The following is a 55,790-nucleotide window of genomic DNA, read 5'->3' as shown; positions in this document are numbered from 1 at the left end:
CCGCCCGCAGGCCGTCGCCGATGCGCTTGGAGTCCACCTTGGTGCCCACGATTTCACCCACGGCAATGATGTCCGCGGAGGTCTCCGTCAGGGTCACCAGGATCACGATCAGCATCGAGATGATGGCCGCCACGTGGAACGTGGGCGGCCCGAAGGCCAACGGGGTGGGGAACGCCACGATCGGGCCCTGCGAAACCTTGGAGAAGTCCGTCATGCCGGCAATAAAGGCGATGACCGTGCCCAGCACCATGGCCAGGAGGATGGAGAGCCGCGAGATGGTGGCGCTTCCCACCTTGCTCAACAGCAGCACGATGGCCATGGTGACCGCCGCGAGCCCGATATTGGCCACGGAACCGTAGTTGGGCGCGGCCTTGTTGCCGCCCATGGCCCAGTTCGCGGCCACGGGCATCAGGGTCAGGCCGATGACGGTAATGACCGTTCCCGTGACCACCGGCGGGAAGAAGCGGATGATCTTGGAGAACAGCGGTGTGATGAGCAGGCCGATCAGCGACGCGGCAATCACCGAACCGAACACGGACTGGATCCCGCCGCCCTCATCCACGATCGCCACCATGGTGGAGACGCCCGCGAACGAGACGCCCTGGACCAGGGGAAGCCGGGAGCCGAAGAAGGGGATGCCGATGGTCTGGAGAATGGTGGCGAGGCCGCCCACAAAGAGGCAGGCCGCGATCAGGAGGCCGATCTCCTCGGAGGGCATTCCGGCCGCCGCGCCAATGATCAGCGGGGGTGCGATGATGCCGCCGTACATCGTCAGGACGTGCTGGAGGCCGTAGGCGAAGGTGCTGCCGATCGGGAGGCGTTCGTCTTCGGGCCGGTCGGATTGGGTGCGGCCGGCGCGGGACTTGAGCGCTGACGGCTTCTTTTTCATGGTCATGGCAGACTTTCTTGGTTCATGGCAGACGTCTTTGTCTGGCTAACAGTGTCTGGCTAACAGATGTGGCTTGGTGGGGTACTGGCGGCCTGTTCCGGGGGCGGCGCTGGGGCTGGCCCCGGAACAGGCCGCGGCGTTGTGAGACGGTCGGGGGTTTCCTAGCAGAATCCGGCGATGCCGGACCAGGCGGCGTCGGCCGGTGCTGCGTCTTCGCGCTGGACCGTTGCCTCGATCAGGCCGTACGGGCGGTCAGCGGCGAAGAAGACCTCGTTGGGGTTGTCGAGGCCAAACGGCGAGAGGTCCACCAGGAAGTGGTGCTTGTTGGGCATCGAGAACTTGATTTCGTCGATCTCGCTGTGTGCCTCGAGGACCTTGGTGCCCATGTCGAACAGGGTCTGCTGCAGGGCGTGGGAGTACTTTTCGGTGAAACCCTCCAGCAGGAGGGCCTTGACGTCGTCGTAGTTCTTGTTGAAATCGAGGGCGCTGAAATCGGTGCCGGGGTTGTAGCGCCAGCGGGCGGAGACGTCCGTGGCGAGGATGCGGTCGGTGGTCTCCGGCAGGGTGGTGTATTTGTCCCGCGGGTAGCCGACGAAGCCTGACTGCGTGGACTTGAGGACGGTCAGGTCCTTGAGCCCGGAGATGAGATGCCGGTCAGCGCCGTCGCGGACCAGCACTGCGGTCCGGACTTCCTGGCCGTTGCGCACGAAGGAGTGGTCGTGGGCCGCGCCGTGGGCCTGGATGCGGTCCCAGCTGTACGCCTCGGCCTCCCAGCGGCCGCCGGTCACCCAGTCGAAGCTGGACGTGAAGTGGTCGCCGAGCCGGAGCAGGAAGGCCTCCGGGGAGCCGACGCCCTCCCGGGCGAAGGCGTAGATGGTGTTCTTCTGCGTGTCCGTGGCCACCACGTGGCTGTTGTCGCCTTCCAGGTGGGCAGCCGCAAAGTCGCCGCGGAGCTGCGAGGTGACGTTGAGGTCTTCGATCTCGTGCCGCTCGGTGTCGCGGGTGATCTTGACGACGCGGACTTCGGCCTTACCGTACTGGTTCTGTCCGAGGACGATCTTGTTGTTCATGGTGTGGTTCCCAACTTCCGGTATGTGGAATAAAACTCCCACATAGAAATTTCGTACGCGTTTCGCGTTCGTTTCTTTCACCGCCGGCCCACAAAAAAAGAGCCGACGTCAGTTGACGCCAGCTCATTACAACCCTGCCTGCTGCTCCCAGGTTACGTGACCTGGGCCACGAATTACCTTCAAGGTTAGCCCAGTCCGGCGGTGGTGTACATCACAATCCCAACTTTCCGATTGTGACCGGATGGGGTCCGAGGCGCCGGTGCAGGGTCTTGACGGGCGCGGGGCAGCGCTTTACAGTTTCCACAAGACAATAAATATTTTCCGAAGTACGGAAACAGTACGGAACAAAGCAAGAACGAGGAGGAACAGATGGACCCGCAGGATCAGAACAACGTCGCTGACTTTCCGGCACCCGGCCAGGAGCTGTACCTGCCGTTCGGCGCCACGGATCCGGACTTTTACATTCCGGCCGACTGCGACCGCGCCGGCCGGGGAATCTCCCGCTGGCTGCGCGCGCTCCCGTTGTTTGGACGCTGACGCCCAGGGGGTGCGCCTCACCCGAGGGGTGCGCCTCGACGGGCGGCCGGTGTCAGGACGCCGGGCGCCCCGGCCACTCCCTGCCGGCCCAGGGGTCGTAATCGGCGATGAGCTCCTCCTGCGGAGGGCGCTCCGCCTCGGGAACATGCTGCAGGTTCACCCGCACCCTGTACCAGAGCGAGCTTGATCCGCGCATTCCGTCGACCAGCACGTCGGCGGGGTGCAGGGCCGGGACGATGTCCGCGTGCCGGGTCTTCCACTCCTCCAGCGCCGTGAGTGCCTCGGGCTTGGTCCTGGTGCGGGCCACCTCAATGAGCGGCATCACCGACTGCCGGCGGCCGGAACCGTCGACACCGCGCGGGGGTTTGTCGGCGGGGCCGAGCTCTGATGCCAAGGCGAGGAGTCTATCGAGTGAGCCCACCGCGCCGTCGATGCCGGCGTGGGGGTCGCCCCCGTCCGCGAAGCGCCGGGGCACCGTTAGCACCGTGAACAGTTCCGGCCGCGCGGAGCGGACCTCGTCCCATGAGAGCGGCGTCGAGACCCGGGCGTCGGGCAAGGGCCGGATCGAGTACGCCGAGGCCACGGTGCGGTCCTTGGCGTTCTGGTTGAAGTCGACGAACACACTCTCGCCGCGCTCCTCCTTCCACCACCGCGCCGTGGCGAGGCCCGGCGCGCGGTTTTCGACCTCGCGGGCCAAGGTTTCGGCGGCAAGCCGCACGTCGCGGTATGACCACTGCGGCGAGATGCGCACCAGGATGTGGAGCCCGCGGGACCCGCTGGTCTTCGGCCACCCCACGAGTCCCACGTCGTCGAGCACGTCCCGCGCAACATACGCGACGTCGACGATCTGGGACCAGCCGACGCCAGGCATCGGATCCAGGTCCACCCGCAGCTCGTCGGGGTGCTCGAGGTCCTCGGCGCGCACCGGATGCGGGTTGAGGTCCAGGCAGCCAAGGTTCACCACCCACGCCAGGCCCGCGGCATCCCGGATGACGGCCTCCTCGGCGGATGTCCCCGACGCGTAGTGCAGGGTTGCCGTGTCGATGAAGTCCGGATGGTTTTCCGGCACGCGCTTCTGGAAGAACGGCTCCGCGTCAATTCCCTTCGGGAAGCGCTTGAGCACCATGGGCCGGCCGCCCGCGCCGCGCAGCGCACCATCCGCCACGGCGAGGTAGTACCGCACCAGGTCCAGCTTCGTCAGCCCGGGTTCGGGGAACACCACTTTGTCCGGACTCGAGATCCGAACCTCGGTGCCAGCGATGTTAAGGATCTCGGCCGGGGCCTTCGATGGGCTCATTCCGACACGCTAGCAACGATCGGATGCCGCAGCCAGACCCGCAGCCAGACCCGCAGCCAGCCCCGCGGCGCGGCCGGCAGCGGGGCCCGGTGAAGGCGGCCGGCGGACGCGGCCGGAAACCGCTCAGCCGTTCACCAGCTTCCGCGCCGCGGCGGAGTGCTCCGCAATGAGCCCGGCAATGTCCAGCCCCGGAATGTGGCCGTCCACCACGCGCCACTCTCCGCCCACCATGACGCGGTCCGCCCTGTCAGCCGCGCACAGCAAAAGGGCCGCGACGGGGTCGTGGCTGCCGGAGAAGCGCAGTTCGTCGAGGGTGAAAAGGGCCAGGTCCGCCTGCATCCCGGGGGCTATTTGGCCCAGGTCCGGCCGGCCCAGGACTGCGGCGGAGCCTCTCGTGGCCCAGCCCAGAGCCCGTTCCACCGGGACCTGCGCACCGTAGCGCAGCCGCTGCAGGTACAGTGCCTGCCGCGCCTCCAGGATCATGTTGGAGGCATCGTTCGACGCCGATCCGTCCACGCCTAGCCCCACGGGGACTCCGGCGTCCTCCAGTTCCAGCACCCTCGCGGTTCCGGAGGCCAGGCGCATGTTGGACGTGGGGCAGTGTGCGACGGCGGTGCCCGCGGCTCCCAGCGCGGCGATCTCGGCGTCGGTGAAGTGGATGCCGTGGCCCAGCCAGGTCCGGCCGGTCAGCCAGCCCACGCTGTCGAGGTAGTCCACGGTCCGCAGGCCGAACATTTCCCGGCAGAAATCCTCCTCGTCCAGGGTCTCGGCGAGGTGGGTGTGCAGCCGGACATCGTGCCGCTCCGCCAGGGTGGCGCTTTCGGCCATGATCTCCCGGGTGACGGAAAACGGCGAGCACGGGGCCAGCGCAATCTGAATCGTGGCGCCGTCGCCCCGCTGGTGGTACTCGCCGATGAGCCGTTCGCTGTCCGCCAGGATCACGTCCGGTGACTGCACGGTGGACTGCGGCGGCAGGCCGCCGTCGTCCTCCCCGAGGCTCATGGATCCCCGGGTGAGCGTGGCGCGCATGCCGAGCCGGCGCACCGCCCGCACCTCGATGTCGATGGCGTCTTCCATACCGTCCGGAAACAGGTAGTGGTGGTCCGCGGCGGTGGTGCAGCCGGACTGGAGCAGCTCGGCGAGCGCCACGGTGGTGGCCAGCTCCAAATCGCGGGGTGTGAGGCGCGCCCACACCGGATACAGGTTCTGCAGCCAGGGGAAGAGCGGCGCGTTGGCCACCGGCCCCCACGCCCGGGTGAGGGTCTGGTAAAAGTGGTGATGCGTGTTGATGAGGCCGGGCAGCAGGACGTGATTGCCGGCGTCGAACACCTCGTTGCAGGGGGCCGAGGGCTGCTGGCCGGCGGCGAGCACCTCCGTGATGACGCCGCCGCTGACCACTACTCCGCCGGAGGCGTCGAGGCTGTTGGCGGTGAAGGCGCCGCGGGGATTCTTAACCCAGAGACGGGATTGCGGGGACGGTGCGGGCATCATGGTGTCCTGTCTGAGCGTGGGAAGGAAATGCCAGCTCAGTGATGCCCTGTCTGCTGATCCAGGGTGCCCGGGATCGTGGCCGGGTTTCAACAGGCTAGGGTGGCCGCAGCCTATCCGTCAATGGCCGGCCGGTGTGAGGTTCCGGAAACATAAATTTCACATGTCGAAATTAAGTTTCCAGAAATCTATGGTGCAGCTCACGTTCCGGTGCTAATCTCGATCTTGCCAAAGGCGGGCACCCGGACTCCGGGGAAGCTATCTACCAGGCGCAACTTAACCTTCAAAGCACATGCTGAAGCCTGGTAACCGTCGCATCTGGCCCTTCCGTCTCACCTCGGTATACCCGGCTTCCCGGCAAAGGGAGTCGCATCATGAGCAGCACCGTCACGGCCGAACATTTTCTGGCCAGATCCATCCAGCTGGCCACGGCCAACGTCCTGAACAGCGGCGGACCGTTTGGCGCCGTCATCGTCACCGCGGGCGGTCAAGCGTTCGACGGCGTCAACCGCGTCACCGCCACCAACGATCCCACCGCCCACGCCGAAGTCACGGCCATCCGGCGCGCCTGCTCCGAACTGGGCACGTTCGACCTGCGGGGGGCCACCCTCTATACGAGCTGCGAGCCCTGCCCCATGTGCCTCGCCTCCGCGCTGTGGGCGCGGGTGGACCGCGTCGTCTTCGCGGCAGACCGGCACGACGCCGCCTCTGTCGGCTTCGATGATGCCGTCTTCTACGAGTACTTCGAGAACGACAACCGCGATGCCCTGATGCCGGTGTCCAAGCTGGACCTGGGTGATCCCCAGGCCCCAGCAGTGCTGGAACCCTTCCACACCTGGAACACGCTCGATTCCAGGATTGACTACTAGGGCCGGCGGCTGACATGACAATCCTCAATCAGTCCCACGAAGGCCCGCAGCCGGCAACGACGCCGGACCCCAACGCCGCAGCCCACGCCAAGCGGCAGGACCGCAACACCCGGCCGCCGGCGTCGAACGCTTTCCTGGACCGCTTCTTCCACATCACCGAGCGCGGTTCGACACTTGCCCGCGAGTTCCGCGGCGGCCTGGTCACGTTCTTCACCATGGCCTACATCGTGATCCTTAATCCGCTGATTCTGGGCGGCTTCAGCGCCGGCAACTCCCCCACCGACGTGGCCGGCGGCTGGCTGCCGGCCGCGCAGGTCGGCGCGGTCACCGGACTCACCGCCGGCGTGATGACCATTCTGTTCGGGTTGGTAGCCAATCTGCCGTTCGGCCTGGCCGCGGGACTGGGCATCAACTCCTTCCTCGCAGTCTCGGTGATCAACGAGGTCACGTGGCCCGAGGCCATGGGCCTGGTGGTCATCAACGGCATCCTGATCGTGCTCTTCGGCGTCACCGGCGCCCGGACGGCCATCTTCCGGGCCGTCCCCAAGGAACTGAAGGCAGCCATCACCGTCGGCATCGGCCTGTTCATCGCGTTCATCGGCTTCGTCGACTCGGGCTTCGTCCGGGCGACCACAGCCGGGCCCCCGGTGCAGCTGGGCGACAACGGCTCCATTAGCTCAGTTCCCACCCTCGTCTTCATCGTCGGACTCCTCGTCATGGGCATCCTCGTGGCCCGCAAGGTTCAGGGCGGACTGCTGATCGGGATCGTCGCCACCACGCTGCTCGCAGCACTCGTCGAGGCGGTCCTGCGCATCGGCCCCAGCAGCGACACAAACCCCGGCGGCTGGCACTTGAACACCCCGGTGCTCTCCGGCCAGCTGGTGTCGGCGCCTGACCTGGGCCTGGTGGGACAGTTCGACCTGTTCGGTGCATTCGGCCGGATCGGCGGGCTTGCCGCCACCATGCTGGTCTTCACGCTGGTCTTCACCAACTTCTTCGATGCCATGGGCACCATGACCGGACTCGCCAAGAGCGCCGGTGTCGCCCACAAAGACGGCACGTTCCCGCGGCTCAAGTCGGCCTTCATCGTTGAAGGCGTCGGCGCGGTTGCCGGCGGAGCCACCTCGGGATCCTCCAATACCGTCTACATCGATTCCGCCGCGGGCATCGGCGAGGGCGCCCGGACCGGGCTGGCCTCCGTGGTCACCGGTGTCCTGTTCCTGGGCTCCATGTTCCTTACCCCGCTCACCAGCGTGGTTCCGCTGGAGGTGGCCGCCGCCGCCCTGGTGGTGGTGGGCGCCATGATGGTGGCGCAGATCCGCGAGATCAAGTTCACCAAGTTCGCCGTGGCCCTGCCGGCGTTCCTGACCATCGTCACGATGCCGCTGAGCTACTCGATCGCCAACGGCATCGGCGTCGGCTTCATCTCATGGGTCATCATCGGGGCAGCGTCCGGGAAGGCCAAGAAGATCCATCCGCTCATGTGGGTGGTGACGGCCGGATTCCTGGTCTATTTCGCCCGGGGCCCCATCAACGCGCTGCTGGGCGCCTGACATCCGGACTTTCGCTGCGCTTTCGGACCGCCGCACCGGGGATCCCGGGGGCGAAAATCCGCAAGCGCAGCGCTTCCGGGGCCACGCCGCCGCGGCGGTGCTGTCCCCGGACAACGATTGGAACGAGAATATGCACACGACCGCCGCACAAGAAAAGAGAGTGCAGCCATGTTGGATCTGATGCCGTCGCTGGCGGCTTGGCCGCCGGCCGCCGCAGGCCAGCGCTGCGCCGTGGCCACCGTGGTGGGAGCCGGCGGGTCCGTGCCGCGCCCGGTGGGAACCTCCATGCTGGTGTCCGGGGCCGGCGAGGTCCTGGGCAGCCTGTCCGGCGGCTGCGTCGAGGGCGCCGTTGTGGCTGCGGCCCTGGAGGTGATGGCCGACGGCGGCACTCGCCGAGAGTTCTTCGGCTACAGCGCCGAGGACGCGTTCGCCGTCGGGCTCACCTGCGGGGGCGAGCTGGACGTCCACATCGAACTGCTGGCGGACACCCTTGGGGGCCTCCGGCCGGAGGGCCTGGCCACCCTGGATGCCCACGACCCCGCAGCGGGCCTGGCGCTCATCCGCCGGATCGACGCCGCGTCCCCGGCCGGTACCGACTCCCCGCGAAGCGCCGGCGCGGTTGTTATCCCGGATCCGGCCAGCTACCAGGTGGCGCAGTCCGATGCCGTGGCCGCCCTGCTGGGAATAGCCGGCGGGGACCGCTCCCTGCTGCGGGCGGCCGCCGCGCAACTGGAGCCCCTGCTGAGAAGCGGGACCACGGGGGTGGTGCGGCTGGCGGCGGAATCAGGCTGCTACGGCTCGGTGGCGGGACCCGCCTCCGAGCCCATCACCCTGCTGGTGGAGAGCAGGCTGCCGCCGGCCCGGATGCTGGTGTTCGGCGCCAACGATTTTGGCGCGGCCCTGGTGCCGGCCGCCCGCCTGCTGGGCTACCACGTCACCCTGTGCGACGCCCGGCCGGCCTTTGCGGGGCAGGAAAGATTCGCGGTGGCGGACCAGGTGGTCACGGACTGGCCGCACCGCTATCTGGCCGCGGAAGCTGAGGCCGGCCGCCTCGATGCCCGGACCGTTGTCTGCGTCCTCACCCACGACCCCAAGTTCGACATCCCGCTGCTGCAGGCCGCGCTTGGCCTGGACCTGGCCTACGTCGGGGCCATGGGATCACGGCGGAGCCACGGCCAGCGGCTGGAATCACTACTCGCCGCCGGGGTGGCGCCGGCGGAGACCGAGCGGCTGCATTCCCCGATCGGACTGGACCTGGGCGCGGTCACCCCGGCCGAGGTGGCCGTCTCCATCACCGCTGAGCTGGTGGCAGCCCGGACCCGTTCCGCCCGGGGGCTGTCCTTAAAACACGGGTCCGGACCTATCCATCACACCGTCAACACCCCGCACCACCAGGAGATGCCATGGACATGAACACCATCGAGGCCGTGGTCCGCACCGCGGATCCGGCCGACTGGCAGGCCGGCGACGCATGGCTGGCCGGCGGCACCGTGCTGTTTTCCTACGGCAGCTTCGCCTTCGGCAAGGAACCACTCCGCCGGCTCCTGGACCTCGGCGCCACCGGCTGGCCCTCGATCACGGTGTCCGACGCCGGGATCGAACTCGCAGCCACCTGCACCATCGCGGAACTCTACGCGCTGCCCGCCGGCGAAACCGGCCGGGCACACGCGGGCACCTGGCCCGCGCTGGAGCTGATCCGGCCGTGCTGCGATTCCTTCGTGGCCTCCTTTAAGGTCTGGAACATGTCCACCGTGGGGGGCAACCTCTGCACCTCCCTGCCGGCCGGACCCATGATCTCGCTCTGCGCGGCCCTGGACGGTGTGGCCACGGTGCTCGGCCCGGGCGGGTCCAGCCGTACCGTCCCGGTGGCGGACTTCGTGACGGGGGACGCACGCAACTGCCTGGCACCCGGCGAACTGCTCCGCAAAGTCCAGCTCCCGGCGTCGGCCCTTGCCTCCCGGGTGGCGTTCCGCCGCCTGTCGTTGAGCAACCTGGGCCGTTCCGGGGTGCTGCTGATCGGCAGGCTCGACGCCGACGGCACCCTGGTCCTCACGGTCACCGCCGCCACCAAGCGCCCCGTGCAGCTGCGCCTCGCGGCGCCTCCCGGTGCCCCGACGTCGCCGGCGGCGCTGGCTGAAGCGCTCGACGCCGCCATCCCGGACGGGCTCTACCACGACGACATCCACGGGTTGCCGGCCTGGCGGAAGGACATGACCTACCGGCTCGCCGAGGAAATCCGGGCCGAACTGGCATCCCCGGCAGGCACGGCGCCGGCCTACGTTTCAGGCGACTTCTGGCCGCCGCAGGGCGACGCGCCCCCTTCACAGCACACAGTTTCGCCGCAGCAGGAAAGGGCCTGAGCATGGTTACCGAGATCAACGGCGCAATGACTATTAACGGCGCAGTGACCATTAACGGCACTCCGGCGCAGGCCGAGCCCAGGCCGGGGCAGTGCCTGCGGACCTTCCTTCGCGAGCAGGGCAACTTCGGAGTCAAAAAAGGCTGCGACGGCGGCGACTGCGGGGCCTGCACCGTCCACGTGGACGGCGCCCCGGTGCACAGCTGCATCTACCCCGCGGTCCGCGCGGAGGGCCGGGCCGTGACCACGGTGGAGGGCCTGGCCGGCACCGCCCGCACCGAAGCCGGCGGGGAAACCGGCAGTGACCCCGGCACCGAAACCGGCGCCGCGGAACTCCACCCCATGCAGCAGCAGTTCATGGAGCGGCAGGGCTTCCAGTGCGGGTTCTGCACCGCCGGCATGGTGATGACGGCGGCCACGTTCGACGACGAGCAGAAGGCCAACCTGCCCCGGAACCTCAAGGGGAACCTGTGCCGCTGCACGGGCTACCGGGCGATCGCGGACGCCGTCTGCGGCCGGGAGGGGCACCCGGATCCCGAGGGGCCGGGATCCGGGATCGCCGGCGAGAGCCAGCCCGAGCCGCGCCCGGGCCAGCTGGGCGACGACGTCCCGGCCCCCGCCAGCCGGGCCATCGTCACCGGCGCGGCGCGCTACACCCTGGACGTCCCCGCAGACCAGCTTCACGGGCTCCTGCATATGAAGCTCCTGCGCTCACCGCACGCCCACGCCCGGGTGCTGTCCATCGACTCCGCGGACGCGTTGCGGATTCCCGGCGTCGAGGCGGTCTTCACCCACGAAGACGCGCCCGCGCAGCTGTTTTCCACGGCCCAGCACGAGCTCTACACCGACGACCCGGACGACACCCGGGTGCTGGACGACGTGGTCCGGTTCGTCGGGCAGCGGATCGCCGCCGTCGTCGCGGACAGCGTGGCCGCGGCGGAAGCCGGCGTCCGGGCGCTCAAAGTGGAGTACCAGGTGCTCGACGCCGTGTTCACCCCGCAGGACGCCCTGCGCCCCGGCGCGCCGCTGGTCCACGGCGACAAGGACGCCGCGACAGCCCGCATCGGCCGGCCGGAACAGAACGTTGTGGCCGAGCTGCACTCCGAACTGGGCGACGTCGCCGCGGCCTTCGCCGCCGCGGACTTCATCCACGAGCAGACCTACCGCACCCAGCGGGTGCAGCACACCGCCCTGGAGACCCACGCCGCCATCGCCCTGATCGACGACGACGGCCGGCTCCAGATCCGCACGTCCAGCCAGGTGCCCTTCCTGGTCCGGCGTACCCTGGGCCGGGTCTTCGACCTCCCCGAGGACCGGATCCGGGTGGTCGCGGGACGGGTGGGCGGCGGCTTCGGCGGCAAGCAGGAAGTCCTCACCGAGGATATTGTGGCGCTAGCCGCGCTGAAACTGCGGCGCCCGGTGCAGCTGGAATTCACCCGCACCGAGCAGTTCACGGCCTCCACCACCCGGCACCCGTTCACCATCCACCTCAAGGCCGCCGCCAGCAACGAGGGCAAGCTGACGGCCCTGCAGCTGGAGGTGCTCACCAACGCCGGCGCCTACGGCAACCATTCCGTGGGCGTGATGTTCCACGGCTGCGGCGAATCCCTGGCCGTGTACAACTGCGCCAACAAGAAAGTGGACGCCCACGCGGTGTACACCAACACCGTGCCGTCCGGCGCCTTCCGCGGTTACGGACTGAGCCAGACGGTCTTCGCGATCGAGTCCGCCGTGGACGAGCTCGCCGCCGGGATCGGCATGGATCCGATGGAGTTCCGCCGCCGCAACATGGTCCGCGAGGGTGACGACATGCTCTCCACCCACCCCGACCCCGAAGAGGACGTGCTCTACGGCAGTTACGGGCTGGACCAGTGCACGCGCCTGGTGCAGGACGCCCTGGACCGCGGCCGGGAACGCTACCGGGATGCCGGGCTGGAGGACCTCGGCCCGGACTGGGTCACCGGGGAGGGCTCGGCGCTGTCCATGATCGATACCGTTCCCCCGCGCGGCCACTTCGCGCATTCCAGGCTCCGGCTCCTGCCCGACGGGACCTACCAGGTGGACGTGGGCACCGCGGAATTCGGCAACGGCACCACCACCGTGCACGCCCAGCTCGCCGCCACCGCCCTGTCCACCACCGCGGGCCGGATCACGGTCCGGCAGTCGGACACGGACCTGGTGGAGCACGATTCCGGCGCCTTCGGCTCGGCCGGAACGGTGGTGGCCGGCAAAGCGACGCTGGCCGCGGCCGAGGAACTCGCGGTGCGGATCCGCGCCTTCGCCGCCGGAATCCGCCAGGTTCAGGCCTCCGGGTGTGTGCTGGAGGAGGACGCGGTGGTGTGCGAGGGAACCCGGGTGCCGCTGACGGAACTGCACGACGCCGCCGCAGCGGCCGGCGTCGACCTGTCCGGTGAGGGGCACTGGGGCGGGACCCCGCGGTCCGTGGCGTTCAACGTCCACGGCTTCCGGGTGGCCGTGAACACCGGGACGGGCGAGCTGAGGATCCTGCAGAGCGTCCAGGCCGCCGACGCCGGTGTTGTGGTCAACCCGCGGCAGTGCCGCGGGCAGATCGAAGGCGGGATCGCGCAGGCGCTGGGCGCCGCGCTGTATGAGGAAGTCAGGGTGGACGACGCCGGCCGGGTCACCACGGACATCCTCCGGCAGTACCACATCCCGTCCTTCGCGGACGTGCCGCGCAGCGAAGTGTACTTCGCGGACACCAGCGACAAGCTGGGACCGCTGGGCGCGAAGTCCATGAGCGAGAGCCCCTTCAACCCGGTGGCGCCCGCGCTGGCCAACGCCATCCGCAACGCCACGGGGGTCCGGTTTGCGGAGCTTCCCATTGCCCGGGACAAGATCTATCTGGGCCTGAAGGAAGCGGGACTGGCCACCCCACTGCAGGTCCGGCATATAGTCGGATGATGGAACAGCGAATCTTGGGCAAGACCGGACGGAACGTCTCCATCGTCGGACTGGGGACCTGGCAGCTTGGCGCGGACTGGGGCAATGTGGACCCCGCGCAGGCGCAGGCCATCCTGGCCGCGTCGGCGGAAGCGGGGGTCACGTTCTTCGACACCGCGGACGTTTACGGCGACGGCCGCAGCGAACAGGCCATCGGCAAATTCCTCGCCGACAACCCGGGCCTGGACATCACGGTGGGCACCAAGATGGGCCGCCGGATGGAACAGCGGCCGGAGAACTACAACCTGGCCAACTTCCGCGAATGGACGGACCGCTCCCGGCGGAACCTGGGGACGGACTGCCTGGACCTGGTCCAGCTGCACTGCCCGCCCACCGCCGTGTACAGCAACGCCGAAGTCTACGACGCACTGGACACTCTCGTGGCCGAGGGGGCCATCCGGAACTACGGCGTCAGCGTCGAGCGGACCGACGAAGCCCTCGAAGCCATCCGGCACGCGGGCACGGCCACCGTGCAGATCATCCTCAACGCTTTCCGGCTCAAGCCGCTGGACGACGTGCTGCCCGCGGCGGAGGCCGCCGGCGTCGGCATCATCGCCCGCGTACCGCTCGCCTCGGGGCTGCTTTCCGGCAAATACATGGCGGACACGTCCTTCGCGGCGGACGACCACCGGAACTACAACCGCACCGGCTCGGCGTTCGACGTCGGGGAGACCTTCTCCGGCGTGGACTTCGGGCAGGGCTTGAAGGCCGTGGCCGAGTTCGAGGAACTGGTGCCCGACGGCGTCAGCACCGCCCAGGCGGCCATCGCCTGGATCGCGGCGCAGGACGGCGTCAGCACGGTGATCCCGGGCGCCCGCAACGTGGAGCAGGCCCGCTCCAACGCCGAAGCGGCGGGGGCTGGCGGGATTGACGCAACGTTCGACGTCGGCGTCCGGGAAATTTACGACAAGTACTTCCGCGCCGCGATCCACCCGCGCTGGTAACCCCTCCTTAAACCAGCGCGGGGTCAGCCCGCCGGGTACCAGATCCGCTCGCCGTCGACGCGGGCGAACGAGGTGAGGGTGTGGGGTTTGGCGGACTTCTCCGTCATGATGTCCAGGACCTGGACGTTCCGGACCAGGAGCGCGTCGCCGATCAGCGAGCGGTGGCAGCGCCACGGGACGGCTTCTGCACACATGATCGCCGCGTCGTTGGTCCGCCCGCGGTCCAGCAGTTGGCCGATGGCGGCGGCAAAGTCCTCGGTCTGCATGTAATCCGCGTATCCCCGGAACGACGCGTTGCGCCAGGCGTCATTGAGGCTGTCCTTCCGGGCATGCCGCAGGCCGCCGAGGGCTTCCATGCGCCGGTAGGTGATTCCGCTGGCCCGCACGCTCGCCGCCAAGGCGTCCGCATTGAACTGCGGGTTGTGCCGCGACTTCGGAACGGTGCGCACATCGATCAGTTTCCTGACGCCGTGGGCCTTCAGTATGCGAATGAACTCGTCGATGGGGTGCGTGGAGTGCCCCACTGTGAAGATGGTCATGTCCGCCATGCCCCCATGCTAAGCGGCCCGTGTCGGTGGCGCAGTGGCCTGTGCCGGCGGAAGGGCGGGCCGGATATTCTGGTGGACCGACCAGACGCCGAGGGAACGGGCAGGAATGACTTTATCCTCCATCGAGAGCTTTGTGGACCGGCTCGCTTCGGTGCAAACGGGACCGGGGTGCACCAACTTCTTCGACCACACCGCACCGGGAAACGCACTGCGCCGGCGGAACCTGGAAATCTACCTCCAGGAAATGCGGGACCGCTCCCCGAAGGTGCTGCTGGTGGGGGAGGCGCCGGGCTTCCGGGGCATGAGGATCACCGGGGTTCCCTTCACCAACCGCACCATGTTTGAGGGCCCCGCCAACGCGTTCGGGCTGTTCGGGCCCGGCAAGGGGTATGTGCTTCCGGCGGAGGCTGCGGGTGTTGCGGCGGAGCCGACGGCCACGGTGATGTGGGACGTGCTGGCCGAACTGGAATTCCTGCCCATGCTGTGGAGTGCCTGCCCCTGGCACACGCACATGCCCGGGCGGCCGCTGTCCAACCGCACGCCGACGTCGGCCGAGGCGGCGCTGGGAACCCCGTTCTGGCAGGCGCTGACGGAGTTGTTCCCCATCGAGACGGTGGTGGCCGTGGGGAATGTGGCGCACCGGAGCCTGCAGCGCAGCGGCCTGGACGTGCCGAAAATCAGGCATCCCGCCCACGGCGGCCGCTCCGGGTTCAAGCGCGGGCTGGAGGAGCTGGTGGCCGCGGGGGTGGAGCAGTAGGGGCGGGCGACGGCCGGATCAGAGCCGGGTGCCCGTTTCTTCAGCAAGGGCTTCCAGGAGCTGCTCCTGGAAGGTGTGGTCATGTACTGCGCGGTGTGGTTGCCGCTGTTGCCGGTGGTACCAGTACCCGCCGCTGGTGAGCGACTGGGGTTCATCGCTTGCCGCGAGCCATTCCTGGGTTTGGTGTCCGAGGTCCAGATCGTCCGGCGCGCCGGGTCCGCCCATCTTGGTGGGTACCCAGCCGGGGTCCACGGCGTTGCTGATCAGCTCCGGACGCAACCGGGCCAACGCGGCCGCGAGCGTGGTGACGAACAGCTTGCTGTCCGCGTAGGACCCGGGCACCTTGCCCTGCCAATCGACTCCGGCCAGCGAGGGCTGCCCGCCGAAATGCGAACCACTGCTCAAATACACGTGCCGCCGCGGACCGTCGAGCAGGGCGGTGAGGAGGTAGGGCGCGATGACGTTGACCGGCATGACCGCCCGTCCGCGCCAGACGCCGGCGTTGTGGATCACCGCGTCGAGCGGGTCCCGGCCGTTCAGCTCGGCGGCGATGCGCCGCACAGCATCACGGTCAGTGAAGTCGCCCACCACGATGTCCGCGCCGCGGTCCACGAGGGCGGCGAGGCTGGCAGCGCGGTCCTGGTTGCGGGCATGGACAACGACGTCGTGCCCGCCGGACAGCAGGGAATCCGCCGCGGCCCGTCCGAGGCCGTCCGCGGACCCTGTGACAAGGATTCTCATGATTCCGGGTTCTCCTTACGTTGCGCGGTGTCGTGCGGCTGGGCCGGGTCGAGGAGGTGCAGCTGGTCCGGGGTGTCGAGGTCCTCTCCGCCGGTGAGGTCGTTGCAGTCCACCAGGTCGACCAGCCCCGGGTGGGACTGAAGGAAGACGCGTGCCCCGGCGTCGCCCGTTGCCGTTTCCGTGGCCTCGGCGCGGAGTCCGGCGTCGATGAGCAGCGGATGGCCCCGCCGCAGGTTCCCTTCCGGGTCCCGGTAGGCGGCGGCCGTCACGCGGCCCGGCCGGTGGGCTGCGAGCAACCGGGCGACGGTTTCGGCGGTCAGGCCGGGCTGGTCCACCAGCGCGATGAGCACATGGTCCTCCGGCGCTGCCGCGGCGACGCCCAGTTGGAATGAGCTGCCCATGCCGGTGGGCCAGCCCGGGTTGTCGATGACCCGGTGCCGGCTGAGGTTGGTGGCGGCGCGGACCGTTGCCGCGTCCGCGCCGAGCACCGCCACCACTTCCCGGCAGCCGCCGGCCAGCAGCACGTCGGCCAGCACTTCCACGAGGGTGCGGCCGCGGAACGGGAGCGTCGCCTTGGGCCCGAGCCCCAGCCGCGTCCCGGCGCCGGCGGCGAGCAGCACCGCCGTCGTGGATCCCGGCGTCGTGGGCGGTTCCGATGAGTCAGCCATGGTCCCAGCCTATGCACCCAGTGACAGGTGACGGCAGTCCCGGGGCGGGACTGCCGTCAACTGCGCCCTCGATGGCGTCAGGCGTCGCCGCCCGCTCCGCCGGTGGTGCCGGCGTTGACGTCCAGGAGCTTGTAGCGGTCCATCGCATAGGCGGGGACCCCGCCGTCGACCTCTCCGCGGGTAGCGAGCAGCTGCAGGGTCTTCACCACAATCGAGTGGGTGTCGTTCTTGAAGAAGCGGCGGGCTGCGGCGCGGGTGTCGGAGAAGCCGAAGCCGTCGGCTCCGAGCGAGGCGAACTGGTGGGGCAGGAACTGGCGGATCTGGTCCGGGACGGCCTTCATGTAGTCGGTGACCGCCACGATCGGACCGGCGGCCCCGGCGAGCTGCTGGGCGACGAACGGGACGCGGGCGGGCTGGCCGGGGTTGAGGAAGGCGGCCTCCTCGGCGGCGAGTCCGTCGCGGCGCAGTTCGTTCCAGGACGTCACAGACCAGACGTCGGCGGACACGCCCCAGTCCTCGGCGAGGATCCGCTGGGCCTCGAGGGCCCAGGGGACGGACACGCCGGAGGCCAGGATCTGGCTCTTGGGCCCTTCCGCGTCCGACGCCGACACCCGGTAGATGCCTTTCAGCACACCGTTGACATCGAGGTTCTCGGGTTCGGCCGGCTGGAAGATCGGCTCGTTGTAGACCGTGAGGTAGTACATGAGGTTCCGGTCTTCCGACTCGGGACCGTACATCCGCTCCAGGCCGTTCCGGATGATGTGGCCCATTTCGTACCCGAAGGCGGGGTCGTAGGTGAGAACGGCGGGGTTCGTGGCGGCCAGGATGGGGGAGTGGCCGTCGGCGTGCTGCAGGCCTTCACCGGTGAGGGTGGTGCGGCCGGCGGTGGCGCCGATGATGAACCCGCGGGTCATCTGGTCCGCGGCGGCCCAGAAGGAGTCTCCCGTGCGCTGGAACCCGAACATCGAGTAGAAGACGTAAATCGGGATCAGCGGCTCGCCGTGCGTGGCGTAGGACGTGCCGGCGGCGGTAAACGCCGCCACCGCCCCCGCCTCGTTGATGCCCGGATGGATGAGCTGGCCCTGGGCCGATTCCTTGTAGGCAAGGACCAAGTCCCGGTCCACGGAGAGATAGCCCTGGCCGTCCGGGTTGTAGATCTTCGCGGAGGGGAAGAACGCGTCCATGCCGAAAGTGCGGGATTCATCCGGAACGATCGGCACAATGCGGTGGCCGAACTTCTTGTCCCGCATAAGGTCCTTGAGCAGGCGCACGAACGTCATGGTGGTGGCAGCCTGCTGCTTCCCGGAGCCGCGGTTGGCGACTTCATACGCCTTGTCATCCGGGAGGGTGACATCGGTGTGCTTGGAGCGGCGTTCGGGGACGAAGCCGCCCAGGGCGCGGCGGCGGTCCATGAGGTACTGGATCTCGGGGGAGTCCATGCCGGGGTGGTAGTACGGGGGCCGGTAGAGGTCCGCTTCGAGCTGGTCGTCCGTGATGGGGATGCGGAGGTGGTCGCGGAAGGCTTTGAGGTCCGCGAGGGTGAGTTTCTTCATCTGGTGGGTCGCGTTGCGGCCCTCGAAGTGGGTGCCCAGGCCGTAACCCTTGACCGTGTGGGCGAGGATGACGGTGGGTTTGCCCTTGAACTCGGTGGCGGCCTTGTACGCGGCGTAGACCTTGTTGTAGTCGTGGCCGCCGCGCTTGAGGTTCCAGATCTGGTCGTCGGTGAGGTCCTGGACCATTTCCTTGGTCTGCGGGGTTTGTCCGAAGAAGTGCTCGCGGACGAACGCTCCGGACTCGGCCTTGTAGGTCTGGTAGTCCCCGTCGACGGTTTCGTTCATGATCTTCACGAGCGAACCGTCCCGGTCCTTGGCCAGCAGGTCATCCCATTCCCGGCCCCAGACGACCTTGATGACGTTCCAGCCCGCGCCGCGGAAGAACGCCTCGAGTTCCTGCATGATCTTGCCGTTGCCCCGCACGGGCCCGTCGAGGCGCTGGAGGTTGCAGTTGATCACGAAGTTGAGGTTGTCGAGCTTGTCGTTCGCGGCGAGCTGGAGCAGGCCGCGGGATTCGGGCTCGTCCATTTCCCCGTCGCCCAGGAACGCCCAGACCTGCTGGTCGGAGGTGTCCTTCAGGCCGCGGTTGTGCAGGTACCGGTTGGACTGGGCCTGGTAGATCGCGTTCATCGGGCCGATGCCCATCGAGACCGTGGGGAACTCCCAGAACTCCGGCATCAGCCGCGGATGCGGGTACGAGGACAGGGCATGGCCCTCCTTGGACTTCTCCTGCCGGAACCCGTCCAGGTCCTCCTCGGTCAAACGGCCTTCCATAAACGCCCGGGCATACATGCCGGGGGAGGCGTGGCCCTGGAAGAAGACCTGGTCCCCGCCGCCGGGGTGGTCCTTGCCGCGGAAGAAGTGGTTGAACCCCACCTCGTACAGGGTCGCGGCCCCGGCATAGGTCGAGATATGCCCGCCGACGCCGATATCGGCCCGCTGCGCCCGGTGCACCATGACCGCGGCGTTCCACCGCAGCCACGCCCGGTACTTCCGCTCGATCTCCTCATCCCCAGGGAACTCGGCCTCCTGGTCCACCGGAATGGTGTTCACGTAATCCGTGGTGGTGACCATCGGAACACCCACGGACTGCGCGCCCGCCCGCTGGAGCAGGCTGCGCATTATGTACTGGGCACGCTCGGTGCCCTGATCCTGAATCAGCGCATCCAGGGACTCCAGCCACTCGGCGGTCTCTTCCGGATCACGATCAGGCAGCTGGTTAGTCAACCCGCTGAGGATATGGGAGGTCTCTTCTCCTGCAGCCACGTCCAACCTCATTTCATCATTGAATGGTCGGCTCAAGTTTTCATTCTGTGAGAAAACTTTCTTGCAATTTGAGAATACTGAGCCGATTGCGGGCAGTCAAAACAGGCCGGCAGCCGGCCGCCGCCCAGAGCGTGCCAGCAGTCTGTGGGCGGATTGTGACAGCGACACGGGGCCCGCGGACCTCCCTGTTGCCGTGGAAGGCCATGTCAACCGGGCCTGCGTGCCCCTATCACGCGTGGATAAAGTCCTGACGCTGGCGTCCAAGCCCGGATACTTCGATTTCCACCACGTCCCCGGCTCTGAGATAAGGAAAGCGTCCGGACAGGGCCACGCCCTCCGGGGTTCCGGTGCAGATCAGGTCTCCGGGTTCCAGGACGAGGTACTGGCTGAGGTCGTGGATGAGGGTGGCCACGTCGAAAATCAGGTCCTGCGTGGTGGAGTCCTGGCGCGGCTCCCCGTTCACCCAGCTGCGCAGCCGCAGGTTGCCCGGGTCCACGTCCTCCGGGGTGACCAGGTACGGGCCGGTGGGGCAGAACCCGGCGCAGCTTTTGCCCTTGGACCACTGACCGCCGGGACCTTCCAGCTGGAAGGTCCGCTCGGACAGGTCGTTGACCGTGACGAAGCCCGCGATATGGCTGAGCGCATCCGCTGGTGACTCGAGGTAGGACGCGCGGGTGCCGATGACCACGCCCAGTTCGACTTCCCAGTCTGTCGTGGTGGAACCGCGGGGGATGGCGACGGCGTCGTAGGGTCCCACCACGGTGTTGGGAGCCTTCTGGAACAGGACCGGCGCCGTGGGTGGTTCGGAACCCGACTCGGCGGCGTGCGCGGCGTAGTTCAGTCCGATGCCGAACACGGATGAGGGCCGGGTGATGGGGGCACCGATGCGGAGTCCCGCGTCATCCATTTCCGGCAGTTCCCCGGCCGCCAGGGCGGCTGCTGCGCGGGCAGGACCGCCCGAGGACCAGAAGTCCGCGTCCAGGTCCGGGGTGAGTCCGGCCAGGGAGTAGTAGGTGCCTCCGTCCATGATGGCGGGGGTTTCGGCGCCGGCGGCGCCGAGGCGTGCAAATTTCATGCGGTGATGTCCTTCTCTTGAGGACCGATCCCTCAAGGACCGGTCAGGTTCCCCACGGCTCAGGCCAGGAGCCTGCCCCAGCGCGGGTCCAGCAGCGGAGCGCCCGCCATCTTGAGGCAATGCCACAGAGTGACGGCCACCGAGTCCAGCGCGGGAACGCCTGTTCCCGCCTCGATCTCGGCGGTGATGTTGGCGCCGTAGAGGTTGGTGCAGAGGTAGATGATGGCGTCCGGCCGGGCTGCCGCCAGCTCCAGCGAGCCCGGACGCATCTCGTCGTCGGCCACGCGGGCGAACGATTCGTTGTCACTCAGGCCCAGGAACCGGTGGCCGAGGGTCTTGATGCCGTCCCGTTCATAGGACGCCATGATCTGGTGGTTGACGTCCGCGGTGTATGGCGTGAAGAGTCCGATGCGTTCTGTGCCGAAGGTCTTGAACGCCTCCAGATACGCCAGGGTGGAGGTGGTGGCCGGGATGCCGGTGGCGTCGGTGATGTCCCCGACGAGCCGGCGGTCGTGGTCGGCGCCGAGCCAGGATCCAGAGGTGCCGTTCCAGGCAATGACGTCCACATCGGCCGTGGCGAGGAGCTCGGCGGCCGAGCGCATCACGGCGGCGTCGAATTGTTTGTCCGAGGACTGGTCCAGGGCGATCCGGGTGACCGGGATCCGGGCGAAGTGGATGGTGACGTCGTCGCGGCTGCCGAGAATCCGGTAGCTCTGCGGTTCCAGGCAGGTGTTGGACGACGGCACAATCATGCCGATGCGGGTGGGTCGGTGTGCGGAGGGCATGGGGGCTCCTAACGGGTGGCCTGGGCGGCGGGAACGGGGGAGGAATGCGCGGCGGACTGGTGTTCGCGGAAGCCGGCCCGGGACACGAAGCGGCCCACGGGGCCGGGGTCGTGGAACCCCTCGCCGTCCAGCACCACACGTCCGGCGGAGACGACGACGGCGGGCCAGCCCGTGAGCGTCCGGCCGTCGAAGGGGGAGAAGTCGGTGCCCATGTGGAGGGCGCCGCCGTCGACCGTACGTTCCTCGTCCGGATCGAAGATGACCAGGTCGGCGTCGAACCCGGGCGCGATGGTTCCCTTACCGGGAAGGGCGTTGATGCGGGCCGGGCCGGCGGAGAAGACTTCAACGAAGTCCTCCACGCGCGCCTCCGGGGAGGTTCCCATCAGGGCCGTGAACGTGACGGGCATCCGGGTCTCGACGCCCGGGAGCCCGTGCGGCATCTCGCGGATGTCGTCCGTGCGCTCCCGCTTTTGCGTGAGGTCGTAGCAGGAGTGGTCGGACGCGACGGTGTGGATGGCGCCGTCGGCCAGCCGTTCCCGGAGCGCGGCGACGGTCTGCGGGCTGCGCATGGGCGGACAGCAGGCAAACCACTCGGGCATCACCGAGCCGTAGACGCTGTTGTCGAGGGTGAGGTAGTGCGGGCAGGTCTCGGAGTACGCCTCCTGGCCGCGGGCGCGGGCCTCGCTGACCAGATCCACGGCGCCGGGGGTGGACTGGTGCACAAAGTAAACGGGGGCGCCGGTGTATTCGGCCATGGCCAGGGTTTCCTTGACCGAGACCTCCTCTGCCAGTTCGGGGCGTGTGCGGTGCAGGTGTTCGATGCCGATCCGGCCGTCGTCCGCGTGTTGCCCGGTGCAGTCCGCGATGATGGGGTCGTGCTCGGCGTGGATGTAGGTGAGGCCGTCCAAGCGGACCATCTCGCGCATGACCTTCAGGATGGTGTCCCCGTCCGCCATGGTGGTGCCGCGGTTGGTGGTGTACATCTTGACGGACCGAACGCCCTCGGCGGCCAGCTGCTCCAGCTGCCACGGCATCGTTTCGTCCCAACTGACCACGGAGCCGTGCAGCGCGACGTCGCACCGCGCCTCCCGGGCCAGTTCCTTCTTGTGCAGGACGGCGGCGAGCGGGGTCTCCCGGGTATCGCGCGGGATGCCGAAGTCGATGATGGTGGTGGTGCCGCCCCACAGGGCGGCGGTTGACGTGGTCGCGTAGTCATCGAGGGTGCGGAACCGCCCGGTGATCTGGGCGACGTGGCAGTGCCCGTCGACGCCGCCGGGAATGACCAGCAGGCCGGCGGCATCGATGGTGCGTTTAGCGGCGGGGACGGGCCCGGCGGCGTCCACCAGCCGGTCGACGCGGCCGTCCCGGACCACAACGTGGGCCTCCTGGCGGCCGAAGCTGTTGACCACGGTGCCGTGGGCGATGACGAGTTCGGGGGTGTCGGACATCGGTGTCCTCCTAGGTTGAAGTGGGGCAGGCGTGGCCGGCGGTGCTAGGCCGGCGTGGTGGTTCCGCTGAGCGCGGCGTCGCGCGCGTCGCCGTCGTGCGCGGCGTTCTGCGCGGTGGTGAGGGCGGCGTCCAGGTTCGCGGAGAGGCCGCGGCGGGATTTGGCCGGGGGAGCCGCGAAGGCGCCGGCGCGGTGCGGGCCGGACCCGAGGCCGGCCACCGCTTCCGCCATGCGGATGCCCGCGGAGATGCCGTCCACCACGGGGACCCGGATCTGCCCGCGGAGTTCGCGGGCCAGGCCGGCGAGCGGCGCTCCGGCGAGGATCAAGACGTCGGCCCCGTCCTCGGTGACGGCCTGGTGGCTCAGAGCCAGCAGGGTGGCCTTGAAGTCCTGCTGCACCGAGGCGATGCCGTGGAGGGCCTCGTTGATGGAGCGGATGGAGGCGAGCCGGCCGCCGAGGCCGAAGCGTTCCACACAGTCCTGGTACCAGGGCCGGATCCGGTCCGAGATGGCGATGATGGAGATGCGGTGCCCCTGCAGGGCGGCGGCGCAGAGTGCGGCCTCGGTGATCCCGATGACGGGAATGTCGGTGAGTTCCTTCAGCGCCGGCATCCCGGGGTCGCCGAAGGCCGCCACCACCACCCCGTCCACGCCGTTGTCCGATCCGGACCCGTCGCGCGTGTATTCGGCCATGATTTCGGCGACTGCTCCCGCCGCGATCAGGGACTCAAAGCGGGTTTCGATGTATTCCACACCGTACCCGGCGGTGCGGACCACAAGGTCGGTTCCGGGGGAGGCGGAGCGGAGGGCCTCCGCTTCGATCAGGGCGGTGACGTCGTCGCTGATGTTGGGGTTGATGACAAGAAGTTTCATAGTTTCTTCCGATGAAGGGCGGGTTCTGTCCGGCTGAAATCCTCCGGAAACTGTTCACGGTATTTACCGATGTGCGACGCCGATTGGGCGGCGGCGCGTTCCGGGTCGCCGCTGGCGATGGCGGCGTAGAGGGCGCGGTGTTCGGCGATGAGTTCGGGCAGGTCGCTGACGTGGCGGAAGAGCCAGTGCATGCGGCCCTGGAGCGGCTCCAGCGCGGACCTGAGGAAGCCGTTGTCCGCGATCCGGGTGATGGCATCGTGGAATTCGCTGTTGGCGCGGTGGGCTTCCATGACGGCGCCCTTGGCCAGGCAGCGGTCCGCTTCGTCCAGCAGGCCTTTGAGGGCGCCGAGGTCGTCGGGTGTGGCGCGGGTGGCGGCCAGCCGGCAGGCGAGCACCTCGAGGGACTGCCTGACGTCGAACAAATCCTCGACGTCCTTGGGGCTCAGGGTGCTGACCTCGGCCCCGCGGGCACCCCGGTCGCTGAGGAGCCCTTCCTGGCGGAGCATACGGAGCGCTTCGCGGACGGGGAGCCGTGAGACGTTGAATTCGGCGGCGAGGTCGCGTTCCACCAGCCTGGTGCCGGGAACGTAGTGCCCTTCGAAGATCCTGTTGCGGAGGGTGTCCCGGACGGCCTCGCGGAGGGGGCGTTCTTTGTCCTGGGTGTCTTCTGCGGTGTGCATGGTTCTCCACTTTCGGTTCTTGTCTGGCAATGCGTTCCCGGCATCAGGAACAGGCGCGTGTGGCTAGCTTAGACAGGTAGCCGTTTGTTGTAGTTCAGGGTCAGGACGGAGACTCCCATGACAATCGCGGATCCCACGAAGTACAGCAGCGCCCAGGTGTAGGAGCCGGTGGCGCCCACAATCAGGCCCACCGCAATCGGGGTCACGAAGCCGGAAATGTTGCCGCTGAAGTTCATCGCGCCGCCCAGGACGCCGGCGTTCGTCCGGCCGCCCAGGATGGAGGGGATGCTCCAGAACAGGCCCACCCAGCGGAGGAAGAACATCACCACGGACAGGAGGACGACGGCGGTGGTGGGGTCCGCGACGACGGTGACGCCGATCAGGCCGCCGATGACGACGACGCTGGAGGTGCCCAGGAGCGTGCGCATCACGCGGTTGGCGGAGGCGCCGGTGGACTGCCACTTGTCGGCGATGGCGCCGCCGAGGATTTCGCCGACGAAGCCGGCCCCGAAGATCACGAACGTGGACCAGCCGATGGTCTTGAGGTCGAAGCCCTTGTCCTGGGCCAGGTACAGCGGACCCCAGGTCAGCAGCCCGTAGAAGACGCCGTTGAAGCCGAGCCAGCCGAAGCACATGGCCCAGAAGGAGCGGAACTTCAGGTAGGGCAGGAGTGCGCGTTTGCCCTTGCTGCCGTCGAGCTCGGCGGCAGCGTCCTCCGCGGCGTGGGAGGCCTCGATGTATTCGGCCTCGGCGTCGTTGACCCCGCGGTGCTGGCGCGGATTGTCGCGGACGTACCACCAGACGGCCAGGCCCATGAGGACCGTGGCGGCGCCGGCGATGATGAATGCCAGGCGCCAGCTGCCGGTGGAGGCGATGAGGCCGGCGATGATGATGCCGCCCAGGCCTGCTCCCAGGGGAGCGCCGGCGTCGAGGATGGTGGCGCCGCGTCCGCGCTCTGACTTGTGCATCCAGATGGCGTTGAGCTTGCCGCCGGCCGGCATCACACCGGCTTCGGTGACGCCGATGCCCAGCCGGGCAATGAACATGCTGAGGAAGCCGCCGGCCAGGCCGGAGGCCGCCGTGGCCGCGCCCCAGCCGACGCAGGACGCCGTCATGACTTTGCGGGGGCCGAACTTGTCGATCAGGAGGCCCACCGGGACCTGCATCAGGGCGTAGGTCCAGAAGAAGGCGGAGAGCAGGAGGCCCACCAGCTCGGGCGCCAGGTTGAATTCCTTCTGGATGATGGGGAGGGCCACCGAGATGGACCCCCTGTCGATGTAGTTGACGGCGACGAGGACCAGCAGGAGCAGGAACATTTTCCAGCGGACGTTGGTGCGACGTTGCACGCCGTCCTTGCCGGTTTTGTCGGTGCTGTTATCGGGCAGCGGTACTGCGGTTTCGGTGTTTGGAAGTGACACAACTTCTCCTTTGCAGAGAGGAAGATTGCAGACGGGGAGAAAGACTTGGGTGACAGCGGGGCAGGGGCCGGAGTGTGGGGCGACCTGGGACCGAATCCAGAGGAGGCCGGCAATGAACTGCGGCTCGGGATCTGGATCACCGTCTTTTGGGATCCCATTTTGGGATCCCAAAATTCAGATTAGGAGTGACCCCCGCCACTGTCAAGGGTTCTGGTTCCGTTGTGGCCCACCTGGGCCAAATTACTGATTGTGACTGCTGGGGGCGGGGATTCCGCGAGGGGTAGGGGCCGGGAACCGGGCTTCGGGACCGGGCGCCGTGCGCGCAAAAGGGCCCGCGGCATCGCCGCGGACCCTTCCCGTTGTGTCAGGTTTCTGCTGCTCTCAGCTGCCCCGGTAGGTGGAGTAGGCGAACGGGCTCAGCAGGAGCGGCACGTGGTAGTGGGCCTCGGACTCCACCACGCCGAACGTGAGGATCACCTCCGGGAAGAACGTGTCGGTGCCGCTGGCGGCGAAGTACTTGCCCGTGTCGAAGGCCAGGCGGAAGGTCCCCGAGGGCAGCCGGTCCGGTCCGAGCTGTTTCACGCGTCCGTCCGCGTCGGTGGTGCCCTCGGCGATCTGGATCCAACGCTCGCCGTCGAGCATGTGGAGGGTGACCGGGACGTCCGCCGCCGGTTTGCCGGAGCCGGTGTCGAGCACATGGGTGGTGACGTGGGACATGCTCATTTGCCGATCAGTCCTTCGAGTCGGAGCACTGCGATTTCCCGCAGCTGCTGGCCAATGATTGCTTGTTCCTCTTCGGGGGTGTGGGCGAGCCGAGTATTGAGCGCGGCCAGGATTTCCTCGCGGCTGCGGCCGGCTGCGCGGATCAGGAACACCTGACCGAATTTCTCCTCGTAGGCCCGGTTGCCTTCGGCCAGGGCTTCCGCGACGGCAGTGTCGGCCTCGCCCAGTCCCGCCTGCTCCGACTGGGACAGCCTGGCTTCGGTGCTGTTTCCCGCCGCCCGCTCACCGATCCGCGGGTGGTGGGCCAGGGCGGCGTCGATCTCGGCCGGGGTGAACGGGTTGGCTGCGCCGCGGCCGGCGTCCAGGAGTGCCTCGATGGTGGCGTAGGGCCGCGCGTCGGCGACTTCGTCGATCCAGCGCCGGATATCCAGGCAGGGGCGCAGGGCATCGGCAGCCTCCGCGCGGCCGGTCGCGTTGAACTGTTCAAGGTGCATGAGACAGGTCCTCGTATGTGATGCTGGCATCCACGGTGTAGGGCTATGCGGATATTTCCTTCCGCATCATGGAACTGTTATTTCAGCATATGCAAAAAGTGAACCGTACTGTCCTGCGGGTGTCAACTTTCGGATCTGTGGGCGACGGCGGGCTCCTGCGTTTGGAGCCGCCGGGAACCTTGCGCGGCGCGCCCGCGTCGGCGAGGATGAAGGCGATCCCGTGCTGCGAAGAAGGAGTCGACGCGATGACCAAGTATCTGATCTCGTTTCCTAGTGCCGCCATGGTGGTCCCTGAGGAAGAGATGCAGGCTGTTTCGGATGCGTCGCGCGCCGTGGTCCAGGAGGCGAAGGACGCCGGTGTCTGGGTGTTCGGCGGCGGCATCAATGAGAGTGTCCCGCCCGTGATGGTCGACGGTGACGGGACCGTGCGCGAGGGCACCTACCCGGAGACCGCGCAGCTCGAGGGCGGCTACTCGGTGCTGGAGCTGCCCTCGTACGAGGCAGCCCTGGAGTGGGCGGCGAAGATCGCCGTCGCCTGCCGTTGCGCGCAGGAGGTGCGCGCTTTCGCGTACGACCCCGCCAGTTAAGTTCCGGCCGGTCGAGTCCCGCCGGCCCGCGGTCGATCTAGCCCACGGGCGGCTACTTCGGCTCCCACGCTAGTCTGGGAAAGATTTGATCCGCGGACGAAAGGCAGAGCCATGAGCGATCCCACTGAACCGAGCAACGACCCGGCCAATCTGCGGGGGCCGGGCGACCCGGACGCCGTCGAAGCCCGCCAGCCGCACGCCGAACCCGGCCAGGCCGGCAACATCCGCGAGGAACAGCTGACCCAGGCCGCCGGAACAGTGCCCGCAGCCTATGTCGGGTCCGGCGACTCCGACGCGGAGGACAAACCGGAAGACGCCGCCGAAACCGGCATGTGGGACGACGAGGTGTAGCCTCTTCGCCTGCGGTGCGGGGGCACTTTGCCGCGGTCCGGCGTCAAAACGGACGACGGTCGCCCGGCGTTTTGGGGGCGGCGGCACAGTCCGGTCGGTTTTGGGTCTCGTGCCGTCCCAGCTCCACACCCAATGTACACAATTGCGTGAATTCATGTCCGGATGTACTTTGAATGGATGGAAACGCTTACGCACGCCCCGGTTTTGGCCCGGTTCGGCTACGCGGTCTCTGACCCTACCCGGGCGCGGATTCTGCTCGCCCTGGCCGGGGCGCCCGCCTATCCATCCGAGCTGGCGGACTCCCTCAAAGTCTCGCGGCAGAGCATGTCCAACCACCTGACATGTCTACGGGGCTGCGGGCTCGTGGTCGCTGTCCCGGATGGTCGCCGTACCCGGTATGAGCTCGCCGACGCTCGGCTGGGACATGCGATCACAGACCTGCTCGGCGTGGTGCTGGCCGTCGACCCGGCCTGCTGCGCCCCGGACGGGACGTGCCTGACGTGACCGCGACACTCCAGACCGCGCCCACCCCATCCCGCCGCGCCCTGCTGAGCCGACGCATCCGGCTGCTCGCGGCCGCGACCATTACTTACAACCTCATTGAGGCGGCTGTAGCGCTCTGGGCGGGTAACGTGGCGGACTCCGCGGCACTGATCGGCTTCGGACTCGATTCAGTGATCGAAGTTGCCTCCGCAATCGCCCTCTCCTGGCAGTTCTCCGCCTCGGACCCCGAGCGACGCGAGCACCTAACCCTGCGAATCATCGCGATCTCCTTCTTCGCCCTAGCACTGTTCGTCTCCGTGGACTCCGTGAGGTCGCTGGCGGGAGGCGGCGGGGCACAGCATTCCACTCCGGGCATCGTTATCGCAGCCCTGAGCCTGGCCATCATGCCCGTCCTGTCCTGGCTGCAACGCCGCGCCGGCCGTGAACTCGGCTCACGCACCGCCGTCGCGGATTCCAAACAGACCCTGCTGTGTACGTATCTCTCCGCGGTACTGCTGGTCGGCCTGGTTCTGAACAGCACACTGGGATGGTGGTGGGCGGACGCCGGCGCGGCACTGATCATCGCCGGGATCGCCGTCCGTGAGGGCGTTAGTGCCTGGCGGGGTGACGCCTGCTGCGCCCGCCCGCAGGCCGGGGCCAGCCACGACGGGGAAGACGGTGATTGCTGCGCCCTCCCCGGAGCGAGCGCAAGAATGAACGACGACTGCGGACCGGCCGAATCAGGCCGGACGGCCGTTCCGACTTCGGAGGCTGAGCAAAATGCAGGTTCCGGCTGCTGCGAGGGCTGCGGGTCCGATCCTGAACAGTAAGTTGTCAGCCTTTCCGTGCCACCACGACGCGGCTGAGTCTGTAGCCCCGCCGCGACCGAAGCCGGCGCTCGATGGATGCCACGGCCCGGGTGGCTGCGGCCCAGTACAGGATCCCGGCCGCCAGTGATGCAGCCACTGCCAGGGCTTTGTCTGTCGGGTCGAAGAGCGGGTAGACCAGCCAGTGGGTGACGTAGATATACAACGAGGCACTTGCCAGCAGGGCGGTGATTCGGTGGAGTCCGCGCGGTACTGCCAGTGTGGGCATCCAGAGCAGGATGAGGAATCCCGCCAGGATCGTTGCGCTACGGTACGGATCGTCGAAGGATCCAGGGACCGTCAGCAGGGCCACTGCTGTGACGGCGGCCCGTTGCCACAGTGTGCGCGACTCGGCAGCAGCCCAACCAAGTCCGAACAACCACAGGACCGGGCCCTGGCCCGGGTAGCGGCTATCGATTAACTCGAAGAGCAGCGGCAGGTCAGCGGCCACCAGGGCGAGGGGGAAAGCCAATGGCCACCTTCGCTGCGCGCGGTCTGCGGCCGGTATTGCCAGAAGGAGGGCGAGGCCGACCAGGATGTGGACCAGGATCTCGATAAACCAGAATCGGGAGTAGTCGGTCCACCCTTCCGGCCCAAGGAGGGGGTTCAGCAGGAAGACGTTGGCCCACGTGTAGGAATCTGTGACCGCGAAGGCGAGTCCGATGACCGCGACGCTGGGCGCGACGATCCGGGCTACGCTTCGCAGCTGCCGTCGGAACCGCGTACCGCGCGTGCCGACCAGTTGGAAGCGGGCAAAGTTGTAGCCAGCGACGGCCATAAGCACGTGGGCGGTGCCTTCCCATGTGAAGAACCCGATGTGCGTGGAGACGATGAAGATGATGGCTATGGCGCGGAGCGCGATTCCCGTTTCCATGGGGGCAAGGATCCGCCGGTGCCAGCCGCGCGTAGTGGACACCGGCCGGCCCGCCCGCTGCCCTGCAGGCTCGTCTGACGCCTCGGCCGCCTGACCCTGCGGGTGGTGCGGAGCAAGGGAAAGCTCACAGACAGGTATCAGGTGCCACCCCTGAGGAATATAGCCCAGCGTGCGTTCCAGCCGGACCGAAGCTGCGACGTAGGACAGGGAGTCACCGCCCAGGGAAACGAAGGTGTCCGTATCGGCGATGTTTTCCTGTTCAAGAACCTCCGCGAATATCGACCTGACATCGGCCGGACGTTCTCCCGGGGGCGTCCCCAGATGAGCACCGTTGGCGCCGTCTTCTCCGCTGGTCGCCAGGGCCAGCAAGGCGGGGTAGTCCGGCTTCCCGTTGACCAGGCGCGGTATCGCCTGTACGGAGTGGAGTTCGACGGCGGCGCGCGGCACGCCCAGATCCTGGGCCAGGGCCTTGGCGATCAGGGGTAGGTCGTGGCTGCCTTCCACTGCAGCGACCACGACGTCGTCCGATCCGGCTGCCGCGGCGGTCACGCCGAGGTTCGCCAACAGGCGTTCAACTTGGCCCAGGTCAACCCGGAGACCGACGATTTTGACGAAGCGGCTGCGCCTGCCCACGATCTCGTAGAGGCCCTCGGTCCCGCGACGGGCCAGGTCGCCGGTGTGAAGTTCCGTGATGACTCGGCCCAGGGCGAGATCCTCGGGCCGTTCGGCGTACCCCAGCATGACGTTGGGTCCGGTGTAGACAAGCTCGCAGTCATCCAGCCCGGGCACGGGCTCCAGTCGGAAGGATCCGCCAGGGACGGGAACCCCGATGGCGTCGGGATGCTCCGCGGCCTGGTCGGGTGGTAAATAGGCCATCCGGGCCGTGGCCTCGGTCTGGCCGTACATAACGAATAGATCCCAGCCCTGCCGCTGGCCCATTTCTGCGTAAGCACGCACCCGGTCCGGATCGAGCCGCCCTCCCGCCTGGGTGATATAGCGCAAGCTGGGCAGGTTCATGTGTTCAAATCCCACGCGCTCGAGCAGATCGAAGGTGTAGGGCACAGCTGCGAAGGATGTCACCTCTGCGGCGCGGGCCAGTTCCCAGAAGCACGGGTCTACCACCGAGAGATCGGTCAACTCCAGGGACGCGCCCACCAGGAGGTGGCTGTTCACCACACTCATGCCGTAGCAGTACGAGAGGGGCAGTGTGGTGGCGGCCGTGTCGCTGGGACGTAGGTGCAGATACTGGGCAATCGCTGCGGCATTTGCCTGCAGGGAATCGGCGGACAGCCGGACAAGTTTGGGTGAGCCGGTGGATCCGGAAGTGCTTAGCAGAAGCGCCAGATCAGGGTGCAGGTCATGCCGGGAATCTTCCCGGCGCACTTCCGGCACCGCCTCGCCGTCGGACGCGCGGACTACGATATCCGGGTCGTACGCCTGAACGAGCGCCTCGGCGCCGTCGCCCGTGGGCAGGATAAGGAGCGGATTGCCGGAGGACAGGGCGGCGAGATAGACCACCACGGACGCCAGCGTGTTTTCAGCCTCGAGGGCGATTAGTCGACGGTCGGGTCCGAAGGAGCGGGCCGTGTCAGCGACGCGGCGGGCCAGTTCGGCATAGCTCACCGAGTGGCCTTTGGTTCTAATGGCGGTGCGGTCTCCGAAGCCAGCCAGCCGGGCGGCGAACGAGACTCCGATCAGTTCTGGCTGTACAGTCACGCCCTGCAGGATAGTAGGTAAAGCTAACCTAACTCAATTGGAGTATTTCGACGGTCCCTCCGCCCACAAGGGAGAGCCAGAGGGAAATCCTCTGGCTCCCGATGCGCACTCGCCGGCGCAGGCATCCCGGTGGATCAGCGGCGCACTGTCTCCAGGTCGCTCTCCTCCCAGTGTGTCCAGTTGGACCAGCGTCCATGGTCTGTGCTGACCCTGAAGGAGACCAAGTGGTACACCTTTTCGGGGCCGCGGCGATCATAGTTCGGTACCCAGTCGTAGCTGTGCAGTGTGACCGCCTTGTCATGGCGGTCGAAGGACTCCCTGAACCACGATGAACCCAGGTAGTGGTCGTTGCGGCGTTCGTCCTCGAAGCGCAGTTGCCGGATTTGTACGGTCCGGCCGTCACGGCAGTGGACCTTGATCTTAAAATCCACTCTGCCGTTGCCACGTGACTGGGGCTCGAGGGGATCGACTGTACACCCGCGGTACGACGTCTCGGCCTGGGCCGGTGCCGCCAGTGCCAGCGGAACCCCCGTTATTCCGATGCCGATGGCCGAGAATAAGGCCAGCCTTGACCGCCAGGTGGGGGTTTTCTTGGCGGTTGGAGTGATGGACATTGTTTTCTTGCTCCTACATTAATGATGCGAATCACCAATATCGGACGGTGCTTTGACGGCGACGGTTGCGCGTCGAACGAGGAGCAATCGAGGCGGTAGCGATTCCGTCCATTTTCGAATAGCACCCCGTATTCTGCGGGGCTTGGATCCGGGGCCCGCTGGTGGTACTTACTCGGCCCGGTATATCTATGGTCCTCCTGCTTCGGCCGCCGCGCCAGCCCTCATTCCCCTGCTGCGACCCGTTGGGCTGGGGACATGTCCACCCCGCCGCCGCACGGATCCAACCGGCGGCGGCGGGACGAGGACCTACTTCCCCAGGAACCCCAGCAGGGCCTCGTTGACCTCGGCGGCGTGGGTCCAAAGCATGCCGTGCGGGGCACCTTCAATCTCGACATATTCCGCGGCGGGCAGGGCCTTGGCGAACCGGCGGCCCGTGACGTCGATCGGCAGGATCTTGTCCTCTGTGCCGTGGACGATCAGCGCGGGGACGTCGATCTTGGGGATGTCGCCGCGGAAGTCGGTGAGCCAGGTGGGCTGCGCGGCTGCCGAGGCGGTGGGTCCGCCCGAGGTCGCCAGGTTCCAGCCTGCCCGCATGACCTCTTCGCTGAGCCGGGGCGTGCCCAGGAAGGTGTCGCTGTTGTAGAAGTTCTTGAAGAACTCGGTGAAGAAGGCGTAGCGGTCGGCGGTGACGGCGTCCATCAGGCCGTCGAACACGGACTGCGGGACGCCGTCGGGGTTGTCATCCGTCTGCAGGACGTAGGGCTCCAGCGAGCCGAGGAAGACTGCCTTCGCCACCCGGTCCGAGCCGTAGGTGCCGAGGTACCGGCCCACCTCGCCGGTGCCCATCGAGAAGCCCACCAGCACGGCGTCGTTCAGGTCCAGGGTGGTGAGCAGGGTGTTGAGGTCCGCGGCGAAGGTGTCGTAGTCGTAGCCGTCGGTGGGTTTGCTGGACTGGCCGAAGCCGCGGCGGTCGTAGGTGATGACGCGGTAGCCGGCGCCCAGCAGGGCAGTGGTCTGCTTCTCCCAGGAGGATCCGTCCAGCGGATAGCCATGGATCAGCACCACCGGCTGCCCGGTTCCGTGGTCCTCGTAGTAGAGCTCGATGTCGGTGCTGTTCTCGGTTCCAACCTTGATGTAAGCCATGTCAGCGGTCCTCTCGGTACGGTTCGGAAGTCAGTTCGTGCAGGAGCGGCGCGGCGCTGGTGCCACTGTACGGAACCAACGCCGGCAGGCAACGGGGTGTTCCCACGCCCGTGATTTTAGAGCGGATACCCCTAGGGGTATAGTAGTTGCAACAGACCTACCAAAAGGAGAACCAGATGTGCCGACAGGTTGCATGCAAGAAATGCGATAAGACCACTTGGGCCGGCTGCGGCCAGCACGTTGACCAGGTCATGCGGGGCGTCAAGAGCGCCGACCGCTGCAAGGGTCACGAGGGTGAAGTCAGCACCAAGACCGGCTTCTTCGCAAAGCTCTTCGGCCGCTAAGCTTTCCCCTCCAGAGCCTCACCCGAATCGTCTAACGGCGTGGCTTCGCCTCGCTCAAGCCGGAACACGGGTCGAGGCCATATTCGGTAACCTCACTTCGTACTTAAGGCACGTATGCGGCTGGGGCAGCTCTGCAGCAGAGCCGCCAATCTAGCAGGGTTGTAGTCGGCGCTGCTGCACCGTATATGACCGATATCTGCCAGGTGAATGAGCTGCCTCACCTTTGGTCCCGGCGGCCAGATCCACAAAATGCGTCCCTTGACGAAGACCTCGTCAACAATTCCAGGCTGTTGGTCTCCTGTCTTGAACTGAATCAGAATACGGTCGTGCGTCCTGAGCAGTTCCCAGCGGGGGACGAGGAATTCGGCTGGGATTTGAGCGGCTGTTTTCTGGGACATATGCGCTCCTTCGGCTATGGCGAAATTTTTTGGCGCGCCGAAATTTGTCTATCGGTGCAGGTAATGGCAAATCCCGTTACGCGGCCCAGGAGCCGGCGTTCCGTTGTGGACGGACCTGTTGGCCCCTCCTGCTATGCCACGAGGTTGTCTGCGGCGGTGTCCATGTGCTCGCGGATGGTCTGCCGGGCCAGGGAAGCGTCGCCGGTTTCGATGGCGGCCACGATGTCGCGGTGGCGTTTGACGCTCATGTTCTTGACGCCCTTTTCCAGCCCTCCGAACATGATGGACATGCGGATGGAGCCTTCGAGCGCGGTCCAAGAGTGAAGCAGTGTCTCGTTGCCGGTGAGCCGGCACAGAGTGCGGTGGAATTCCATATCGGATTCTATCCGCTCCTCCAGTGAGGCGTCCTGGCCGTTTTCCATGGCGTCGATTGCCAGATGCAGGGCTTCGATCGCCCGCATGCGGTCGGGCAGCTCGCACAGTGTGCGGGCGGCCAACGATTCCAACGCCGCGCGTACGGCGAATATATCTTTGATCTCTTTCTCGTCGAGGTGGCGGACGGACAGCCGCCCGCGCGGGCCGGCGGAGAGCAGTCCTTCCTGTTCGAGCTGCCGCAACGCTTCGCGGAGGGTGCCGCGGCTGATCTGGAGCATGTCGGACAGTTCCGTTTCCACCAGGTGCCGTCCGGGTGCCAGTTCGCCGCTGGTGATGGCGGTGCGCAGCGCAGCAAGGGCCTGCTCGCGGAGGCTTTTCTTTTGCAGTCCCAGCAGGGGTGCTGTTGCTCCGGCCATCGTGGTGGTTCCTCGCTGTCAGTGGTCGACTGTTTACCGTGGTGTGTTAACTGTCGATGTTACGCCAGGAGCGCGGAGCAGGCATGTGCCGGCTCCGCGCTTCGGCTGCGCGGCCCGGCCTAGCCGAGTTCGGCGAGGACCTTCGCTACGATCCGCTGAACCGTCAGGCCGTAGCGCTCGTGCAGGGTGGGGAGGGCGCCGGCGTCGAGGAACTCGTCCGGCAGCGCGACGGGGACCACCTTCTTGCCGAGTCCTGCGGTGACGACGGCGGAGGCGACCGTTTCAAACAGGCCTCCGATCACGCTGTGGTTTTCCAGCGTCACCGCGAGCCGGTCGGTGTTGAGCTCGGCCAGGACAGTTTCGGCGTCGAACGGCTTGATGGTGGGCGTGTGGACGACGGCGACGTCGACGTTGTGCCCGGCCAGTGCCTTGGCGGCCTGGAGCGCCCGCATGGTCATCAGCCCGCTGGAGACGAAAACGACGTCGGCGCCACCGCGCAGCACCTTGGCCTTGCCGAGTTCGAAGGTGTAATCGTATTCGTCCAGGACGGTGGGGACGTTGCCGCGCAGCAGCCGCAGGTAGGTGGGCCCCTCGCTGGCCGCGAGCTGGGGGACGGCCTGTTCAATGTCGATGGAGTCGCACGGATCCACAATGGTCAGGTTGGGCATGCCGCGGAAGATCGCCATGTCCTCCGTGGCCTGGTGGCTGGGTCCGTAGCCGGTGGTCAAGCCCGGGAGCCCGCCGACGATGTTGACATTGAGGTTGGGTTCGGCGCTGTCCAGGCAGAGGAAGTCGTAGGCGCGCCGGGCCGCGAACACGGAATAGGTGGACGCGAACGGCACCAGCCCGGTCTCGGCGAATCCGGCGGCGGCCCCGAAGAGCAGCTGCTCGGCCATGCCCATTTGGAAGAACCGCTCCGGGAAGGCCTGCGCGAAGATGTGCATGTCCGTGTACTTGCCCAGGTCGGCGGTGAGGCCAACGATCCTGTCGTCCTCCTGCGCGGCCTTGACCAGGGCGTGGCCGAACGGTGCGGAGGCGGTCTTCTGGCCCGGATCGGCGAAGGACGCGATCATGGCCGAGGTCTTCAGCTTGGGTGCGGTCGACGTGCTCATCGGGCAGCCTTTCGTTTGTATCCTGCGGTCAGCTGCTCGCGGCAGAGCTGCCATTCGTGTTCTTCGATGCGCATGAAGTGCGCCTTTTCGCGGTCCTCGAGCAGCGGAACGCCGCGGCCCACCTTCGTGTCGCACAGGATCACGGAAGGGCGTCCGACGGCGGCGGCCTGGGCGGCCGCGTTGTCGAACGCTGCCAGCAGGGCTGACATGTCGTTGCCGTCCACCCGCTGCGTGTACCAGCCGAAGGACTCCCACTTTTCGGTGACGGGCTCGGTGCGTAGCACGCTGTCCGTCTTGCCGTCAGCCTGCAGCGCGTTGATGTCCACCATGGCGGTGAGATCGCCCAGCTGGTGGTGGTGTGCGCCCATCGCGGCCTCCCAAGTGGATCCTTCATCCAGCTCGCCGTCGGAGAGGAAGTTGTAGACCCTCGCCGTCGAACCCTTGTAGCGGAGGCCCAGCGCCATTCCAACGGCGATAGTGAGGCCGTGGCCCAGGGAGCCGCCGGAGATTTCCATGCCGGGGGTGTACGTGGACATCCCGGACATGGGCAGCCGGGAATCGTCTGAACCGTAGGTCTCGAGCTCCTCGACCGGCACGATACCGGCCTCGGCCAGCGCCGCGTAGTGCCCGATCGCGTAGTGCCCGGTGGAGAGCAGGAACCGGTCGCGCCCTTCCCATTCGGGGTCTGCGGGCTCGAGCCGGAGCTGGTCCGCGTAGACCGCGGCGAACATGTCCGCCGCGCCGAGGGCCTGGCCGACGTAGCCCTGGCCCTGTACCTCGCCCATGTTCAGGGCGTGGTGCCGGATCCGGTACGCGGCGGCACTGACGCGTTCGAGGCGCTCGGTCGCAGTTTCCCCGGCGTCGCCGGGGGCTTGGCCGTGTGCTTGTGTTTCTTGGATGAGAACCACGATTGTCCCTTTCTGTGTGGCGGGCTGGGCCGCCGGTAAGGCCGCGAGGCCCGGGTAGGTGAGTGGCGTGTGGCTAGGCGTTTACGTGCGTGGGGGTGCTTTTCGTGGCCTCATCGGCCAGTTCACGCTCGCGCTTGCCCCAGGTTTCCTTGGTGACGAGGGCGGCCCAGAGGCCGATCGCGGCGTAGGTGCTGAAGAGCAGTGCCGGGCCCATCCAGCCGAAGCTGACGAACAGCAGCGTGGTGATGAAGGGGGTGAAGCCGGAGACCATGGCCGAAATCTGGTACGCAAGGGAGGCGCCGGAGGAGCGGGTCTTGGCCTGGAACAGTTCGGGGAACCAGGCGCCCTGTGCGCCGGCGAGGGAGTTCTGGCAGACAGCGTAGGAGATGGTGATCGTGGCGATGATAGCGATGAACAGGCCGGTGTTGACCAGCAGGAACATCGGGATGCCGAACAGTAGGGCGAAGGCGCAGGACCAGATGTAGAGGGGGCGGCGGCCGATCCTATCCGTGAGGCGGGCCCAGGCCTGGGTGGCGAAGATGCCGAGGGCCGAGGCGATGCAGAGGGCCACGAGGGTCTGGGTCTTGTCAGCGAGCTGTTCGGTGTGGAGGTAGGAAATCATGTAGGTGATGGAGACGGCGTAGCCGGCGGTCTCGGCGACGCGAAGGCCGATGCCTTTGACGATGTTGCGCCAGTCGGTCTTGATGACCTCGGTGATCGGGGACTTAACGATGGCGCCGCTGTCCTTGACCTCGTCGAAGACGGGGGACTCGGGGACCTTGGCGCGGATGATCAGGCCGACGGCGACCAGCACGATGCTGGCCAGGAACGGAACGCGCCAGGCGAGTTCGCCGCCCAGATTCACGCTGACGAGGAACACCAGGTTGGCCAGAAGGAGCCCGACGGGGAAGCCTGCCTGGACGATGCCGGTGTACTTGCCCTTGGACTTCCAGGGCGCGTGTTCGTAGCTCATCAGGATCGCGCCGCCCCATTCGGCGCCGAAGGCCAGGCCCTGGACGATACGCACGAAGACGAGCAGGGCCGGGGCCAGCAGGCCCACCTGCTCGTAGGTGGGGAGCAGGCCGATCATGAAGGTGGCCACACCCATGAGGATCAGCGATGCGACGAGGACCGGCTTGCGGCCTACCTTGTCGCCCAGGTGCCCGCCGATGATGCCGCCGATGGGCCGGGCGGCGAAGCCGACGCCCAGGGTGGCGAAGGCGGCGAGCGTGCCAGTGACCGGGTCGCCGGTCGGGAAGAACGCTGTGCCGAAATATAGCGCAGCTGCCGTGCCGAAACCGATGAAGTCATATGTCTCGATCACTGCGCCGACGCCGGAACCGACGGCGACCCGCTTTGCGTCCTTGGTTCCGTGGACGTGACCACGCATTTTCAGAGCTTCGTTGCTCATGAGGTGAATCCTTTCGAAGACCGGTCGCCGTCGCGGCGGAGCCACGGTCGACTGTTAACAACGGATGCTCCAGTGTGATCCGCGTCATGCATATCTGTCAACTGCCAACGTCAGGGGTTGACTGTTAACAGTGGACTCCGTAACGTGGTGTCCGTCACTTCAGGCCATCAAAGAGGATCAACGACGATGTTCAACTCCAGACTCGGCTGGTCGTCCATCAGCTTCCAGCATCAGGACCTGAGCACCGCCTTGCGGACGGCAGTTACGGGGCAGTCGATCCCAGCAAGAGTTACAACCCCCACCATTCAAGGAGCATCATGACCACCATCCAGCGCACCGCCGTCCTCACCGGGGCAACGTCAGACCGCGGCATCGGTATTACCACTGCCCGCCGCTACGCCAGCCAGGGCTGGGGCGTGGTGATCCTGGATCTCGACGGCGAGAAGTCCGCCAAGGTCGCCTCGGAAATCGGCAACGAGTTCAACGTCCCTGCCTTCGGCCACGAGATCGACGTCGCCAATGAGGACTCCGTCAACGCCGCCTACCGCGCAGTGGCCGCAGAAGTGCGCAACGGCAGCCTTCCGCCGGTGGGCGCGCTGGCCAACATCGCCGGCATCACCTCACCGGTGCCGTTCCTGGAGACCACCCTGGATCTCTGGAACAAGGTCATGGCCGTGAACTCCACCGGCACCTACCTGGTCACCAAGGCCTTCCTGCCGGACATGATCGCAAGCGGCTGGGGCCGGATCGTGAACATGTCCTCTGTATCCGCGCAGCGCGGCGGCGGTGTGTTCGGCAAGGTCCCCTACTCCGCCGCCAAGGCCGCCATCCTCGGCTTCACCAAGGCACTGGCGCGTGAAATCGGCGCCACCGGAGTGACCGTCAACGCCATCACCCCGGGCGCCGTGGATACCAACATCCGCGTGGGCAGCACGGAGGAGCAGGAAGCCGCCATCAACGCCGGTATTCCCCTGGGCCGCAACGCCACCACCGAAGAGATCGCCGCCGTGATCACCTTCCTGTCTTCCGAGGAATCCGCCTACCTCACCGGCACCACCATCGACATCAACGGCGGAAGCCACATCCACTAGTGCAGCGGGGGCGCCTGCTTATCAGCCGGACGCCTACTCCAGCAGCGCCCGCGTCACCACCTTGGTGAGCCCGTGGATCACGGCCAGGCGTTCCTTGCTCTCGCCGTCCTCGCCCCAGGTGTAGATGGCCAGCGCGTAGGAGCGCTCGCCGGAGGTTAGGAGCGCGGCGTCGTGGACGTAGCCCTCCAGCTCGCCGTACTTGTGCTGCACCGTGATGTCCGGCCCGACGGCGGCCGGAATGAGGCGTTCGTTGTTGGTCTTCTGCATATAGCCCAGCAGTTCCTGCGTGTGCTCCGCGTTGAGCAGCTTGCCGGTGGAGAGCTGCGTAAGCACGTCAGCCATCTCAGCCGCGGTCAGCAGGTTTTGTTCGGGGTCGTAGCTGATCCCGATCGACGCGGCGTACTCGATCAGCTCCGGATAGCCGATGTCCTGCATCAGCAGCAGCCAGGCGTCGTTGCTGCTCGCGTTGACCATCGCCTGGAGCTGGAACGCGGCGTCGAAGCTCCCCAGCGGCGCGTCGAGCGACTTCTCGCCGGCTTCCACCAGGTGGTAATAGGCCACCGCCGTGATGATCTTGGCGGTACTGGCCGCCACAAACTCGGCCCCGTCGCCGTAGCTGCGCGGCTCCCCGCCGTGCGTGTCCGCGAGGACGACGCCGATCCGGTAGCCGGAGTTCGCCGCCAGGATCCGCTTGATTTCGGCGTCGAGGTCGACGGCGGCCCGCGGTGCCGCCGCCGGGGCCGCGGGCGCGGGCTCGTGCCGCTGGGTCTGCGGGCCGGCGAGGAACTCCGTCCGGGGATCTGGCCCGGAGCGGACGACGCCGGCCGTCACCACGCCCAGCAGCACCAGGACCGTGGCCGCCCAGACCAGGAGCAGCTTCCTGCGCGCAGTGAGGGAAGTGGCGGCCGGGCGGGATGGTCCCGAGGTGTTCATGGGGCAGGGCCTTCCGGGTCAATAAAGGGGCGGGGTTTCCTGCAACGTATGCCCGGGGACTGGGCATGTCCACGCGACGCACGGGACGCCAGGCAGGTGAGGGCCAACTCCCAGCTGGGTCCGCCGCACTAGGCTGGCAGCTATGCCGAAGAAAATAACCGTGAGCCTGCCGGACCCCACCCTGCGCGAGTACCTGGCGCCCCACCCGGACGTCAGCGTCCTCGAGTGGGACCTGACCGGGGAACCGCCCGTCCCGCGCATCGACATCGTGGTCCAGCCGTATATGGGCAGCACGGAGATCCTGCGCAGCCTGGCGCAGGTGGAGACCGGGCTGGTGCAGAGCCAATCGATCGGGTACGACGGCGTCGCGGCCTCGCTGCCGCCGGACCGGGTGTTCGCCAACGCCGCCGGCGTCCACGAAACCTCCACTGCCGAACTCACCCTGGCCCTGATCCTGGCCAGCCAGCGCGAGTTCCCCCGGCTGCTGGCCAACCAGCAGGAGGGCCGCTGGGAGACCCGGCCCACCGCCAGCCTCGCGGACCGGCGGGTCCTGATCGTCGGTTACGGCGGCGTGGGGAAGGCGATCGAGGACCGGCTCCTGCCGTTCGAAACCACCGTGACAAGGGTGGCCAGCAAGGCGCGGGACGACGAACGCGGCCACGTCCACGGCATCGACGAGCTGCACACCCTGCTGCCGGAACACGACATCGTGATCGTCGGGGTTCCGCTCAGCGATTCCACCCGCCACCTCATCGACGATCGCTTCCTCGCGGCCATGCCCGACGGCGCCCTGCTGGTCAACGTGGCCCGCGGCCCGGTCGCGGACACCGACGCTCTGGTGAAGCACACCGGCTCCGGCCGGATCCGCGCCGCCCTGGACGTCACCGACCCCGAGCCCCTGCCGCAGGACCACCCGCTGTGGCGGACCCCCGGCGTTATTATCAGCCCGCATGTGGGCGGGGCCAGCTCGGCGATGCGCCCGCGGATGGGGAAACTCCTGCAGCGGCAGATCGATCTCATGCTGGCTGAGGAGCCGCCGGTGAACGTGGTGCTGGGCGGATAAGCACGCCTGTCCCGCCGACGGGCTGCCCGCCACCATATAATTCGAGTATGCCAATTACCCGCCTTGACCGAGGCAACCTCGTCCAGCCGCCCGCCTTCACGCAGTACGGAAGCGACCTGTGAGCGGCGGTCTCGTCGCCCTGCTGGACGACATCGCAGCCCTGGCCCGCATTGCGGCCGCCTCGGTGGACGACGTCGCGGCCGGAGCGGCCAAGGCGGGCGCCAAGGCGGCCGGCGTCGTCATTGACGACGCCGCCGTCACCCCGCAGTACGTGTCCGGGGCGGACCCGTCCCGCGAACTGCCGATGATCAAGAAGATCTTCTGGGGCTCGCTGCGCAACAAGCTGCTGATCATCCTGCCGGCGCTGCTGCTCATCAGTGCCTTCATCCCCTGGATCATTCCGTTCATCCTTATGCTGGGCGGCACGTACCTCTGCTACGAGGGTGCCGAGAAGGTCTGGCACAAGCTCCGCGGCCACCACGAGGCCGAAGAAGACACGCCGGCGGTGGACCGGGGTCCGGAGGCGGAGGCCAAGGTCACCAAGGGCGCCATCACCACCGACTTCATCCTCTCCTGCGAGATCATGGTCATTGCGATGAACGAGATCTCCGCCGAGTCCATTTGGGCCCGGGCGGCCATCCTGGTGGTTGTGGCGCTCGCGATCACGGTGGCCGTCTACGGCGCCGTCGCCCTCATCGTCAAGATGGACGACATCGGCCTGCACCTGACCACCAAGGACTCCGCGGGCGCCAAGCGCTTCGGCGAGATGCTCGTCAAGGGGATGCCCGCCGTGCTGACCACCATCACGGTGATCGGGACCGTCGCCATGCTGTGGGTGGGTGGCCACATCATGCTGCAGGGCGCCTACGACCTCGGCTGGCACCTGCCGTATGACCTGGTCCACGTCCTCGAGGCACCGTTCGCCGGGATCGCGGTGGCGGGCGGCTTCCTGGCCTGGCTGGTGAACACCCTGTGCTCGGCCGTCCTCGGTCTCGCCTGGGGCCTGGTGGTCATGGCTATCCTGACGCCGCTGCTCAAGGTGCTGCCGTTCGGCAAGAAGAAGAGTGGGCACGAAGAGGGTGACGTCCGCGCCGCCGTCGCCGGTCACCAGCCGGCAAAGCGCGACGCCGATCCCGCCTCCTAGCTCGCATCCGCTGGCCCAGGCGGGCTAAGCCACGGGGCCGTGCTCCGGAGTGGGGCCTCGGGTCGTTATTCGGCGGCCGAGGTCAGCCTTGCGATGTCTCGCTGGGTGGAGGCTCATCTTTGTCTGCGGGCTTCTGCATCCCGAGGATGAGGAAGGTCATGCCCATGCTGAAGAACGCAATCCAGGCCGTGGTGCCCAGAAACATCATGGCGATCGCAACGGCAAGGAAAACGATCCCGATCGGCAGGAATGCCGCGCCCCCGCTTCTCTCCGCTCGGCCGTTGGACTCCGACGTGGGCTTTCCTTCACCGTTCATCTGGCCGAGGCTACGTCGGTGGACGGAGACGCGCAAACGCTCCCGCGACTGAGCGGTTCGGACGAGGCCCTCACCACCCGGCGGTGCCCGGGCCGCCCTTGAACGGACCAACGATGTTCGGGGTAATCCAGCCGCCGTAGAAGTCACCCTCCTGGGAGGTCACCGGCACGCCGTCGACCTCGCAGGAATCCATGTGCCGTGGGTAGAGGGCCACCCGGGTCCGGAGCGACTCGAACCCCCGGGCGGGCTCCGGGTAGGTCCACGCTCCGCGGCGAACCACGACCCCGCCGGCAACAACGTCGAAGTAGTGCGCCTCTCCCTTGAACTCGCAGAAGCTGGTGCCCCCGACCGGGACCAGCGCACCGGCAGGGAATGCGTCCAGCGGCAGGTAGTAGACAGGGGGATGGCTCGTCTCCAGGACGCGGACGGCGTCGGTGGTGTCGGCAATGACCTGCCCGCCGAGGCGCACGATGACCCGTTCCGGCCGGTGTTCCACCCTGGGCGGCCGCGGGTAGTCCCACACCGATTCCTGGCCGGGCTGGGGTTTGACCGGCCGGGGACGTCGGAAAATGCCGGAAAGACCGTGAGCTGGAGTCATCTCCCCATGGTGCCACTTTCCGCCGGGAGACGGGCCGCCCTCGGCTGCTCCTGAAGTGGAGGGGCGCCTCGGGTAGGCTCGGGGCATCAAGCCTGAGGGGGCAGCCGCATGAAACCCGAGCAGTTCAGCAGACCGGCCAACGATCACACCACCACCAGGGAACCCGCAGCCAACACGGAGGAAGAGCAAGGGCTAATCTCAGCCGGTATCTGGCCTGTCGGCTACGGGCCTGCAGCATGAGTGACGCACAATTGCTCGCTCAACTGGCGGGGGAGCGCGGACACGTTCTTCGAGCAGTCCACGGCCTCGAGGACCATGACATGCGTCGAACTTTGACTCCGTCAGGCTGGACGATGACACAGCTGCTCAATCATCTGGCCTTTGATGACGAGATGTTCTGGATTTCGGCTGTTCTGGGTGGTGATGCCACGGCAATCGCCGGACTTCACAACGGTTGGGCGTCCAAACCGATGACGGGCGCCGAGGCCATCAACCTCTACAAGCGTGAGATCGCTCGAAGCGATGCGGTCCTTGCGGACGTCGATCTGGATGCCCCTCCCCGCTGGTGGCCGCCGGCCACTGTGTTCGACGCACCACCGATGCCCGATGGGCGTGAGGTGGTGTTTCGCGTGCTCGCTGAGACTTCTGTCCATGCGGGCCATCTCGACATTGTCCGCGAGCTCATCGACGGACATCAGAATCTCGTCGTGGGGTAGTCCCGGCGGAAAGAAATACGAAGCGGGTGTCCTTTTCGTGTCATCCCGTTCGTCGTGGTGGTGTATCAGCCGAAAAGAAGAAGGAGTCATCGTGGAGTACATGCTTTTCATCTGCACCGATCCCACAGCGCCCGCATATGTGGCCGCCGAGGACAACATTGTCGAATGGGGGGCGGAGATGGAAGCCCGCCGCGTCACCCGTCATGGCAACAGGCTGCGACCTGTCGAGGACGCAACCACGGTCACGGTCCGCGGCGGCGAGGTGATGGTCTCTGATGGGCCCTTCGCCGAGACCAAGGAGTGGATCGCGGGCTACGACATCATCGCTTGTGCCGATCTCGATGAAGCCATCGAAGTGGCGTCCAAGCATCCCATGGCACGGTTCGGAAAGATCGAGATCCGGCCAGTGTGGCCACTCGGGGAGTAGTCATTGGCCCGGGTGGCCGGCCCTGATGATCGGGGGAGGGGTGCAGTGGTAACGGCACCGACGGACGCGCAGGCCGCCGTCGAGATGGCGTCCGCCGTCGAAACCGCGCGAATCACTGCAACCCTCATCCGCGTCACGGGCGACTGGAGCCTTGCCGAGGATTGTGTCCAGGATGCGTTCGCGCGCGCTCTGGTCGACTGGCCGGTGCGCGGCATTCCCAGGAACACCGGGGCGTGGCTGACCACCGTGGCCAAGAACCGGGCGATCGACCGTATGCGCAGTGCCGCCAGCGAAAAGAGGGCGGTGCGTGAACTCGCGATCCTCACTGAACTTGAAGAACTGCCGGACGGGTCCGGCGGAAATCCTGGGGCCGACGACGACCGGTTGCGACTGATTTACACCTGTTGCCATCCTGCCCTTCCGCTCGATGCCCGGGTGGCGCTGACCTTGCGCACGGTCGCCGGTCTCACCACCGGTGAGATCGCGCGCGCGTTCCTGGTCTCGGAAGCAACCATGTCGAAGCGGCTCGTCCGGGCCCGTGCCAAGATACGAAACGCAGGGATCCCGTATCGTGTGCCGCCGCCGGAGCTGATATCCGAACGCACGGCCGGGATCCTGGCCGTGCTCTACCTCATGTTCAACGAAGGGTATTCGGCCACGGGCGGCGCTACATTGATCCGCGAACCCCTTGTAAGGGAAGCGATTCGCCTGACCCGGCTGCTGATTGGCTTGTTAGGTGGTTCCCCGCATGAACCGGAGGCGCTGGCCCTGCTTGCCCTCATGTTGTTCCACCATGCCCGGAGAGGGACGCGAACAGACGCCGCGGGGGACTTGGTGACGTTGGAGGAGCAGGACCGCGGATCGTGGGACAGGGCTGCTATAGGGGAGGCTATGGCGCTGCTGGCGGCGGCCGAGCACATGGGTATTTCACGCCGTTCCCGGCCCGGGAGCTACCGTATCCAGGCCGCCATTGCTGCCTGCCATATGACCGCCCCGGACGCTGGCGGCACGGACTTCGCCAAGGTGGCCTTGCTGTATGACCACCTCGGGCAAATTGCGCCGTCGCCGGTCATCGAGCTTAACCGTGCCGTCGCCGTCGCGATGTCCCAAGGGCCGGAGGCAGGCCTGGCACTGATCGACCGGCTGGAGCAGACACGGTCTCTTGACGGCTACTACCTCCTGCCTGCGGCGAAAGCTGACCTCCTGCGGCGCCTTGGCAGAAGAACAGAGGCCTACCGCGAATATTGCCGGGCCCGGGAACTCGCACCATCGGAGGTCGAACGCCGCTACCTTGGCAAACGCCTGGCGGAGACCGGCCCCGGGTCCTCATCTTGACCCAACCCCACATTAAGTGACTGATACGGCGAGCACGGAGGAGAAAAAATGAGACACCTGATACTGATCCCAAGCAATGTTGACACCTGGAATGCCCTTTCCGCGGCCGAAATTGAGGCGATCATGCGCGCCCATGCCTCCCTACAGAAGGAGCTCATGGCCTCCGGAGAGTTTGTGGAGGCCCACGAGCTGGGCGAGGAGGCCAAGTACGTGACATCGGACGGTGACAGCTGCACCGTGACTGACGGTCCGTTTGTGGAGACCAAAGAATTCCTGGCCGGGTTCTACATCGTCGACTGTGCGGACATGGAACGCGCGGTGGAAATCGCCGGCAAGCTGGGGGAGTCAACGCTGTGGCCGATCGAGGTACGCCAAATCAACCCATAATCCAGGGATAAGAATTGGCCCGCCTTGCGTGCAGCCACCGGCCCGACTAGCCGATCGATTTCACGAAAGAACCACCACCATGCCGCAATTTGCCATCCTCATCTATGCAGACGAGTCCCTCCATGCTGTCCGCGCAGCAGAGGCTGAACTCGAAGAGAACCACCAACACGCAAAGGACCTTTCAGCCTCAGGCACCATGTCGCTCGCCTATGCCCTGACCCCTCGAGCTAATGCGGTGTCCATCCGACGAGACAGCACAGACGCTGGACCGTTCGTCCAAGCGGACCAGTTCGTAGCAGGCTTCTACGTCGTAGACGCTCCCGATCTCAACTCGGCCGTGGCGATTGCCCGCCTGAACCCCGCGGTCCGCACTCGCACCGGTGGCGTCGAAGTCCGCCCCGTGCACAGCGGAGGCATCACGGCCAATAACAAATAGGGACGGCCTGCTCTGGCGCGTTCGCCCGGCACGTCCCGCCTCCGCCCTGCGCGGAACCCGCCCCACCCACGGCCTCCGGACGTAAACTGACCTTCACACCGCTGCCCGTGACCCGTGAAGTGGAGTACGGATGCTCTGGAAACTGCTCGTTGAATACCTGGCACCGCAGCGCTGGCTGCTGCTCGCCGTCGTCGTTTTCCAGCTGGCGCAGTCCATCGCCTCGCTGTACCTGCCCACCCTGAACGCGGACATCATCGACCAGGGCGTGGCGAAGGGGGACACGGAGTACATCCTGCGCACCGGAGCGGTGATGCTGCTGGTGACGCTGCTGCAGATCGCCTGCGCCATCGCTGCCGTGTACTTCGGGGCGAAGGCGGCGATGGCGATGGGCCGGGACGTGCGCGGGGCGGTCTTCAGCCGGGTGGCGGCATTCTCCGAGCAGGAGGTCACCCGCTTCGGCGCGCCGAGCCTCATCACCCGCTCCACCAACGACGTCCAGCAGGTCCAGCAGCTGGTGCTGGTCTCCGCCACCCTGATGGTGGCCGCGCCCATGCTGAGCATCGGCGGCGTCATCATGGCCATGCGGCAGGACCTGCAGCTGTCCTGGCTGATCGCGGTCAGCGTGCCGGTGCTGCTGGCAGGGGTGGGGCTGATCATCACCCGGATGGTGCCGCTGTTCCGGCTGATGCAGACCCGGATCGACACTGTGAACCGGGTGCTCCGCGAGCAGCTCACCGGCATCCGCGTGGTCCGCGCGTTCGTCCGCGAGGACGTGGAGACCGCCCGCTTCGCCCGGGCCAACGAGGACGTCACGGACACCGCCCTGCGCGCCGGCCGGCTGATGGCTCTCGCGTTCCCCACCGTGATGCTGGTCCTGAACGTCTCATCCGTGGCCGTGATCTGGTTCGGCGCGTTCCGGATCCAGGACGGCTCCATGCAGGTGGGCACCATGATCGCGTTCCTGAGCTACCTCATGCAGATCCTCATGTCCGTCATGATGGCCACGTTCATGGCGATCATGATCCCGCGCGCGGCGGTCTCCGCGGACCGGATCGGCGAGGTGCTCGGCACCGAATCCAGCGTCCGCCCGCCGGTGCACCCGCTGGATTTCTCCGGCCGCGCCGGCCGCGGGGAACTGGAAATGCGCGACGTCGGGTTCGCCTACCCGGGCGCCGAACAGCCGGTCCTGTCCGGGATCAGCTTCACCGCCCGGGCGGGGCGGACGACGGCGATCATCGGCGCCACCGGGTCCGGCAAGACCACCCTGGTGAACCTGATGCCGCGGCTCTTCGACGCGACGTCCGGCGCGGTGCTGATCGACGGCGTGGACGTGCGCGAGCTGCACCCGGATCTGCTGTGGGGGCACATCGGCCTGGTCCCGCAGCGGCCGTACCTGTTTTCCGGCACGGTGCGCAGCAACCTGCTCTACGGCAAACCCGACGCCACCGAGGACGAACTCTGGCGGGCGCTGTCCATTGCGCAGGCGGAGGACTTCGTGCGGGAAATGGAGGGCGGGCTGGACGCGCCCGTCTCGCAGGGCGGCACCAACGTCTCCGGCGGGCAGCGGCAGCGGATCGCGATTGCCCGGGCGCTGGTGAAACGGCCCGAGCTCTACATCTTCGACGACTCGTTCTCCTCGCTGGACACCGCCACCGACGCCCGGCTGCGGCAGGCGCTCCGGCAGCACACCGCCGGCGCCACCCTGGTGATCATCGCCCAGCGCGTGTCCAGCATCGTGGACGCGGACCAGATCCTGGTGCTCGACGGCGGCCGGATCGTCGCGCACGGCACGCACGCGGAGCTCCTGGAGACGTCCGAGACGTACCGGGAGATTGTGAACTCCCAGCTCGCTGCGGAGGAGGCGGCATGAGCGCCCCGGACCGCACCGGGGCGCCCGCCGCGCCGGCGGGCGGGGGACAGGCACGCGGCGGGACGGCAGCCGTCGAACGCATCCCCCGTCCGGCGGCAGGACCGGGACGCGGCGGGCCGTTCGCCGGGATGAACGTCCCGGCGGAGAAGGCGATGAACTTCTGGCCGTCCGCCAAACGGCTGCTCGGCCAGCTGCGGCCGGAGCGGCTGTGGCTGGTGCTGGTCCTGATGCTCGCCGTGGTGAGTGTGACGTTCTCGGTGATCGGGCCGCGGCTGCTGGGCGAGGGCACCAACCTGATCTTCGCCGGCGTCGTGTCCAGGGACCTGCCGGCCGGGGTGAGCCAGGAGCAGCTGATCGCGCAGCTGCGCGCCGAGGGGCAGGACCAGCAGGCGGACATGCTCAGTGCCATGACGCTGACGCCGGGCGCGGGGATCGACTTCGCGGCGCTGGCCAACGTACTGCTGTGGGCGCTGGCGCTGTACGTGCTGGCGTCGGCATTCATGTGGATGCAGGCATACATCCTTAACGGCGTGGTGCAGCGGACGGTGTTCCGGCTGCGCGAGCGGATCGAGGCGAAGATCAACCGGCTGCCGTTGCGGTATTTCGACTCGATCCAGCGCGGGGAGCTGCTGAGCCGGGTCACCAACGACGTGGACAACATCTCGCAGAGCCTGCAGCAGTCCATCAGCCAGGCGGTCACGTCGCTGCTGACCGTGCTGGGTGTGCTGGTGATGATGTTCATCCTCTCGCCCACCCTCGCGCTGATCGCGCTGGTCACGGTGCCGCTGACGCTGGTGACGACGGCGCTGATCGCCAAGCGCTCGCAGAAGCTGTTCGTGGCGCAGTGGAAGCACACGGGGGAGCTGAACGGGCAGATCGAGGAGACATACACCGGGCACGCGCTGGTGAAGGTGTTCGGCCGGCAGCGGGAGGTCGAGGAGCGGTTCCGGCAGAAGAACGCCGAGCTGTATGAGGCCAGCTTCGGCGCGCAGTTCGTGTCCGGGCTGATCATGCCGGCCATGACGTTCATCGGGAACCTGGTCTACGTGGGGATCGCCGTGGTGGGCGGGCTGCAGGTGGCCGCCGGGGCGATGCAGCTGGGCGATGTGCAGGCGTTCATTCAGTACTCGCGGCAGTTCACCCAGCCGCTGGCCCAGCTGGGCTCGATGGCGAACCTGCTGCAGTCCGGGGTGGCCTCGGCCGAGCGGGTGTTCGAGCTGCTGGATGAGGCGGAGCAGTCGGCGGATCCTGTGCCTGCGGTGGCGCCGAACGGCGGGCGGGGCCGGCTGGTGTTCGAGAACGTGTCCTTTGCCTACTCGCCGGACAAGCCGCTGATCACGGACTTGGACCTGGTGGCCGAGCCGGGACAGACCGTGGCGATAGTGGGGCCGACGGGGGCGGGGAAGACGACGCTGGTGAACCTGATGATGCGGTTCTACGAGCTCGACGCCGGGCGGATCACGCTCGACGGCGTGGACGTCACCGCGATGACCCGCGACGGGCTGCGCTCGCGGATGGGCATGGTGCTGCAGGACACCTGGCTGTTCGGCGGGACCATCCGGGACAACATCGCCTACGGCCGCCCCGGCGCCTCGGAAGCCGAGATTCTGGAGGCGGCGAAGGCGACGTACGTGGACCGGTTCGTCCGGTCGCTGCCGGACGGTTACGACACCGTGCTGGAGGACGAGGGCGGCAATGTCTCGGCAGGGGAAAAGCAGCTGCTGACGATTGCCCGGGCGTTCCTGGCCCGGCCGTCGGTGCTGATCCTGGACGAGGCGACATCGTCCGTGGACACCCGGACCGAGGTGCTGGTGCAGAAGGCGATGAGTGCGCTGCGCTCGGACCGGACCTCGTTTGTCATCGCCCACCGGCTCTCCACCATCCGCGACGCCGACCTCATCCTGGTAATGGAGGCCGGGCAGATCGTGGAGCAAGGGACGCACGCTTCACTGCTGGAGACCGGCGGGGCGTACGCCGCGCTGTACGCGGCGCAGTTCGCGGCGCCGGTGGCGGAGGTTTAGCGGTGCTCGGCCACGCAGCGGGTTCTGCGGGCCAGCCCGAGACGGCAGGTAACAACCTGGACCAGTGCGCTGGCCGTATTGGGCGCATGGCTCCCCGGAGCCGTACCGGTGGCCCAAGTGGCCCGCACCCTGGCCGCGAACGACGTCGGGGGTGACCCGCTCGTTCTTTTCTCTCTCGCCCTGTTGGAGCGCCGCGGCTCTGTCTAGACTTGAGATGCGCCGGAGCAGACGCACCCATTCGTCCCGGAAGGGCAAGGATCATGACAGACCGCAGCGACTCCGAATTGCAGGCAGAGGCACCCTTGGAATCCAAACCAAGGGAGCCTCGAGATCGGCCGGCTGAAGATATCTCCCAAGGCGCTGCGTCCCAGGACCAGCGCGTCTCGTCCGGTGCCGACGCCCAGGCCGACGACTCCCGTAGCGGTGCAGATGTGCGGGAAGCGATCGACGTCGCGGAGTCGGGCACTGAGGCGGAAGGGGATCACTCGCATCCGGAACTGGCCAAGACCGGCGAGGCACCCGTTGAGCAGGTCTACAACGACCCAGCAATGACGGAGGGGCAGCGGACCGTAACAGGCGCTGCAACAACCGGCCGCGTAGCGCCGGGACCATCACCGGCTGAGGCCGGATCCGGCGGCGCTCAGTCCGTTGTCGGCGCGCGTGAGTCGGACCGTCGTGCGGCGGGCGAGCCGCCGGCTGCAGGCGCGCCCTTCGAAACCGGCGAGCCTCACCAGGCTACGGGCACGGCGACGGGCGACGACGGTTTCAGGTCCGAGTCCGAGGGCAAGGTTGAGCACGTCAAGGCGGATCTGAAGCACGCTGCCGAAAAGGTGAAGGACTCCTTCAAAAAGCATTGAGTATCCCCCGGCTTGTGGGCCGCCGGATCAACTGGGCAGGATGGTCTTCAGCTTCTCAACCATGGGCTGCACATCGGCTGGGCGGTGGTTTCCGGGCGCATCCCGGGCCGCAAGGTGGCCCAGGCTGCGAGTCCAGAGGACCTGACGGGCGCCGAGGGTGTTGCGGTCGGCTGACTGCGGAGCCGGGGCAGACGGCGGCGATCGTGGGCCCCACCGGGCGGGGCCGTCGCCGCGATGTCCCGGCACGAGCTGCGCTCACGGATGGGCATGGTGCTGCAGGACACCCGGCTGTTCGGCTCGCCTACGGCCGGCCCTCGGAGTCCGAAGCGGACATCCTGGAGGCGGCGAAGACGACGTGCGTGGACAGGGTCGTGAAGTCCCTGCCGCAGGGCTATGACACCGTGGTGGCCGCGGGCGGGGCGTACGCCGCGCTGTACGCGGCGCCGGTGGCGGAGGTTTAGGGGGACCGGCGGTGCCGGTGTGCGGGTAGGCTTCCCATCTGAGTACAACTAGCAGGCAAGCGCTTCAAACACGTTGCTTGTCAGGGGACGCGCGCGGCCCTGCGGCGCCGACAGCGAAAGCATCAAGGCACTTCTCGACGGCGGGACGGGGCTCCAAAGCGTAGGAACCGTCTCCGAAGAGCTCGAAGGTCATTGCGCCCTGGTACTCCAGGCCACTTAGATCGCGCAGGATCCCTCTCAGGTCCATCGACCCGTCGCCCCAGGCCAAATGACCAGCGGGAGCCCCGTCCACGAGGTGCACGTGCCGGATCCTGTCACCAAACGCATCGCCGTAGTCGTTGATGGAGTCCCCTGCGACTGCCATGGCTACGGTGTCGATCACGACTCCGAGTGCCGGGGAGCCCACATCGCGAAGCATTCGCGCCAAGGACTGAACGTCCGTGACCAGATTGGACTCCACACGCTGCAGCGGCTCGAGCACACACGATACCCCCAGTTCCGCGGCTCGGGCCGCGATGGCCTGCAATCCTGCGACGGACCGTTCCCATGCGGGGCCTATCGGTTCGTCCTCGTAGCCTCGACCGGCTGTGAGGAACAGGAGCGGCGATTCCAACTCGCTGCATACTTCTGCCGCGCGCAGGAAGAGCTGCAAGCTCCGCTCCCGAAGCCGTTGCACTCCGGAAGCGATGTTCACTGGGTAGCTCACCTGTTCGGGGGTGAGGCACGCAAGGCTGAGTTCCCGCTCCTGTAGAAGAGTCCACACCTGCTGCAATTGCGCCGCATCTGTCTCTGGTATGTGCAGGTGCGGCGCGACGCACCACAGCTCTATCCTGGTCCTCCCCAGATCAACCATGTCATCGAGGCAGCGCTTCAGGGTGTGGTGCTGATAAGCGAAGTTGGAGCCGCAGACCTGGTCCATACCGACGCTGTGCACGGCTACTTCCCAACACCGTCGGCCAGACCGCGGATAAAGTACCGCTGGCCGGCAAAGAAGAGCACGATCACGGGCAGCGCAGCGATCACCATCCCGGCGAAGACCACGGGATAATCCGTGCCGTGCTTTGACATGAGATTGGTGAGCCCCACCGGCAGGGTCTGTAGGGCCCCGCCGCTGGTGAAGATCATGGCGAAGAGGTACTCGTTCCAAGTGAAGAGGATGTTCAGCAATACTGTCGAGACGATGATGGGACGGCACATGGGCAGGATGATCTGCCAAAAGGCCCTCGCCTTCGACGCACCATCGACGGCGGCCGCTTCGTCGACTTCTGCCGGCAAATCCATCATGTAGGCGCGAATCAGGAACGTGGTGAACGGGACACGGAACGCCGTGTACAAGATCAGCAGTGCCCAAAAGCTGTTGTATAGCCCCATCGCCTGAAACATTTTCACCAGTGGAATGAGGGCGACGGTCGGTGCCAGCATCAGTCCGGCCAGGATGACGATCAGCAACGTGCGGCTGAACGGGATGCGGACCTTCGTCAATCCGTAGGCGGCCCAGGCACTAATGAAAACCGTCGCGATCGTGGACGTCACTGTAACCAGGACGCTCGTGGTGAGGTAGTCGCCCACGCCGCGGTTCCAGGCAGTGGCGTAGTTTTCCCATCGCCATGAGCTCGGAAGGGCGAACGGGTTAGCGAAAAGTTCTGCGTTCGACTTCACGCCGTTGAAAAGCATCCAAAGAAGGGGGTAGATGACTACGACCGCGAGGGCCAGTAGGAATGCCCGGACAAACACCCGTCCAAGGGACATGAGTACAGACGTCCGCGTTACCATTCGACTCTCCTACGCTTAGAGATCCACAACTGAAGTGCCGCAAGCACCATCGTGATAACGAAAACAGCGGTGGCGATCGCTGCCGCATAACCGAAGTCGTTGCGGACAAATCCACTTCGGTATAGCCAAGTGCCCAAGACCTGGCTGGAGTTGTTTGGGCCGCCACTTGTCATCACCATGACTTCGTTGAAGACCTGGAACGCCCCGGAGACCGTGACGATCAACATGAGGCTGGTCATCTCCCGTACCAGTGGCAAGGAAATGGCGAAGAAGCGACGGAAAGGACCGACGCCATCGATAGAAGCAGCTTCGTACAGTTCGGTGGGTATACGTTGTAGCGCGACGGCAAAGAGCAATGTGCAATAGCCGAAGCCCTGCCACTGGCTCATGGCGATAATGCCAAAGATTGCGGTGTTTTCCTGCCCGAGCCAAGCCTGGGTGAAGTCGTGCAGGCCGAGGAAATCCAGCGCTGCATTGAGGATCCCCATTCGCGGCTCGTAGATGAAATAGAACAACAGCCCGGCCACAGTCAGGGAGATCGCCGAGGGGACAAAGTACACGGCCCGGAGGATTCCGCGCCACCGCGCACTGCGTAGCCCCTCGATCATGGCGGCCAGAATCAAGGCCCCGAACACTTGGAATACGATCGAGATGCCGGCGTAGAGGGTGTTGTTGAGTAACGATTTCCAGAAGATCGGGTCGTTGAACATCTTGCTGTAGTTGTCTAAACCCACAAAGGTCTGGCGTCCGCTGTAGATGTCCCATTTGAGCGTACTGAAGCCAAGATTCTGAACGAGCGGCACGTAGGCGAAGATGCTCAGGAGCAGAACGGCGGGCGCGACCCAGACAAGGTTCCGCCAACGCTGCGAGCGGGCTCTTCTTGTGGGTTGATCAGACGGGCGGCCCGGTACCGCCACCGTTGACGGCGGTGCCGCTGGCTTCCACGCAGTATTGGAAACTGTCATGGCTGCACCCGTTACTTGGCAGCGTCGGAAGCGGACCGAACCGAAGCGAGTACCTGTTCGGGACTCTGGCCTCCGGCGGTCAGCGCTTCTCCTCCGGCCAGCCACGCGTCTGCGACGGTGGGGACCGTGACAGAGTCCAGCCAGACGATGGCGTCCGAGGCCTCGTTCACCTGTTTGATGCCTTCCACCACCGGTGCCGTGGAGTTTTGCTCGGAAACGGCGCCCTTGACGGAGCTTGGCTGGCCGTACGGCGGAGCCGATAGCTTGGCTGCGTTTTGGGTGCTCGTCGCAAACTTCATGAAGTCAGCAGCGAGGGCCGCGTTCTTGGACTTGGCATTGATGATGTAGCCCTCGGGTGATGCTTCGATGGCTTCGGTGTCTCCCTTCGCGCCGGCTGCGGCGGGCAGGCGGAAGATACCGAGGCCGTCCTTCTTCAGCGAGGAGTCTTTTGATGCAGTGGTATCAAATTCGAGAATTTCCTGGTAGTACATACCGGCTTTGCCTTCGGCCAGCGCCTGCTGCGCCGTGGTGTACAGGACTCCGTTTGAGTCCTTACCGCTGCCCGTGCATTCGTTCACCAGGGTACTGAACTGCTTCATGGCCTTTAGGTAGCCCGCGTCGTTTAGCTCCGCGGTCGCCGGGTGGAAATCTGCGTTCAACACATCGGTCGGTACTTCATAGGCGAACAGTTGCTGCAGGTAGTGGAGCGCCGGCCAGCCGTCCTTGTTCCCAAAGGCAATTGGTTCATAGCCAGCTGACTTGAGAACCGAGCAGGAGGAGATAAGTTCCTCGAATGTCTTTGGC

Annotated in this window: 54 protein-coding genes and 1 pseudogene (2 of these 55 only partly in view); 25 read left to right on the top strand and 30 right to left on the bottom strand. The window is 66.8% G+C overall.

What is annotated here, in order from left to right:
- Together FS787_RS07965 and pucL are read right to left on the bottom strand one after the other, a co-directional pair.
- Positions 1-895, bottom strand: the 5' portion of a protein-coding gene (locus tag FS787_RS07965) for a nucleobase:cation symporter-2 family protein (protein ID WP_144671633.1). 611 nt of this gene lie to the left of the window's left edge; only the first 895 of its 1,506 coding nucleotides appear in the window; the start codon lies at positions 893-895; its stop codon lies off the left edge, out of view.
- 155 nt (positions 896-1,050) lie between these two features.
- On the bottom strand, positions 1,051-1,959 hold the full coding sequence (gene pucL / locus FS787_RS07960) for a factor-independent urate hydroxylase (protein ID WP_144671632.1): 909 nt from the start codon (positions 1,957-1,959) through the stop codon (positions 1,051-1,053).
- A 369-nt stretch (positions 1,960-2,328) separates the two neighbouring features.
- On the opposite strand from pucL, the gene FS787_RS17965 reads away from it, so the two are divergent.
- Positions 2,329-2,496, top strand: coding sequence for a hypothetical protein (locus FS787_RS17965; protein ID WP_186329110.1), 168 nt, complete (start codon positions 2,329-2,331; stop codon positions 2,494-2,496).
- Positions 2,497-2,548: 52 nt separating this feature from the next.
- Here the strand turns inward: FS787_RS17965 and ligD are convergent, their stop codons facing one another.
- Together ligD and FS787_RS07950 are read right to left on the bottom strand one after the other, a co-directional pair.
- Entirely contained in the window at positions 2,549-3,793 is a 1,245-nt protein-coding gene (gene ligD, locus FS787_RS07955) for a non-homologous end-joining DNA ligase (protein ID WP_144671631.1), read from the bottom strand.
- 123 nt (positions 3,794-3,916) lie between these two features.
- Entirely contained in the window at positions 3,917-5,284 is a 1,368-nt protein-coding gene (locus FS787_RS07950) for an 8-oxoguanine deaminase (RefSeq protein ID WP_222124047.1), read from the bottom strand.
- Between the two features lie 371 nt (positions 5,285-5,655).
- Between FS787_RS07950 and FS787_RS07945 the strand changes: the two genes are divergently transcribed.
- The 6 genes from FS787_RS07945 to FS787_RS07920 all read left to right on the top strand — a co-directional run bounded on the left by FS787_RS07945 (position 5,656) and on the right by FS787_RS07920 (position 13,967).
- Positions 5,656-6,150: a nucleoside deaminase gene (locus FS787_RS07945; RefSeq protein ID WP_144671630.1), complete on the top strand. Its 495-nt coding sequence runs from the start codon at positions 5,656-5,658 to the stop codon at positions 6,148-6,150.
- A 14-nt stretch (positions 6,151-6,164) separates the two neighbouring features.
- Positions 6,165-7,703, top strand: a complete 1,539-nt coding sequence (locus tag FS787_RS07940) for an NCS2 family permease (protein WP_144671629.1) — start codon at positions 6,165-6,167, stop codon at positions 7,701-7,703.
- A gap of 168 nt (positions 7,704-7,871) precedes the next feature.
- Complete coding sequence (locus tag FS787_RS07935; RefSeq protein ID WP_144671628.1) at positions 7,872-9,116, top strand: XdhC family protein; 1,245 nt, start codon at positions 7,872-7,874, stop codon at positions 9,114-9,116.
- Positions 9,107-10,063, top strand: a complete 957-nt coding sequence (locus FS787_RS07930) for an FAD binding domain-containing protein (RefSeq protein ID WP_144671627.1) — start codon at positions 9,107-9,109, stop codon at positions 10,061-10,063. Before FS787_RS07935 ends, FS787_RS07930 begins: the two co-directional genes overlap by 10 nt.
- A gap of 2 nt (positions 10,064-10,065) precedes the next feature.
- Positions 10,066-12,984, top strand: a complete 2,919-nt coding sequence (locus FS787_RS07925) for a molybdopterin-dependent oxidoreductase (RefSeq protein ID WP_260982447.1) — start codon at positions 10,066-10,068, stop codon at positions 12,982-12,984.
- The gene (locus FS787_RS07920) at positions 12,984-13,967 is read left to right on the top strand and encodes an aldo/keto reductase (RefSeq protein ID WP_144671626.1); all 984 of its coding nucleotides are present in this window, start codon (positions 12,984-12,986) and stop codon (positions 13,965-13,967) included. The genes FS787_RS07925 and FS787_RS07920 overlap by 1 nt, the downstream gene beginning before the upstream one ends.
- Before the next feature lie 23 nt (positions 13,968-13,990).
- Here FS787_RS07920 and FS787_RS07915 read toward each other — a convergent pair whose 3' ends face one another.
- Positions 13,991-14,515, bottom strand: coding sequence for a DUF488 family protein (locus FS787_RS07915; protein WP_144671625.1), 525 nt, complete (start codon positions 14,513-14,515; stop codon positions 13,991-13,993).
- A 106-nt stretch (positions 14,516-14,621) separates the two neighbouring features.
- Between FS787_RS07915 and FS787_RS07910 the strand changes: the two genes are divergently transcribed.
- Positions 14,622-15,272: a uracil-DNA glycosylase gene (locus FS787_RS07910; RefSeq protein ID WP_144671624.1), complete on the top strand. Its 651-nt coding sequence runs from the start codon at positions 14,622-14,624 to the stop codon at positions 15,270-15,272.
- Between the two features lie 18 nt (positions 15,273-15,290).
- Here FS787_RS07910 and FS787_RS07905 read toward each other — a convergent pair whose 3' ends face one another.
- The 11 genes from FS787_RS07905 to uraD form a co-directional block, all read right to left on the bottom strand.
- Positions 15,291-16,013: an SDR family NAD(P)-dependent oxidoreductase gene (locus tag FS787_RS07905; protein ID WP_313959644.1), complete on the bottom strand. Its 723-nt coding sequence runs from the start codon at positions 16,011-16,013 to the stop codon at positions 15,291-15,293.
- Positions 16,010-16,681, bottom strand: a complete 672-nt coding sequence (nboR, locus tag FS787_RS07900) for a nicotine blue oxidoreductase (RefSeq protein ID WP_144671622.1) — start codon at positions 16,679-16,681, stop codon at positions 16,010-16,012. The genes FS787_RS07905 and nboR overlap by 4 nt, the downstream gene beginning before the upstream one ends.
- A 77-nt stretch (positions 16,682-16,758) precedes the next feature.
- A complete protein-coding gene (aceE, locus tag FS787_RS07895) occupies positions 16,759-19,512 on the bottom strand; it encodes a pyruvate dehydrogenase (acetyl-transferring), homodimeric type (protein WP_186329109.1) in 2,754 nt (917 codons plus the stop codon).
- A gap of 217 nt (positions 19,513-19,729) precedes the next feature.
- Positions 19,730-20,575: a fumarylacetoacetate hydrolase family protein gene (locus FS787_RS07890; RefSeq protein ID WP_144671620.1), complete on the bottom strand. Its 846-nt coding sequence runs from the start codon at positions 20,573-20,575 to the stop codon at positions 19,730-19,732.
- 59 nt (positions 20,576-20,634) lie between these two features.
- Positions 20,635-21,360 (bottom strand): aspartate/glutamate racemase family protein, encoded by a 726-nt coding sequence (locus FS787_RS07885; RefSeq protein WP_144671619.1) that lies wholly within the window; start codon positions 21,358-21,360, stop codon positions 20,635-20,637.
- 8 nt (positions 21,361-21,368) lie between these two features.
- Positions 21,369-22,808 carry an amidohydrolase family protein gene (locus tag FS787_RS07880; RefSeq protein WP_144671618.1) on the bottom strand — a complete coding sequence of 480 codons (1,440 nt, stop codon included), beginning with the start codon at positions 22,806-22,808 and terminating at the stop codon, positions 21,369-21,371.
- A gap of 44 nt (positions 22,809-22,852) precedes the next feature.
- Positions 22,853-23,680 carry an aspartate/glutamate racemase family protein gene (locus FS787_RS07875; protein WP_144671617.1) on the bottom strand — a complete coding sequence of 276 codons (828 nt, stop codon included), beginning with the start codon at positions 23,678-23,680 and terminating at the stop codon, positions 22,853-22,855.
- Positions 23,677-24,360, bottom strand: coding sequence for a GntR family transcriptional regulator (locus FS787_RS07870; protein WP_144671616.1), 684 nt, complete (start codon positions 24,358-24,360; stop codon positions 23,677-23,679). The genes FS787_RS07875 and FS787_RS07870 overlap by 4 nt, the downstream gene beginning before the upstream one ends.
- Before the next feature lie 68 nt (positions 24,361-24,428).
- On the bottom strand, positions 24,429-25,778 hold the full coding sequence (locus tag FS787_RS07865) for an MFS transporter (RefSeq protein ID WP_144671615.1): 1,350 nt from the start codon (positions 25,776-25,778) through the stop codon (positions 24,429-24,431).
- A 381-nt stretch (positions 25,779-26,159) separates the two neighbouring features.
- Entirely contained in the window at positions 26,160-26,501 is a 342-nt protein-coding gene (gene uraH, locus FS787_RS07860; protein ID WP_144671614.1) for a hydroxyisourate hydrolase, read from the bottom strand.
- The gene (gene uraD / locus FS787_RS07855) at positions 26,498-26,995 is read right to left on the bottom strand and encodes a 2-oxo-4-hydroxy-4-carboxy-5-ureidoimidazoline decarboxylase (RefSeq protein ID WP_144671613.1); all 498 of its coding nucleotides are present in this window, start codon (positions 26,993-26,995) and stop codon (positions 26,498-26,500) included. Before uraD ends, uraH begins: the two co-directional genes overlap by 4 nt.
- A 245-nt stretch (positions 26,996-27,240) precedes the next feature.
- Between uraD and FS787_RS07850 the strand changes: the two genes are divergently transcribed.
- The 4 genes from FS787_RS07850 (at position 27,241) to FS787_RS07835 (ending at position 29,246) form a co-directional block, all read left to right on the top strand.
- Entirely contained in the window at positions 27,241-27,582 is a 342-nt protein-coding gene (locus tag FS787_RS07850; protein ID WP_144671612.1) for a YciI family protein, read from the top strand.
- A gap of 111 nt (positions 27,583-27,693) precedes the next feature.
- Entirely contained in the window at positions 27,694-27,933 is a 240-nt protein-coding gene (locus FS787_RS07845) for a hypothetical protein (RefSeq protein ID WP_144671611.1), read from the top strand.
- A gap of 177 nt (positions 27,934-28,110) precedes the next feature.
- The gene (locus FS787_RS07840; RefSeq protein ID WP_144671610.1) at positions 28,111-28,437 is read left to right on the top strand and encodes a helix-turn-helix transcriptional regulator; all 327 of its coding nucleotides are present in this window, start codon (positions 28,111-28,113) and stop codon (positions 28,435-28,437) included.
- Positions 28,434-29,246 carry a cation diffusion facilitator family transporter gene (locus tag FS787_RS07835; protein ID WP_186329142.1) on the top strand — a complete coding sequence of 271 codons (813 nt, stop codon included), beginning with the start codon at positions 28,434-28,436 and terminating at the stop codon, positions 29,244-29,246. Before FS787_RS07840 ends, FS787_RS07835 begins: the two co-directional genes overlap by 4 nt.
- A gap of 4 nt (positions 29,247-29,250) precedes the next feature.
- Here the strand turns inward: FS787_RS07835 and FS787_RS07830 are convergent, their stop codons facing one another.
- The 3 genes from FS787_RS07830 to FS787_RS07820 all read right to left on the bottom strand — a co-directional run bounded on the left by FS787_RS07830 (position 29,251) and on the right by FS787_RS07820 (position 33,629).
- A complete protein-coding gene (locus FS787_RS07830; protein ID WP_144671609.1) occupies positions 29,251-31,872 on the bottom strand; it encodes an AMP-binding protein in 2,622 nt (873 codons plus the stop codon).
- 134 nt (positions 31,873-32,006) lie between these two features.
- Positions 32,007-32,303, bottom strand: a complete 297-nt coding sequence (locus FS787_RS07825) for a hypothetical protein (RefSeq protein WP_144671608.1) — start codon at positions 32,301-32,303, stop codon at positions 32,007-32,009.
- Positions 32,304-32,792: 489 nt separating this feature from the next.
- On the bottom strand, positions 32,793-33,629 hold the full coding sequence (locus tag FS787_RS07820; protein ID WP_144671607.1) for an alpha/beta fold hydrolase: 837 nt from the start codon (positions 33,627-33,629) through the stop codon (positions 32,793-32,795).
- Between the two features lie 176 nt (positions 33,630-33,805).
- Between FS787_RS07820 and FS787_RS17960 the strand changes: the two genes are divergently transcribed.
- A complete protein-coding gene (locus tag FS787_RS17960) occupies positions 33,806-33,973 on the top strand; it encodes a hypothetical protein (RefSeq protein WP_186329108.1) in 168 nt (55 codons plus the stop codon).
- A 529-nt stretch (positions 33,974-34,502) separates the two neighbouring features.
- On the opposite strand, the gene FS787_RS07815 is transcribed toward FS787_RS17960, so the two are convergent.
- From FS787_RS07815 to FS787_RS07800, 4 genes are all read right to left on the bottom strand, one after another.
- Positions 34,503-35,162: a GntR family transcriptional regulator gene (locus tag FS787_RS07815; RefSeq protein WP_144671606.1), complete on the bottom strand. Its 660-nt coding sequence runs from the start codon at positions 35,160-35,162 to the stop codon at positions 34,503-34,505.
- 119 nt (positions 35,163-35,281) lie between these two features.
- A complete protein-coding gene (locus FS787_RS07810; protein ID WP_144671605.1) occupies positions 35,282-36,274 on the bottom strand; it encodes a transketolase family protein in 993 nt (330 codons plus the stop codon).
- Positions 36,271-37,173, bottom strand: coding sequence for a transketolase (locus FS787_RS07805; RefSeq protein ID WP_144672050.1), 903 nt, complete (start codon positions 37,171-37,173; stop codon positions 36,271-36,273). The genes FS787_RS07810 and FS787_RS07805 overlap by 4 nt, the downstream gene beginning before the upstream one ends.
- Positions 37,174-37,255: 82 nt before the next feature.
- Positions 37,256-38,593 (bottom strand): MFS transporter, encoded by a 1,338-nt coding sequence (locus FS787_RS07800; protein WP_144671604.1) that lies wholly within the window; start codon positions 38,591-38,593, stop codon positions 37,256-37,258.
- Positions 38,594-38,910: 317 nt separating this feature from the next.
- Between FS787_RS07800 and FS787_RS07795 the strand changes: the two genes are divergently transcribed.
- A complete protein-coding gene (locus FS787_RS07795; RefSeq protein ID WP_144671603.1) occupies positions 38,911-39,684 on the top strand; it encodes an SDR family NAD(P)-dependent oxidoreductase in 774 nt (257 codons plus the stop codon).
- Positions 39,685-39,717: 33 nt separating this feature from the next.
- Here the strand turns inward: FS787_RS07795 and FS787_RS07790 are convergent, their stop codons facing one another.
- A complete protein-coding gene (locus tag FS787_RS07790) occupies positions 39,718-40,617 on the bottom strand; it encodes a serine hydrolase (protein WP_144671602.1) in 900 nt (299 codons plus the stop codon).
- Between the two features lie 142 nt (positions 40,618-40,759).
- On the opposite strand from FS787_RS07790, the gene FS787_RS07785 reads away from it, so the two are divergent.
- Together FS787_RS07785 and FS787_RS07780 are read left to right on the top strand one after the other, a co-directional pair.
- Complete coding sequence (locus FS787_RS07785; protein ID WP_144671601.1) at positions 40,760-41,680, top strand: 2-hydroxyacid dehydrogenase; 921 nt, start codon at positions 40,760-40,762, stop codon at positions 41,678-41,680.
- A gap of 118 nt (positions 41,681-41,798) precedes the next feature.
- On the top strand, positions 41,799-42,824 hold the full coding sequence (locus FS787_RS07780) for a DUF808 domain-containing protein (RefSeq protein WP_144671600.1): 1,026 nt from the start codon (positions 41,799-41,801) through the stop codon (positions 42,822-42,824).
- An 82-nt stretch (positions 42,825-42,906) separates the two neighbouring features.
- Here the strand turns inward: FS787_RS07780 and FS787_RS07775 are convergent, their stop codons facing one another.
- The gene (locus tag FS787_RS07775; protein ID WP_144671599.1) at positions 42,907-43,140 is read right to left on the bottom strand and encodes a hypothetical protein; all 234 of its coding nucleotides are present in this window, start codon (positions 43,138-43,140) and stop codon (positions 42,907-42,909) included.
- Positions 43,141-43,210: 70 nt separating this feature from the next.
- The gene (locus FS787_RS07770) at positions 43,211-43,738 is read right to left on the bottom strand and encodes a DUF427 domain-containing protein (protein ID WP_144671598.1); all 528 of its coding nucleotides are present in this window, start codon (positions 43,736-43,738) and stop codon (positions 43,211-43,213) included.
- Between the two features lie 236 nt (positions 43,739-43,974).
- Here FS787_RS07770 and FS787_RS07765 point away from each other — a divergent pair, with 236 nt between their 5' ends.
- The 9 genes and pseudogenes from FS787_RS07765 to FS787_RS07725 form a co-directional block, all read left to right on the top strand.
- Entirely contained in the window at positions 43,975-44,454 is a 480-nt protein-coding gene (locus tag FS787_RS07765) for a DUF664 domain-containing protein (protein WP_144671597.1), read from the top strand.
- Positions 44,455-44,554: 100 nt separating this feature from the next.
- Positions 44,555-44,881, top strand: a complete 327-nt coding sequence (locus FS787_RS07760) for a YciI family protein (RefSeq protein ID WP_144672049.1) — start codon at positions 44,555-44,557, stop codon at positions 44,879-44,881.
- A 45-nt stretch (positions 44,882-44,926) separates the two neighbouring features.
- Complete coding sequence (locus FS787_RS07755; RefSeq protein WP_260982446.1) at positions 44,927-46,216, top strand: RNA polymerase sigma factor; 1,290 nt, start codon at positions 44,927-44,929, stop codon at positions 46,214-46,216.
- 48 nt (positions 46,217-46,264) lie between these two features.
- Positions 46,265-46,603 carry a YciI family protein gene (locus FS787_RS07750; protein WP_144671596.1) on the top strand — a complete coding sequence of 113 codons (339 nt, stop codon included), beginning with the start codon at positions 46,265-46,267 and terminating at the stop codon, positions 46,601-46,603.
- Between the two features lie 79 nt (positions 46,604-46,682).
- Positions 46,683-47,039 carry a YciI family protein gene (locus FS787_RS07745; RefSeq protein WP_144671595.1) on the top strand — a complete coding sequence of 119 codons (357 nt, stop codon included), beginning with the start codon at positions 46,683-46,685 and terminating at the stop codon, positions 47,037-47,039.
- A gap of 130 nt (positions 47,040-47,169) precedes the next feature.
- A complete protein-coding gene (locus FS787_RS07740; protein WP_144671594.1) occupies positions 47,170-48,909 on the top strand; it encodes an ABC transporter ATP-binding protein in 1,740 nt (579 codons plus the stop codon).
- A complete protein-coding gene (locus FS787_RS07735) occupies positions 48,906-50,930 on the top strand; it encodes an ABC transporter ATP-binding protein (protein WP_144671593.1) in 2,025 nt (674 codons plus the stop codon). The genes FS787_RS07740 and FS787_RS07735 overlap by 4 nt, the downstream gene beginning before the upstream one ends.
- A 260-nt stretch (positions 50,931-51,190) precedes the next feature.
- Positions 51,191-51,787: a hypothetical protein gene (locus FS787_RS18245; protein ID WP_313959643.1), complete on the top strand. Its 597-nt coding sequence runs from the start codon at positions 51,191-51,193 to the stop codon at positions 51,785-51,787.
- A gap of 170 nt (positions 51,788-51,957) precedes the next feature.
- Positions 51,958-52,206, top strand: a pseudogene (locus FS787_RS07725) (ABC transporter ATP-binding protein); the annotation flags it as partial.
- Between the two features lie 106 nt (positions 52,207-52,312).
- Here FS787_RS07725 and FS787_RS07720 read toward each other — a convergent pair.
- The 4 genes from FS787_RS07720 to FS787_RS07705 form a co-directional block, all read right to left on the bottom strand.
- Positions 52,313-53,101, bottom strand: coding sequence for a sugar phosphate isomerase/epimerase (locus FS787_RS07720; RefSeq protein WP_260982478.1), 789 nt, complete (start codon positions 53,099-53,101; stop codon positions 52,313-52,315).
- 83 nt (positions 53,102-53,184) lie between these two features.
- Positions 53,185-53,922 carry a carbohydrate ABC transporter permease gene (locus FS787_RS07715; protein ID WP_260982445.1) on the bottom strand — a complete coding sequence of 246 codons (738 nt, stop codon included), beginning with the start codon at positions 53,920-53,922 and terminating at the stop codon, positions 53,185-53,187.
- Positions 53,923-54,014: 92 nt separating this feature from the next.
- A complete protein-coding gene (locus FS787_RS07710) occupies positions 54,015-54,986 on the bottom strand; it encodes a carbohydrate ABC transporter permease (RefSeq protein WP_144671590.1) in 972 nt (323 codons plus the stop codon).
- Between the two features lie 11 nt (positions 54,987-54,997).
- Positions 54,998-55,790: the 3' portion of an ABC transporter substrate-binding protein gene (locus tag FS787_RS07705; RefSeq protein ID WP_260982444.1), read on the bottom strand. The gene runs 578 nt beyond the window's last position; 793 of the gene's 1,371 nt are visible here — the last part of the coding sequence; its start codon lies off the right edge, out of view — the gene reads right to left on this strand; its stop codon occupies positions 54,998-55,000.

This window comes from Arthrobacter sp. U41 (assembly GCF_007679325.1).
Taxonomy (GTDB): domain Bacteria; phylum Actinomycetota; class Actinomycetes; order Actinomycetales; family Micrococcaceae; genus Arthrobacter.
Note: the sequence above shows the minus strand (reverse complement) of the source record. Positions and strands in the feature narration are given on the sequence as shown.

What these genes read in the sequence shown, in the direction of transcription:
- pucL (WP_144671632.1), bottom strand. Translation starts at nt 1,959, where the DNA reads ATGAACAACAAGATCGTCCTCGGACAGAACCAGTACGGTAAGGCCGAA.
- FS787_RS17965 (WP_186329110.1), top strand. Translation starts at nt 2,329, where the DNA reads ATGGACCCGCAGGATCAGAACAACGTCGCTGACTTTCCGGCACCCGGC.
- ligD (WP_144671631.1), bottom strand. Translation starts at nt 3,793, where the DNA reads ATGAGCCCATCGAAGGCCCCGGCCGAGATCCTTAACATCGCTGGCACC.
- FS787_RS07950 (WP_222124047.1), bottom strand. Translation starts at nt 5,284, where the DNA reads ATGATGCCCGCACCGTCCCCGCAATCCCGTCTCTGGGTTAAGAATCCC.
- FS787_RS07945 (WP_144671630.1), top strand. Translation starts at nt 5,656, where the DNA reads ATGAGCAGCACCGTCACGGCCGAACATTTTCTGGCCAGATCCATCCAG.
- FS787_RS07940 (WP_144671629.1), top strand. Translation starts at nt 6,165, where the DNA reads ATGACAATCCTCAATCAGTCCCACGAAGGCCCGCAGCCGGCAACGACG.
- FS787_RS07935 (WP_144671628.1), top strand. Translation starts at nt 7,872, where the DNA reads ATGTTGGATCTGATGCCGTCGCTGGCGGCTTGGCCGCCGGCCGCCGCA.
- FS787_RS07930 (WP_144671627.1), top strand. Translation starts at nt 9,107, where the DNA reads ATGGACATGAACACCATCGAGGCCGTGGTCCGCACCGCGGATCCGGCC.
- FS787_RS07925 (WP_260982447.1), top strand. Translation starts at nt 10,066, where the DNA reads ATGGTTACCGAGATCAACGGCGCAATGACTATTAACGGCGCAGTGACC.
- FS787_RS07920 (WP_144671626.1), top strand. Translation starts at nt 12,984, where the DNA reads ATGGAACAGCGAATCTTGGGCAAGACCGGACGGAACGTCTCCATCGTC.
- FS787_RS07915 (WP_144671625.1), bottom strand. Translation starts at nt 14,515, where the DNA reads ATGGCGGACATGACCATCTTCACAGTGGGGCACTCCACGCACCCCATC.
- FS787_RS07910 (WP_144671624.1), top strand. Translation starts at nt 14,622, where the DNA reads ATGACTTTATCCTCCATCGAGAGCTTTGTGGACCGGCTCGCTTCGGTG.
- FS787_RS07905 (WP_313959644.1), bottom strand. Translation starts at nt 16,013, where the DNA reads ATGAGAATCCTTGTCACAGGGTCCGCGGACGGCCTCGGACGGGCCGCG.
- nboR (WP_144671622.1), bottom strand. Translation starts at nt 16,681, where the DNA reads ATGGCTGACTCATCGGAACCGCCCACGACGCCGGGATCCACGACGGCG.
- aceE (WP_186329109.1), bottom strand. Translation starts at nt 19,512, where the DNA reads ATGAGGTTGGACGTGGCTGCAGGAGAAGAGACCTCCCATATCCTCAGC.
- FS787_RS07890 (WP_144671620.1), bottom strand. Translation starts at nt 20,575, where the DNA reads ATGAAATTTGCACGCCTCGGCGCCGCCGGCGCCGAAACCCCCGCCATC.
- FS787_RS07885 (WP_144671619.1), bottom strand. Translation starts at nt 21,360, where the DNA reads ATGCCCTCCGCACACCGACCCACCCGCATCGGCATGATTGTGCCGTCG.
- FS787_RS07880 (WP_144671618.1), bottom strand. Translation starts at nt 22,808, where the DNA reads ATGTCCGACACCCCCGAACTCGTCATCGCCCACGGCACCGTGGTCAAC.
- FS787_RS07875 (WP_144671617.1), bottom strand. Translation starts at nt 23,680, where the DNA reads ATGAAACTTCTTGTCATCAACCCCAACATCAGCGACGACGTCACCGCC.
- FS787_RS07870 (WP_144671616.1), bottom strand. Translation starts at nt 24,360, where the DNA reads ATGCACACCGCAGAAGACACCCAGGACAAAGAACGCCCCCTCCGCGAG.
- uraH (WP_144671614.1), bottom strand. Translation starts at nt 26,501, where the DNA reads ATGAGCATGTCCCACGTCACCACCCATGTGCTCGACACCGGCTCCGGC.
- uraD (WP_144671613.1), bottom strand. Translation starts at nt 26,995, where the DNA reads ATGCACCTTGAACAGTTCAACGCGACCGGCCGCGCGGAGGCTGCCGAT.
- FS787_RS07850 (WP_144671612.1), top strand. Translation starts at nt 27,241, where the DNA reads ATGACCAAGTATCTGATCTCGTTTCCTAGTGCCGCCATGGTGGTCCCT.
- FS787_RS07845 (WP_144671611.1), top strand. Translation starts at nt 27,694, where the DNA reads ATGAGCGATCCCACTGAACCGAGCAACGACCCGGCCAATCTGCGGGGG.
- FS787_RS07840 (WP_144671610.1), top strand. Translation starts at nt 28,111, where the DNA reads ATGGAAACGCTTACGCACGCCCCGGTTTTGGCCCGGTTCGGCTACGCG.
- FS787_RS07820 (WP_144671607.1), bottom strand. Translation starts at nt 33,629, where the DNA reads ATGGCTTACATCAAGGTTGGAACCGAGAACAGCACCGACATCGAGCTC.
- FS787_RS17960 (WP_186329108.1), top strand. Translation starts at nt 33,806, where the DNA reads ATGTGCCGACAGGTTGCATGCAAGAAATGCGATAAGACCACTTGGGCC.
- FS787_RS07815 (WP_144671606.1), bottom strand. Translation starts at nt 35,162, where the DNA reads ATGGCCGGAGCAACAGCACCCCTGCTGGGACTGCAAAAGAAAAGCCTC.
- FS787_RS07810 (WP_144671605.1), bottom strand. Translation starts at nt 36,274, where the DNA reads ATGAGCACGTCGACCGCACCCAAGCTGAAGACCTCGGCCATGATCGCG.
- FS787_RS07800 (WP_144671604.1), bottom strand. Translation starts at nt 38,593, where the DNA reads ATGAGCAACGAAGCTCTGAAAATGCGTGGTCACGTCCACGGAACCAAG.
- FS787_RS07795 (WP_144671603.1), top strand. Translation starts at nt 38,911, where the DNA reads ATGACCACCATCCAGCGCACCGCCGTCCTCACCGGGGCAACGTCAGAC.
- FS787_RS07790 (WP_144671602.1), bottom strand. Translation starts at nt 40,617, where the DNA reads ATGAACACCTCGGGACCATCCCGCCCGGCCGCCACTTCCCTCACTGCG.
- FS787_RS07785 (WP_144671601.1), top strand. Translation starts at nt 40,760, where the DNA reads ATGCCGAAGAAAATAACCGTGAGCCTGCCGGACCCCACCCTGCGCGAG.
- FS787_RS07775 (WP_144671599.1), bottom strand. Translation starts at nt 43,140, where the DNA reads ATGAACGGTGAAGGAAAGCCCACGTCGGAGTCCAACGGCCGAGCGGAG.
- FS787_RS07770 (WP_144671598.1), bottom strand. Translation starts at nt 43,738, where the DNA reads ATGACTCCAGCTCACGGTCTTTCCGGCATTTTCCGACGTCCCCGGCCG.
- FS787_RS07765 (WP_144671597.1), top strand. Translation starts at nt 43,975, where the DNA reads ATGAGTGACGCACAATTGCTCGCTCAACTGGCGGGGGAGCGCGGACAC.
- FS787_RS07760 (WP_144672049.1), top strand. Translation starts at nt 44,555, where the DNA reads ATGCTTTTCATCTGCACCGATCCCACAGCGCCCGCATATGTGGCCGCC.
- FS787_RS07750 (WP_144671596.1), top strand. Translation starts at nt 46,265, where the DNA reads ATGAGACACCTGATACTGATCCCAAGCAATGTTGACACCTGGAATGCC.
- FS787_RS07745 (WP_144671595.1), top strand. Translation starts at nt 46,683, where the DNA reads ATGCCGCAATTTGCCATCCTCATCTATGCAGACGAGTCCCTCCATGCT.
- FS787_RS07740 (WP_144671594.1), top strand. Translation starts at nt 47,170, where the DNA reads ATGCTCTGGAAACTGCTCGTTGAATACCTGGCACCGCAGCGCTGGCTG.
- FS787_RS07735 (WP_144671593.1), top strand. Translation starts at nt 48,906, where the DNA reads ATGAGCGCCCCGGACCGCACCGGGGCGCCCGCCGCGCCGGCGGGCGGG.
- FS787_RS18245 (WP_313959643.1), top strand. Translation starts at nt 51,191, where the DNA reads ATGACAGACCGCAGCGACTCCGAATTGCAGGCAGAGGCACCCTTGGAA.
- FS787_RS07720 (WP_260982478.1), bottom strand. Translation starts at nt 53,101, where the DNA reads ATGGTTGATCTGGGGAGGACCAGGATAGAGCTGTGGTGCGTCGCGCCG.
- FS787_RS07715 (WP_260982445.1), bottom strand. Translation starts at nt 53,922, where the DNA reads ATGCTTTTCAACGGCGTGAAGTCGAACGCAGAACTTTTCGCTAACCCG.
- FS787_RS07710 (WP_144671590.1), bottom strand. Translation starts at nt 54,986, where the DNA reads ATGACAGTTTCCAATACTGCGTGGAAGCCAGCGGCACCGCCGTCAACG.